Source organism: Mucilaginibacter polytrichastri (assembly GCF_001911425.1).
Lineage (GTDB): Bacteria > Bacteroidota > Bacteroidia > Sphingobacteriales > Sphingobacteriaceae > Mucilaginibacter > Mucilaginibacter polytrichastri.
Genome location: NZ_MPPL01000001.1, coordinates 4925947 through 4971490, shown reverse-complemented (window position 1 = coordinate 4971490; position 45544 = coordinate 4925947). Strand labels below are relative to the sequence as shown.

Here is a 45544-nt window from a genome sequence, read left to right as displayed (position 1 = left end):
AAGATTCTTCCTTCGTCAGAAGGACAAGTGTTTGAATAAACAAGAAGACCCGGCTTATGGCCGGGTCTTCTTGTTTTATAATCCATCCTTAATTATTGTACCTGGAAAGTATTGCTAAAGCTGGTACCATCGGGGTATGCGCCGGTAATAATAACCATGCCGTTGCGGGTATTGGTTATGGCCTTGTCAATATCGGCTACACCGTTTATTGGCTGTTTGTTAATACTGGTAATTACAGAACCTACCGGTATATCGGTTTCGTCAAAGAAACCACCAGAGCGTACCTGGGTTACCACTACGCCACTGTTTACGTGCAGTTTGGTTTTTTCTTGCGGGCTAAGCGGTTTAAAGCTTGCACCCAATTTGTTATACAATTCTTCGGCAGATTTTGAACGGGCCGCTACACGGTTGGCAGCACCCGGCTCGCCTTTAAGCGTTACGGCAATTTCTTTTGTTCCACCATCGCGTAATACGGTTAGTTTTACTTTGTCGCCAGGTTGTAAGCGGCCTACGCGCTCTTGCAGGTCAGACGATTCATAAATGGTGGTGCCATCTACTTTGGTTATGATATCACCTTTACGGATACCTGCTTGTTCTGCGCCGCCACCAGCAACCAGTTCACTTACATATAAACCATTGGTGGTTTTAATATTCAGTCTCTCGGCAGCATCTTCATTCAGCTCCTGGAAACTTACGCCAATATAACCACGTTTTACGCTGCCATATTTTTCAATATCATCCAATACTTTTTTGGCCAGGTTAATCGGGATGGCAAAACCATAACCCTCATATGAGCCTGTATGTGATGCAATGGCCGAATTAATACCAATTAACTCGCCTTTGGTGTTTACTAAGGCACCGCCGCTGTTGCCCGGGTTGATGGCAGCATCTGTTTGGATAAATGATTCTATCGCTTTGTTAACCTTAGGCACATTCGGTTGGTTACGGGTTGGCCCAAACGGACTTTGATTGTCGTCATCGCTGTTATCTTCGCTGCCAATAATGCCGATGTTACGGCCTTTAGCGCTGATGATACCTGCAGTAACGGTTGATGTTAAGTTGAAGGGATTACCTACAGCTAATACCCATTCGCCCACGCGTGCATCGTCAGAGTTGCCAAATTTTACAATTGGCAGGTTAGTGGCCGTAATCTTAATCAGTGCCAGGTCTGTATTGGGGTCGGTACCAATCACTTTGGCCTGGTAGGTGCGGTGGTCATTTAAGGCCACGGTAATTTTATCAGCCTTTTCTACCACGTGGTTATTAGTTACAATATAACCATCGGGCGAAATTATTACGCCTGAACCTGACGCCATTTGCGGCTGTGACGAACGCGGACGGGCACGCTGGCCAAACATTTGGCCAAACAGATCTTCCATTTGCTGGTCACGGCCGCCGTTGCTTGCAGAGGCGGCATAAGTAGTACGAATATAAACCACAGCTGGCGTTACTGCTGCTGCAGCTTGTGTAAAATCAACTTCCCCGGCCGACGATGTAATGGCGGCTGATTTGTTGCTGGCGAAATAAACTTTTTGGCGATCTTCGAAACTCATGCTGTTTTGAGCCTTGTTTTCAAATACCTTATAGGTACCGAGCGCCATTGCCCCGCCAACAAAGGCGGTTAACAATGTTAAACCTATCTTTCTCATATATAATTTTTACTTACTTTATTTGTTGTGAAACTAAATAGTCAAATTTAATACCATTAAGACGGTATGAACAATAAGAAGTTATTCGCAAATTTGTTAAAAAATGTTAAAATGGGCTTATGGGTCAAACAGCTTAATATGAAGCAAGTTTGGCGCAGCTATTGCAACATTACTTATTTTAATATCCAAAGTGAAATTACAATTCTATAAATACCAGGGGGCCGGTAATGATTTTATACTGGTTGATAATCGTGAAAACACGGTAAATCATCATAATCCGGCTTTTGTGGCCCGGTTGTGCGACCGTCGCTTTGGCGTTGGAGGTGATGGTGCTATGTTTTTAGAGAACGAACCCGGGTATGATTTTAAGATGGTATACTATAATGCAGATGGCCAGCCCAGCAGTATGTGCGGTAACGGCGGCCGTTGTATCGTAGCCTTTGCCCAATACCTGAATGTAATTGACACCGAAACCAACTTTTTGGCAGTAGATGGCCCGCATTATGCCAAAATTGCAGCAAGCGGCGATTGGGTAAGCCTGCAAATGATAGACGTGGAGGATATTAACCGCGATGCCGAAGCCTATGTTCTAGACACCGGTTCGCCGCATTATGTGCAGCTAACCACGGGCTTAAAAGAAAAAGACGTTTATCACGAAGGTTATGCCATCCGCAATAATGCAACCTACGCCGAAAAGGGCATCAATGTAAATTTTGTTGAAGCTGCCGATAACGGCGGTTACTTTGTACGCACCTTTGAGCGCGGTGTAGAAGACGAAACGTATGCCTGCGGTACCGGTGTTACAGCAGTTGCCTTAGCAATGGCCAAACATAACGGCCAAACAGGTACCATTAGCACACCTATTAAAGTTTTGGGCGGAGATTTAAACATTCGCTTTAATAACGATGGCAGGCACTTTACCAACATCTTTTTAGAAGGCCCGGCTGTAAAAGTATTTGAAGGAGAGATTACTTTAGATTAATTAGGAGTAACTGCCTGAATACTTGCGGATAAGTGGAGAAATAATATTTCATCAAGCGATGAAATTAGTACTTTTACTACCGGCGTAATTTTCTGCGCTTAACCTAATGCGCTCATTTATTTCGGTTTTATTATTAGCAGGTTGTTTGGCTTTTGCATTACCAGCCCGTGCACAACTGGGCAGTTTGGGTAAGCCGGTTGTTAATGAAACATTTGGTGCAGGCTCTGAACCCGGGAAGGCATTGGATGCGGGTGTTACCAACATGAAATTTACTCCAAGCTCATGTCCGGACGATGAATTTTACACTATTACTAATTCAACGGGAGGGTGCTTTAACAGTAGCTGGCAAGTAATTCACAGCGATCATACAGGTGACCCTAACGGATACTTTATGTTAATTAATGCATCAATAACCCCCAGTGTGTTTTACACTAAAACAATAGCAGGAAGTAATTTTTGCCCCAATACACCTTACCTGTTTAATGCCTATATAATGAATGTATTGAGGGCTTTACCCCAAACTAATGGTTTTATAGAGCCTAATATCACATTTCGCATTTTAGATAAAGATAGGAACGCATTAGCTACGTATAATACTATGCCAATACCGTCACAATTCAATAACCAGTGGATGCCATACGGGGTCACATTTACTTCGCCGGCATCGGGCGATATTATTATTGAAATGCGCAATAATGCCCCTGGTGGTAATGGAAATGATCTTGCATTGGATGATATTACCTTTAGCCCTTACGGCCCCGTTATAGAAACAGGTTTTGCAAGTGTTGGCAACACTGCATCCCAAAGCAAATGTGCCGGCGACCCGGTAAATTACACGCTAATTGCCAGCCAGAACGGTTACACAACGCCAACCTATCAATGGCAATTAAATAAGAATGATGGTAATGGGTGGAATAATATAGCAGGACAAACTGCCGCGAAACTCACTGTGGATATGCCCAATGCCGCCGCAGGAATCTATCAGTACCGCATTGGAGTATTGGATGGTACAAAAACGTCGTCCAATTGCATTATTTATTCTGATCCGCTTACCATCAACGTATATGCTTATCCTGCAAATACGCTGGCGTCAACTGCCGCTATCTGCGTGGGGGTTGCCCTTGCAGTTAAGTGCTACTGGTGGCGATACTTATGACTGGACTGCGCCGAACGGCACTCATTATCCGGGCCCAAATCCAACAATTACTCCAGCTGCTATTGTAAGCGATGGCGGCATCTACCATTTAACAATAACCACCAATGGCTGCCCAACTTTTACAAGTACTACCGTTACCGTTTACCAACCCGCAACGATAGACCCAATAACGCAACCAGCACCTGTTTGCGAAGGCGGCAGTGTACAATTGATGGCACATGCACTTAACACTACCCATTATAAATGGAGCCCGTCAGCAGGGCTGGATCATGATGATATTGCCAACCCCGTTGCAACGCCGGCTATAACTACTACCTATACGCTTACCGTAAGTAACGACGGTTGTAGTGCCCCGGTACCGCCGGCTTCGGTTACTGTTACTGTTTTGAAAAACCCGGTAGCTAATGCCGGGAAAACCATTAAAATATTTGCGGGCCAAGCCGTAAAGCTAAACGGAACAGCGCAGGGTGACGGTGTAAGTCATTTTTGGACATCAGCGGATTGGACATCGCCGTATTTCCTTGATGATCCAACTTCTTTAACACCAATAGCCAAGCCGCCTCAAGATATCACTTACAGGCTCCTTGTCAAATCTGCTGTGGGTTGCGGTATCAGCACCAGTGATGTTTTTGTAAGGGTTTATCAACAGTTAACCATACCCAATGCGTTTTCGCCCAATGGAGACGGAACTAACGATAAATGGGACATCAAAAATATTGAAACTTACCCCAATGCTTTGGTCCGTGTATTTAACCGCTATGGCCAGCAGGTATTTCAAAGCAGGGGCTACGGCATTCCGTGGGATGGTACTTTTAATGGCGCACTACTGCCTGTGGGTACCTATTATTATATAATAGACTTACAGGAGGATGATTTGCCGAAACAATCTGGCTGGGTGTTTATTGCCAGGTAAAAACAAGCGATCGCCTTGCAACTATTAACTAATAAATTCAGCAATAGGGTAATAAAATTTCGGAACGTCAACATTTAGGTGTTTATTAACACTGTTGGCAAAAATAATGGCTCAAATGCTTTTAGTTGCTACATTTTCTAACTACGTTTGAATTTTTTCTTTACTGTAGCTTCAATAAATTTTTTACCAAATTTATGTTGCGCGTAGACAGTACCAAACCCTGCCAGATTATTTACTCCCTCGCCAGGCACGAGTACCTGTCTTATGTAATAGAGCCGCACATTGTGCAGCTTAACCCCAATGGCGAATTTTCGCTTACCTACCAGCGTCTTTTTTCTAATACGGCATCAGAGTTTAGCAGTTGCTTAAACGAAAGCGATTTTAAGCTGATTAAAGTTTTAGAGGACATTGAGCAGGGCAACATTATCAAAAAATATTATAAGAAACCCATCCGCCCGTACGAGTTTTTCAGTAAGGTGTTTAACGAGCAATTGTTCGATGTTATTCGCCCGAAGATTGAGAAGAAAATGGCCGAGGTGTTTAATTCGGTGCGTGATAAGGAAATTTACCTGATGAGTAAAGAAGGCTACCCGGCCGGCCGCAAGCTTAATATTGCCACAGAAGCTGCTACCATTCTGTTCCATTTTAAACGTAATGAAACCGAGATTAGGTATTATCCAACCATTAAGTACCAGAACATGCGCATTGAGTTTATGTTTAAAGGTGCCGAAATAGTTTGTAACCAACCAGCCTGGCTGCTGCTGGATGACACATTATATTACTTCGAAAAAGATATTGAGGGCAAAAAACTACTGCCGTTTTTAAATAAGCGGTTCATCGCTATTCCGCGTACATCCGAGCAATCGTATATGGAGCGTTTTGTAGCGCCGCTTATTGAGAAGCACCATGTACACGCCGAAGGCTTCACCATTAATACCGAAAAGTACGATGCCGTGCCCATGCTGAAACCAATTATTGTAGATGGCGGCACATCGCAGCTGCAGCTGTATTTCAGATATGCCGGCTATATTTTCCCTTACGGGGATGGCAGGCAGGTTTCGGTTAGGATAGAACATCATGATGATGATTACCTGTTTCATCGCATTAAACGTTCTGTTACCTGGGAGAAAGGCAAGCTACAAATTCTGGAAAATATGGGCCTTAAACCGGCATCGTCCCTGTTTCAAAACCTGGAGGTTGATATGGGCGACGACGGCGACCGCGCTTTTTCTGTACTGGAATGGCTTAACCAGCACCACGACGAGCTGCAGGCCGAAGGTTTTATTATAGAGCAGCCCGAAGGTAACAAGCGCTACCTGTTTGGCAGCAGCAAAATAGATTTGCAGGTAAGCGAGCGTAACGACTGGTTCGATATTTATGCCGTGGTATATTTCGGCCCATACCAGATTCCGTTTATCGAGCTGCGTAACCACATCCTGAACCGGAAGAAGGAATTTATGCTGCCTTCGGGCGAGATAGCAGTGATTCCCGAAAAATGGTTTTCGCAATACAGCAACCTGCTCCATTTTAGCGATGGCAACCAGGAACTGAAATTAAAGAAACATCACATCGGCCTCATCAATGAATTGGCCGAAGGCGAGCTGGCCAGCATTACCATGAGCCGCAAGCTGCAAAAGCTAACAGATTTTGATGATCTGGAAGATATCCCGATGCCGGAGAACTTTAACGGAAGCTTGCGCAGTTACCAAAAAGCAGGTTATAATTGGTTCCATTTTTTAAAGAAATTCCATTTTGGCGGCTGTTTGGCCGATGATATGGGTTTGGGTAAAACCATCCAGACCTTAGCCCTATTGCAAAAAAATAAAGAAGAGGCTGAAGCCAACGGTACCAAAAGCACTTCGCTGCTAATTATGCCCACATCGCTGATCTATAACTGGATTAACGAGGCTAAAAAGTTTACGCCCCAGTTGAGGCTAATGGTGCATACCGGTAACTTTCGTTATAAACATGCCGAGGTTTTTGCCAATTATGATGTAGTAGTTACCACCTACGGTGTTAGCCGGATAGATATAGAGCTGTTGAAAGATTTTGTGTTCGATTACACGATATTGGATGAGAGCCAGAACATTAAAAACCCCTCATCAAAATCATACCAGGCGGTTAAGCAGTTAAAGTCGCGCTTTAAACTGATATTGAGCGGTACCCCGGTAGAGAATTCGGTAAATGATTTATGGACGCAGATGTCGTTCATTAATCCGGGGTTATTAGGTAGTCAGAAATATTTCCTGGATGAGTTTGTTACCCCGATAGAAAAGAAAAAAGACGAAGACAAGGCCCATAAGCTGCAAATACTAATAAAGCCCTTTGTACTTCGCCGTACCAAAGAGCAGGTGGCCACCGAGCTGCCACCTAAAACCGAGCATCTGTTTTATTGCCAGATGAGTGACGAACAGGCCGAGGTTTACGAAAAGGTAAAATCAGAATACCGGAACGAATTGCTGCAAGGCCTGGAGGCCGGTACGTTTGTGCAAAGCCAGATCCAGGTATTGCAGGGCTTAACCAAGCTGCGGCAAATTGCTAACCATCCGTCTATGATAGATGAGGCTTACGAGGGCGACTCTGGTAAGTTTGAGGATGTGGTACATACCCTCACCAACGTGCTCGAAGCCGGGCATAAGGTGCTGATCTTTTCCCAGTTTGTTAAGCAGCTGAGCATTTACCGCGATTATCTGGATAAGCAGGATATTAGCTATGCGTATCTCGACGGCAGTACCCAAAACCGGGGCGATGTGGTTAAGAATTTCCAGGAGGATGAAAAAACGAGTGTATTCCTGATTTCGATAAAAGCAGGTGGGGTAGGGCTTAACCTTACCAGTGCCGACTATGTGTTCATCCTCGACCCGTGGTGGAACCCGGCTATTGAACAGCAGGCCATTGACCGTACGCACCGTATTGGCCAGACAAAGAATATCTTCATCTATAAATTTATTACTAAAGATACGGTAGAGGAAAAAATACTGGCCTTACAACAACGCAAGCTCAGCGTAGCCCGCGCACTCATCACCACCGAAGAAAGCTTTATTAAAACGCTTACTGCCGATGATATCAGGGAGATATTAAAGTAAGAAATCTTAGTTACCTCTCCTCTTTTCATTCTGGGCTTTGGCAATAGTTACACACTCGCGCGTTTGTGAACGCGTGCATTGGTTGGGCATTTGTAATGCCTCAACATTAATAGTGGGAGAAACAAATTCCCCAATTCCTCAACCTTTTCCCCGGTATTTCTTTCAAAGAAATATTCCCCACTCGTAAAAAGGGCCTCAAAACCTATTTAAAAGCCTTATTTAAGATTTGTATGCCATCGGTACAGCTTTTGCCTTATCCTACACATCAAACGTTAATTAAAACTTAAATATCATGAATACATCAATCGTAATCGCAGGCATCGTAGCACAAGCAGCACCATTGTTCTTAGTGGTAAAAACTATCGCAGCTAAATTCAATAACTAATCATATTTCTATAACGAATCCTAACCCTAAATATCATGAACACATCAATCATAATCGCAGGTATCGTAGCACAAGCAGCACCATTGTTCTTAGTAGTAAAAACTATCGCAGCGAGGTTCAATAACTAATTATATTTCTATAACCAACCCTAACCTTAAATATCATGAACACATCAATCGTAATTGCAGGTATCGTAGCACAGGCAGCACCACTGTTCTTAGTAGTAAAAACTATCGCAGCAAGGTTTAATAACTAAGCTTGTCTGCATATACTTAACTTCTACTTTATTCAGTATCTGCCAGACTAAGCAGAAATTATTAGTCCATTTCTAATATTGTTTCAATTAGTGAAGCGAAATATACATGCCTCGCCTCAGCATGGCACTGTTCTCCGGAGATCTGCTTGTTTTCTAATCTCAAGCAGATTAGCGAATTAAATCACAAAATCTATTACCGGTTAATATGTCTGTCTCTTGATTCTTTTCTTCGGCAGCGATTAAACATCTTGCCCGGTTATTTGTATAATGATAACCTCAAATCATTTTTTATGAAAAAGTTATTACTTCTTACCTTGTTTATTGCAGGTAGCTTAATGGGTTTTGCCCAAAGTAAAGTGCTATGCTGTGGTAACCCGAGCGCTACGCAGCAGTTTGCTATGCTGGCCTCCAATAAAAACTTCAGGATGGCGCACCTTAACCCATCAAAAATTCATTTCCAAAGTAGTATTGGCGAAGTAATTACTTATAAAACAGCAGATGGCAAAGAGGCTTCGGCCTATATGCTGAAAGCAAAAAAGGCAACCAATAATTACCTGTTAGTTATCCACGAATGGTGGGGCCTGAATGATTTTGTGAAAAAAGAATCGGAGAAGTTATACAACGATATTGGCAATGTGAACGTAATTGCCCTCGATTTGTACGATGGCAAAATTGCCACCACCCGGGAAGAGGCTGGCAAATTTATGCAGGGCGTAAAAGATGACAGGGCACAGGCCATTATTAACGGTGCTATAGCTTATGCCGGTCCCAGGGCACATATTGCCACTTTAGGCTGGTGCTTTGGTGGTGGCTGGAGCTTGCAAAGCAGCTTGTTGGCTGGCAACCAGGCGGTGGCTTGTGTAATGTATTATGGCATGCCCGAGCAGGATGTGGCCAAACTAAAAACCTTGCATACCGATGTGCTGGGTAACTTTGCCAACAAAGACCAATGGATAAACCCCAAAGTGGTTGCCAAATTTGGCGACGATATGAAAGCCGCAGGCAAAAAACTATACGTACACCAATACGATGCCGACCACGGTTTTGCCAACCCAAGCAGCCCTATTTATGATAGCAATGCTACCAAAGAAGCATACGGTTATACATTAGCTTTTTTGAAGGCCCGTTTAAAATAGTGTCATAAAAAATATTGAACAGGTAGAGCAGGCCCTGGGCTTGCTCTATTTTTGTAACATTGTACCAAATTTAAGCAGTTGACCCGCGTCGCAAAAAAATTATTCTCTTACCTCATCAAGGCTACTATAGTTATACTGGCGTTTGGTTTTATTTATCATAAGGTAAGTAATAATGCCAATTTAACCCAGTTTCGCAGATTAACGGGGGCATTAAACCGCGAGCAGGTTATTTTTGTGTTGATACTGGTATTGCTGCTTATGCTGCTTAACTGGTTTTTGGAGTCGCTTAAATGGCGTTATCTTACCCGTGTATTATCGCCCATCAGTATTTATCGCGCGGTCGAGTCTGTTTTTTGCGGCTTAACCCTAGCCATATTTACACCAAATCGCCTGGGCGAATATGGTGGCCGCGTAATGTTTTTACCGCCACGTAAACGCATTCATGGGGTTTTCTCTATGGCGGTAGGTTCGCTGGGCCAAATGGTTATCACCAATGTACTGGGTATTATCGCTTTGCTGTGGTTTGGTTACACCTTTCTGCACATGCAGATCTGGCTTTACCTGGCTGCTGTGTTTTCGGGCATGCTGGTAATTACGCTTTTGCTGGTGTTTTTCTTTAATGTAAGCTGGCTGGTATCAGTGCTTAATAGTGTGAGGTTTCTTAAAAAATATCATCGTTTTTTTGATATTATGGACCGCTATCACGTAACCGAGCTTAACCGGATTATGCTTTTTTGCCTGGCCCGGTTTGCGGTATTTACTTTTCAGTATTACCTGGTGCTGCACCTGCTGGTACCGCAAATGCCTGCATTTGCTATGGTAATGATGGTGCTGATCTTGTTTTTTATCCAATCTATCTTGCCCTCGTTAGATTTGCTTGATGTTGGGGTGCGCAGCGTAACAGCCACTATGTTTTTTGCCTATATTACAGATCAGCAAGTGGCTGTAATTGCGGCGGTATCATCCATATGGTTTATCAATTTAATTGTTCCGGCCATATTAGGTTCTATATTTGTTTTTAAAATGAAGTTCTTTTGATCGCCTTATACATTTGTATTTCTTTGCTGCTAACCGGTTTTTATCTGTTGGTTTTGCTCTATCTAATCAGGGGCTGGGCGCTTATAAAAAAGCCTAAACTTAGCCACGAACCGTTCAAAACCAAAGTCACCATACTGATAGCCGCCCGTAACGAGGCAGATAACATCGCAGAAACCATTGACGATTTGTTGGCGCAGGATTACCCGCACCAGCTAACCGAGATTATCATTGTAGACGATCACTCTACCGATAATACTGCCGGTATTATATTAAGCTATGCCGATAGGGGGGTAAAGTTGCTACAATTGAAGGCAGATCAGGCGCTTAATTCTTATAAAAAGAAAGCCATTTCTGAAGCCATAGCCCGGTCTACCGGCGATTTACTGGTTGCTACCGATGCCGATTGCCGTATGGGAAGCCAATGGCTGTCAACCGTTGTAGGATATTACGAAACTTATAACCCGGTTATGATCTCTTCGCCGGTTACCTATTTTCGCGAGCAATCTTTTTTCGAGCGCTTGCAAACCCTGGAGTTCTCTTTTCTTATCGGTATTGGCGCAGCTTTTATTGGCAATGGCAGGGCATCAACCTGTAACGGGGCAAACCTTGCTTACCGTAAGGATGTATTTTATGAAGTGGGCGGCTTTAAAGGTATTGACGACCTGGCATCGGGCGATGACGAGTTGTTGCTGCAAAAAGTGGCCTTGCAGTATCCCGGCCGTATTGGGTTTTTAAAAGATACACGGGCTATAGTATACACCTATGCCAAACCAAACCTCGAAGCTTTTTTACAGCAAAGGCGTAGGTGGGCATCAAAATCAACCCGGTACAAGGATAAAAAGGTGGTTGCGCTGGCGGTTGGTATCTGGCTGTTTAATGCCTTATTGCTGGTTAGCCTGGTTGGCGGATTTTTTTGCGCAGTGCTTTTTAAACTATTTTTGGCAGAACTGGTGTGTAAATTACTGTTTGAAGCCATATTTTTAGGCTCTGTTACATCTTTCTTTAAAAGAAAATCTCTTATTAAACTGGTTTTGCTATTATCCCCCATTCATATATTTTATGTAGTTTACGTAGGCTTTATGGGTAATACACGCAAGTATGCCTGGAAAGGGCGTTTGGTTAGATAATTAATCTAACTGATAAATGAAAAACTCTTCTGCTTACAACAATTAATTTTCTATTTTAGACGTGATTGCTAATATTTAATGGAATACGCGGATCAAAATTCGGGCGAAGATGAGTTAATAAGATTGCTGCTTAAACGGCAGTCTGAATTGAACTCACTTTTAGAAGTTACCCGGGCTATTAATAAAAATACGTCCACACCTGTACTTATCCAAATGCTCGAGGTAATTTTAAAAAATTACCTGCAGGTTGGTAAGCTCCGTTTTTTGATAGAAAAAAGCGGAACATTTGTATGTGTATCAAAGTATGGCGGCGAAATAGAAAATGCAGGTGCGCTCATCAAATCGTGCCAAAAGCTGGGCAAAGTAAAATCGCCTATGATACTAACCGGGCATCGCGACCCGATTTTAAGTGAATATTATTATTTTATCCCGTTTCATCATAAAAATAAGCCATTAGCCTACGCCCTCATTGGCGATTTTAATACTTCGGGCGACATGGTAAGCAATGACCTTAACTTTATTCAAACGCTTATCAATGTAATTGTGGTAGCGCTGGAGAATAAGAAACTGTTTCGCGAGCGATTACAAACCGAGCGTTTTCACCGCGAAATGGAACTGGCTGTTGAGGTGCAAAATATGCTGATCCCACTAAGGCTGCATAAAGATAAAGCGGTGGAGATTGGCGCTAAATACCTGCCTCACCAGGATATCGGCGGCGATTATTTTGATTTTATCCGCCTTAACGATCACGAATTTTTATGGTGCATTGCAGATGTATCCGGCAAAGGTATTTCGGCAGCCTTGCTGATGGCCAACTTTCAGGCTAGTTTACGTGCCTGGGCCACAGTAGAGAACGATTTGAGCACAGTGGTTGAAAGGTTAAACAAAATTGTGATCCGCAATACCAAAGGCGAACGCTTTATTACCATGTTTATAGCTAAGTATAACGAGGAAACCCGTACGCTCAACTATATTAACGCAGGCCACAACCCGCCTATATTATATGCAGACGGTACTGCTACCTCACTAAACCTGGGTACCACTATGCTGGGCGTGTTTGATAGCCTGCCCTTTATAAACCAGGGCGAAGTTGAAGTAAAGCCGGCATCGCTGGTGTTTAATTATACCGACGGCCTGATGGATTACGAACTGCGTAATAATACCCATTGGAAAGATGAGCAATTGGTAGAGTTTGTAATTAACAACGGGCATTTAAATCCCGATAGGTTTAACCAAACCATTATGGACCACCTTAACCTGGTGATTAAGGGGAAAGCCATTGACGATATTACCCTGCTAACCCTGCGGATTTTTTAAAGAAAAATCATTCCTAAATTCTGATATTTGCCCCGGGATTTTAATATGTTATTAGCCAGGTACCAGTACGATTTTTTGGAAGCAGGATGTGACGAAGCCGGCCGTGGTTGTTTGGCCGGGCCTGTATTTGCTGCTGCGGTAATATTGCCAAATGATTTTGAACACGATCTGCTCAATGATTCGAAGGTATTGAGCGAGGATGTGAGATACCAGCTGCGCATAGAAATTGAACAAAAGGCCATAGCGCATGCCGTTGCCTTTGTAGATAATAACGAGATTGACCAGATCAATATCCTTAATGCCTCATTTTTGGCCATGCATCGGGCTATAGAAAAACTGCACATGCCGCCGCAGTTTTTAATTATTGATGGCAACCGTTTTAATAAATTTGGTACCACGCCGCATCAATGCATTATCAAAGGCGATTCTTTATATTTCAGTATAGCCGCAGCCTCTATTCTGGCCAAAACTTACCGCGATGATTTTATGAAGCAGATAGCCGACGAGCACCCCGGGTACGATTGGCACAGCAATAAAGGTTACCCTACTATTAAACACCGTAACGCCGTGTTGGAGAAAGGTTTTACACCTTATCACCGCCGCACCTTCAGGGTTACAGACCCACAATTAACTATTTTTTAAAGATACTTTGATAAGGCGGGTTTGGATGCTATTTTTGTTGCAAACCAATAAAGCCCAGTGAAGGTACTTATTCTTACACACCGCATCCCGTTTCCGCAGAATGGTGGATACCCCATTGTGGTATGTAATACAATTAGGGGCCTGCTTGATCTGGGCCACGAGGTTGCGCTGTTTGCACTTAATGCCAAACAGCACGCCCACTACCCCGACGAAAGTGAGGAGTCGCAGGCCTTAATAGACCGCATCAAATACAAATTATACCCCATCAATATCCGCATATCTATGTATGAGGCCGCGCTTAATCTGTTTAAGAACCAGGCCCAATACGTTGATCGGTTTTATAACCACGGCTTTGATAAAATGCTTGCCGAAGAGTTAAAGGCACATCAATATGATATTGTACAGTTTGAAGGGCTGTTTGTAGCGCCCTACATTTCAACAGCATGTAAGTATAGCAAGGCCAAACTGGTTTACCGGTCGCATAATATTGAGCACCAGGTTTGGCAGCGGCTGGCGGTACAAAAAGGCGATCCTTTTAAAAAATGGTACCTGAAGCTTATGGCATCGCGCATCAAAAAATTCGAACTGCATCAGTTGAATCGTTTTCATGCCATTACCGTGTTTACGGTACAGGATCAAAACACCCTGCTGGAGCACGATATTAAGCCGCCGATAAATATTCTGCCGGTTGGTTTAGCTATGGACAAGTACAATCCGGATTATAGCAAAACCGAATTCCCGAGCTTGTTCTTTTTAGGCTCGCTGGATTGGATGCCTAACCGGGAAGGTATTCAATGGTTCCTGAATACCTTTTACCACGATTTTATGAATGGCGAATTAACCTCAAGATTTTACGTGGCCGGTAATGACATCCCAGAGCAATTTGATGATTATGAGGTGATGGGCAAAATTTATATTCAGGGTGAGGTTGATGACGCGCTGGAGTTTGTAAACAGCAAAGCCATTATGATTGTGCCGCTTTTATCGAGCGGTGGTATGCGGGTTAAAATTGTAGAGGGAATGGCCATGGAAAAATGTATCATCTCCACATCTTTAGGTGCCGAAGGCATTAACTATACCCACGGCGAAAATATTTTAATTGCCAATACCCGCGAAGAGTTTTATAACTGCATGGTTAAATGCATCAGAGACGAAGATTTTTGCCTGCAACTTGGCCGTAATGCACGCAAATTGGTAGAGCGCGTGCACGATGTTAAGGTTGTTACAGATCAGTTAGTGGCTTTTTATCAGCAGGTGTTAAAGGACTAACGTAATAATGTTACTTTTGCGTTTCATAAAATAACGCATGAAGAATACAGCTTTATCCCATATACATAGTAGTTTAGGCGCTAAAATGGTGCCATTTGCAGGTTATAACATGCCTGTGCAGTATAACGGTATTAACGCCGAGCACGATACCGTACGCAAGGCGGTTGGTGTGTTTGATGTAAGCCACATGGGCGAGTTTATTCTTAAGGGAGAAAATGCCCTGGATCTCATCCAGCGTGTTACCAGTAACGATGCCTCTAAACTGTATGATGGTAAAGTGCAATACTCTTGCCTGCCCAACGAAGATGGCGGTATTGTAGATGATCTGCTGGTTTACCGTATGGACGATAAAACCTACATGCTGGTTGTTAATGCATCCAACATCGAAAAAGACTGGAACTGGATCTCTAAGTTCAACACCAATGGTGTGGATATGAAAGATATCTCAGACCGTACTTCCCTGTTAGCTATACAAGGCCCCAAAGCTGCCGACGCGCTGCAGTCACTAACTGATATCGATTTAGGTTCGATGGAATATTACACTTTCAACAAAGGCAAATTTGCGGGCGTTGATAACGTGGTAGTATCTGCAACTGGTTATACCGGTGCCGGTGGTTTTGAAATCTATTGCGATAACGCACATGCCGAGCATATCTGGAATGCTGTATTTGAAGCCGGTGAACCTTTCGGTATTAAGCCAATTGGTTTAGGGGCCCGTGATACATTACGTTTAGAAATGGGTTTTTGCCTGTATGGTAATGATATAGATGATACTACTTCGCCTTTAGAAGCAGGTTTGGGCTGGGTAACCAAGTTCAATAAGGAGTTTACCAACTCTGCCGCATTACAAGCGCAAAAAACTGCAGGTGTAGCCAAAAAGCTGGTCGGCTTTAAAATGATAGAGCGTGGTATTCCTCGCCACGATTATGAGATTGTTGATGAAGAAGGCAACGTGATTGGCAAAGTAACTTCGGGTACACAATCGCCATCGTTACAAATTGCCATAGGCATGGGTTATGTTAACAATGCGTTCGCCAAAGAAGGTTCCGAGATCTATATCAAGATTCGCGATAACAAAGTGAAAGCTGAGGTTGTGAAACCACCTTTTAAATAAAGAATTAAGCGTCGAGAATCAGGAATCAATACTAAAATCTTAACCTTTACCGTCATTGCAAGGTACAAAGCAATCGCCGATATACAGAGCCGTTCTGTAAAGTTTGCGATTGCTTTGTACCTCGCAATCACGTGTTTATAGAAAATATACCAGCATTGGAAAATTCGAAATCACCATCCTTAGAAGTTTGCCTTACCCCGGCGTTACTATCCCTTTACAACGTCGAAAATTACATCGTAGTTATCATCGATATTTTTCGTGCCACATCATCAATTTGCTATGGTATAGAAAATGGCGCCGAGGCGATAATCCCGGTTGCTCAGGTTGAAGAATGTGTGGCTTACCGCGAAAAAGGAACCGGCTATTTACTGGCTGCCGAACGCGATGGAAGCGTGGTGGATGGGTTCGATTTTGGTAATTCGCCATTTTCTTATACCGCCGAAAAGGTGTCGGGGAAAACAGTAGTATTAACTACCACAAACGGCACACAGGCCTTGCATTTATCACGAAAAGCGAAAAAAGTAGTGATTGGATCGTTTTTAAATCTTACTGCTTTAAGTAACTGGCTGAAGGTTCAGAATGAGAATATCCTGCTGGTTTGTGCCGGCTGGAAGAACAATTTTAACCTGGAAGATACTGCTTTTGCGGGTGCGGTAATAGACCAGCTCAAGGCATCTGGTCAATACACACTAGATGACCCTGCCATTGCAGCTTATGACCTGTACCAGTTAGCCAAGGGCGATATCCCAGCCTACCTCAGCAAAACTTCGCACGGCGAGCGGATGCGTAAACTGGGCATCGAAAAAGATATTGCCTTTTGCCTGAATGTGGATATAACCACAGCTATCCCAATTTTGGATGGCGAGAAGCTGGTGAAGTTGGTTTAAACCAAACAATATTAAAATTGTCATACTAATAATGCGGCCTTACAGCGTTTAACAAGTGGTTGTTCGGTCGTTTATATTTTATTATGTTTGGTACGATCTTGAGCTAATTTTATGAAAGGAAGAATAGTTTTTATATTGTTTTTGCTAACGTTAACCGGTTTTGTTAAAGCCGAAAGTTTGTGGCAAAAGTTTGAGAAATCTGCATTTTACCAGGTAATGGCTTCGGGCAAACTGGATGATGTGAATGATGAATTAAATGCCATAGCCGGTGCCCCTGCCGGAGATCGCGATGCTTATGAGGGTGTTTTGCTGATGCGCAAAGCAGGCCTGGTAAGCAAGCCAAAAGATAAGCTACAATATTTTAAAAGCGGGCGCATTAAGTTTCAAACTGCTTTTATGGCCGATAGCAGTAATGCAGAATTTAGATTTCTGCGCCTCGGTATACAAGAGCATGCCCCTAAAATTGTAAAGTACCGCAGCGATATTAATGCCGATAAGGCATACATTAAAGAACACTTTAAAAGCCTGCCGCCGGTTGTACAGCATGCCATAAGGGAGTATAGCAAAACCTCAAAAGTTTTGCACCCCGAAGATTTTTAATTTTGTGCTGTAATGAGTAAAAAGATTTTAGCAATATACTATACCCAATCGGGGCAAATGGCCGGGATCATCGACTCATTTACAGAACCTATGGCGACATCTGGCGCGTCGGTAGAAAAAGTGCAGATTCATCCGGAAACTAATTATGATTTCCCCTGGACAGGCAGCCGATTTTTTAGCGTAATGCCTGATTGTGTATTAGGTAACCCAAGGCCATTGCAGCCCTACACTTTAAAAGAAGAAAAGTACGACCTTGTAGTGTTGGCCTATCAGCCCTGGTTTTTATCGCCCAGCATCCCATCAAGCACTTTATTGCAGGACCCGAAGTTTAAAGCCATAATTAAAGATACTCCGGTGGTAACCATTAGCGCAGGCCGCAATATGTGGCTCAATGCGTTTGATAAAATAAAGAAACTATTAGCGGATGCCGGTGCAAACCATGTAGGCAATGTGGCGTTAGTAGATAGGCACGCGAACCCCATTAGCTTTGTAACCATATTTTACTGGATGCTAAGCGGCAAAAAAGAGCGTTATTTAAATGTATTTCCAAAGCCGGGTGTAAGCGATGATGATATTGAACGCACTAAGGTTTATGGAGCAACAGTTACACAGCATCTGGATAGTGGCAACTGGCAAGGCATGCAGCAAAAAATGGTTGACGATGGTGCTGTGATGATTAAATATCCGCTAATGGTGATAGAAGGTAAGGCCAGGATCATTTTTGCTGTTTGGGCTAAGATCATTATCAAGCGTAAAAATCAACTACCGTGGACAACCGCCTTTAAATATTACCTGTTTATCGCCCTGTTTTTGGGCGCTCCGGTATTGCTCATATTAGATAATATTTTACTAAGACCATTTACGGGTAAACGAATACGAATCAAGAAACAACACTACTTACTACTAAATTAAAGCCGATGTCTAATCAGGTGTATATTAATTCTACTGCTGCGTTTTTTCCGAACGAGCCTGTCGCTAATGACGATATGGAGGCTTATTTGGGTTATATAGATAATAAACCATCCAAATCAAAAAAAATAGTACTGCGTAATAACGGCATTGTTAATCGTTACTATGCGCTGGCAAAGGGGGGCAAATCAACCCATACTAATGCGCAAATGACGGCCCTTGCTGTTAAAGAATTATTTAAGAAAGATCCCGAAAAATTAAAGGAAATAGAATTGCTGGCCTGCGGAACTTCATCGCCCGACCAAATGATGCCTAGCCACGGTGTAATGACGCATGGCTGGTTGCCGGAAATTGGCCCGATAGAGGTGGTATCGCCATCTGGCGTTTGCTGCGCGGGGATGCATGCTTTAAAATACGCTTACCTGGCTATTAAGGCAGGCGAGGTAAAAAATGCCATAGCTACAGGGTCCGAGCGTTTTTCTGGCCTGCTGGTTTCTGACGTGTTTGAAGAAGAGGTGCAAAAGATAAAAGAACTGAATGAGAACCCGTATATCGCTTTCCAGAAGGACTTTTTACGCTGGATGCTATCAGATGGAGCTTCTGCGTTTTTAATGAGCGATACGCCCAATGCAGAAGGCCTGAGTATGCGTGTGGACTGGATAGAGGGGGTATCATACGCCAACGAAATGGAAACCTGTATGTACATGGGCGCCGAAAAGGAAACCGATGGCACATTGAAAGGGTTCATGGATTTTACGCCCGAAGAGGTGATGAATAAATCGATCTTCAGCGTAAAACAAGATATTGGTTTACTGAGCGATAATATTGTACCGCTTGGCGGGCAAAAAATAAAAGAGATTTTTGAAAAGCGCGGTTTAACGGTTGATGATATCGATCACTTTTTGCCGCACATTTCGAGCGACTTTTTTAAGAGTAAAATTTACGACCTCATCCAGATTTACGGTGGGGGTATCCCTTACGAAAAATGGTTTATTAACCTGTACACCGTAGGCAACGTGGGCGCAGCATCGGTTTACCTCATGATTAATGAAATGTTTAACACCGGCAAGCTGAAAAAAGGCGAAAAGCTTTTATTGCTGGTTCCGGAAAGCTCGCGCTTTTCGTATATGTATGCGATGCTTACCGTGGTGTAAGCAAGATTGAAAGGGGTTGTTGCATGAAAAAGGAAGATGTTCCGCAGGATTTGGGTTCGCTGGGTAAAATTACCCGCGAGGTTTGCTATGCCACCGATAGTGACGGCAAATACACCACCCAACTAAGTAGCGGCTGGGAGGTAAAAGCTCAGGCCCTCGATTTAGCCTGGCAGGATATTGACCAGCGCGTAGCCACAGCCAAACAAAAAGTGTTAAATAAAGAAGCAAGCCCTCTCTTGTTTTTTATGGAGTACCGCTTAATGGATGCCTCCATACTGGCAGATTATACAGGCTTTTGGCAATGGCAAATTAAACGTCATTTAAAGCCGGAAGTGTTCGATAGTTTATCTGACAAAAAATTACAAAAATACGCAGAGGCGTTTAATATTAAGGTTGCTGACCTTAAAAGCATGAATGTGCATGAGAGTTGATTTTGTACACCGCCAGTCTGCACATTGCGAATCAGGTGTTACTTCGAGTTTACTACAAAATATTGGTGCTGCAAAAATAACCGAGCCACTAGCCTTTGGCATGGGCGCGGGTTTGTTTTTTGCCTATATACCATTAATAAAAGTTAACAATGGCCCGGCAATTGCGTTCCGCACGTTTCCGGGGTTGATATTTAAGCGTACTTGTAAGGCGCTGGGGATTCCCATCGTTCGCAAAAAATTCAGCTCGAAAGCCGAAGCTGAGAAATATTTACAGGATGCTTTAGCTGCCGGTAGCCCGGTAGGTTGCCAGGTTGGTGTTTACTACCTGTCGTATTTCCCGCGCGAGTACCGGTTTCACTTTAATGCTCATAACTTAATTGTTTTTGGTAAAGAAGATGATAACTACCTCATTAGCGACCCCATCATGGAATTACCGACCACGCTTACCACCTACGAGTTGGAGCGGGTACGTTTTGCCAAGGGAGCACTAGCTCCTAAAGGGCAGATCTATTACCCGGCCAGTGGTGTTGAGGTTACGGATGATACTATCCGCAAGGCAATAAAAAACGGCATCAAACTAAACGTAAGCAATATGCTGAATATCCCCGGCTGGTTTGCTGGTGTAAATGGCATTAAGTTTACAGGAGGCCGCATTAAAAACTGGCGCGACAGTTTAGGTCTGGAAAAATCAGGCTTGTATTTAGCTCAGCTGGTGCGGATGCAAGAGGAAATCGGCACTGGTGGTGGCGGTTTCCGTTACATGTATGGAGCCTTTTTGCAGGAAGCACATGGGTTTTTGCCGAATGAAGATCTGCTGGCCGGTTCAGAAAAATTTACCGAGGCAGGCGACCTTTGGCGTACGGCAGCCGTATTAGCTGCAGGGATATATAAAGGACGGCTTGGTTCGCAGGCCGATTTTAACCAGATGGGCGATTACTTGATAGAGATTGCCGAAATTGAACGTAAGGCCTTTACGGGCCTCAAAAATATAAAATGGTAGCAATGGCAAATTTAGCGGTAGAGATAAATAACCTGGCTTTTAGTTATACTGAAAACACCGGGGTGCATTTTGCCGGGCTGAATTTGCAGGTCCCGAAAGGAGAACGCTTCGGCTTATTTGGCCCCAATGGTGCTGGTAAAACCACGCTGATGAGTTTGATGACCGGCTTGATCTCGGCACAAAGCGGCAGTATTAAGTTACTTGGACAGCCTATTGGGATTAAAAAAGATAAAGAAGTTAATAAGCTGTTCGGCTTTGTGCCGCAGGATTTTTCTTTTTACCAGGAACTGAGCCCGGCAGAGAACCTCGAATTTTTTGGCGCATGGGCAGGGCTCAGCAAAAAGCAAACCAACCAACGCACTACCGAATTACTGGAAGTTTTGGGTTTGCAGGATGTGCGTAACCAACCCGTAGAGAAATTTTCGGGCGGGATGAAACGTCGCGTAAACCTGGCAATAGGGGTGATCCATAACCCGGCTATTTTGATTTTGGATGAACCGACAGTAGGGGTGGACGTGCAAACCCGACATGCTATTATAGATTATTTACGAAAGATAAACAATGCTGGTACCACACTGGTTTATACCTCGCACCAGTTAGGCGAAGCGGAAGATTTATGTAATGAAGTGGCCCTGATAGACGACGGCCAAATTATTGCCCAGGGCCAACTGGAGAGCCTGATGGAAAAATACGGGCAGCCTACATTAGAAGGCTTGTTTTTAAATTTAACCGGCAAACAATACCGCGACTGATGTATAAATTAAAAGCAACCATTATTAAAGACATCAGGATCTTGCTTCGCGATAAGGTAGGGATTGCGCTGATGTTTGTGATGCCAATTATATTGGTAGTCATTGTTACGAGTATCCAGAACAGTACCTTCCAACTGGTAAACAAAAACCGCATTGCAATGATGGTGTGCAACCGCGATACCGGCAAGCTAAGCACGCAGCTGATCGAATCCATAGATAAGATCGGGATGTTTAAAATTGCCAACATTCCTAAAAGCGAAACTGAAGAAGCTATTAAACAACGCATGCGCGGAAAAGACGCTTTGCTGGCTATTGTAATTCCTGCCGACTATACACAGAAAATCACTGCTAAAGCTAAAAATGTATCGGGAAAAGCACTCAATAGTTTCGGCTTAAATGGTGATACTGTAAATAAAAAAATCTCGGTAAATCCGCTGACGATGTATTTCCAGCCGGTACTACAGCAATCGTATCGCTTCTCTATCAACGGCGCTTTACGCAGCGCGCTGCAAATTGTAGAAAGCCGCGAAACCTTGCGTCAACTCTACTTCGCTATTAACGAAAAGCCCTTACCAGAAGCTTTGGAGAAAGATTTGCTGAATAATCAGACTACAATTAACGAGGTACCGGTATCTATCAGCGGCGGTACTATTATGCCTAATGCCTCGCAACACAATGTGCCTGCGTGGACCATATTTGCCATGTTCTTTATCATCATCTCGCTTGGCGGTAGTGTAGTGAGAGAAAAACTGAGCGGCAGTTTTATCCGACTTAAAACCCTGCCTACCGATTTTATGGTGGCGCTAATCTCTAAACAAATTACATACCTCGGCGTTACTTTGCTGCAGGCCGCAGTTATATTTTCAATGGGGATCTGGCTGTTTCCATTAATAGGATTACCTGCCTTAAATTTGCCGAGTGACTATCTGGCTTTGCTTGTAGTAACTTTAATTTGCGGTTGGTGTGCGGTTAGCTATGCCATTTGTATGGGTGTTTACGCGCACACGCAAGAGCAGGCTAACGGTTTCGGCGCGGTATCTATTGTGATACTGGCAGCTATAGGCGGGCTATTGGTACCTAGCTTTGCCATGCCGGATGGTTTTAAAACGGCGGCTGTAATTTCGCCGTTGCACTGGAGCATAGAGGCTTATTACCGCTTGTTTTTAGACGGCGGAAAACTGAAAGATGTAATCCCAAATCTGCTACCTTTGCTGGGCATTACCATGCTGATACAGTTGGTGGCATACATTGGATTAAAAAAGAAGAACCTGGTTTAGGAGAATAATAATAATGGAAAAAGAAGCGCTGAAAGAACAGCTAAAAAGTCAGATCATTAAGTTTTTAAATTTAACAGAACTTACCCCCGCAGATATTAAAGATGATGAGCCCCTTTTCGGTGATGGTTTAGGCCTTGATTCTATCGATTCACTGGAATTGATCGTACTGCTGAAAAAAGAATACGGCATCACCATTAAAGATCCCAAAGATGGCCGTAAAGTGTTGGTGGATGTAAATTCTATGGCAGATTATATTTTAGAGCATTCAACGAAATAAGTTTAGCCCAAGTCGCTCATAAACCACGTCATTGCGAGGAACGAAGCAACCTCAGACCTATTAGCACTGACTTAAATTACGCAGAAACTATTATGAATGTGTTGTGCAATGATTTACGTCAGTCTGCTCATTGCCGCAGGGCTACCTACTTTTGGCTTGATCCAAAAGTAGGCAAAAGATCAAGACGCAAAAAAGCTCCGCCTCACATGGCTACCACACGGCCTCGCTTTTGCGTCCGGGCCACCACTCGTAAGGTCCAGAATTTTCATCGAGCCGACCCCAGCTACTACCTTAACATAGCCTCTCCTAATGCAACAGGCCCGGCTGCGACTTTTTCTTTGGTTCGTTACTTTTTGAGAGAAAAAAAAATGAACATCCACAGGCTTTACAAAAATCACTTTCTATCCTAATGAAAAACGGATTCTACTTGATAATGCTACATTCTTCTAAAACTCCCCTGAAACTTAAAGCAAACTGTTTGCTCAAAATGCAATGACGTATTAACTTTCAACTGCTGATCAACCTCCTCATAAGACAATTTAAATTCCAACTCTGGCATCAAAGCCGGATCAATCATAGCCAGGAATTTCAAACTATTGGCTTTAATCAGCATCGCGTCTACTGTGATAGCCAAGCACAAGATTTCTTTAACCATCTGCAAAATACATGCTCCCGGCAGTACCGGTTGTGCGGGGTAATGCCCATCAAATATGGAGTGATTAGGATTCAAAACTAGGGTAGCATTTACGCCCCCACCGCTGTGCGCAAAATCCTTTAAAGTATATAAATCACCCTTTAGCATGCCGAAACTAACATTAACGACCAATATTTATTCTGATAATGGGTGCAGATCAATACCTTTTTAACCGGGGCATTATCGTTAATAAAGCTGCCGTTCTTCACAACATTTGTAGCCATCCACAAAGCGAAAGATGATGCCGTTGGGTATTCGCCACATAAATGTTTATAATGGGTAATCCGGTTGTTTTTAAATAACCCATTTTCTAATTGATCGAGTGGCTTGTCTGTTTCTGCATCACCATTCTTGCCGGAAATAATGAGGTCGATAGCGGAGAGCTGCACAGATTGCGCAGTTAGAAAGTCGACTATAGCTTGCTGTATATCTATGGGCTTGTAAAACGTTTGGAATGCATCGAGGCCGGCTATGTTTTTTGCCGACGGCTCGTTTGTTAATACAAAAAATGCAGCACCCTCTCCAGCAATGGTACCCGGTGTATTGCTTTGGTACAGATCGGTACTGGTAAATGCCCCTTTTTTATAGGTGTCGAAGCGATTAAAAATAGTATAGTTGGCATCGGTTATTTCATCTATGCCACCCACTAATATGGTAGAGGCTTCTTGCTCTGTAAATAGCATTGCTGCATCCATTAAAGCACTCTCAAAAGAGAAAGTTTTATGTACGAAGGTATTGTTATAGGCATGGCATTGCAGCATTAAGGCAATCTGCGCAGCCACGGTGTTATGGGTAGATTGTATAAAAGCCGTAGGTGGCAGCATTTCCTCTTCCTGCTCAATAATGCGGGTCAGGAAAACGTTGGTATCTTCCACGCAGCCGTAGGCGGTACCTGTAATAATAGCGTCGGGCAGCACAAGTCCGGCCTGTTGCAGGCAGTCTCTGGCTGCTGCCACCCCCATTTTAATTACCCGGCTCATGCGGCGGCTTAATTTGGGGTCGAGGAAAGGCCTATAGTCCGGCTCAATGGCGGCCAAACGCGGCATATCGTAAACAATGGTTTCTGCCAGTAATGGCACATCACCAAAAGTATGCTGGGGGGAAATGGCCGAGGCCGATTGGATATATAGCTTCATCATCAGACTTTAGAAAATATTAATGATGAACAATTACCGCCAAATCCAAAAGAGTTCGACAATACATGATTGATAGGCTGATCGGTTAGTAATTCAGTTTGAGGTACAAAGGGCAACTCTTTCATTTGGGTTTCGAAACGCAGGTTAGGGAATACCAGTCCGTGCTTCAGCGCCAGTAAAGAGAATACCGCCTCAATACCACCACTAGCCCCCAATGTATGCCCGGTAAAGGATTTGGTTGAGCTCATCGGCGGATAATTACCATCGAATAAACGCATTACTGCGGTACCCTCACTTTGGTCGTTATTAGGTGTGCCTGTGCCGTGCAGGTTAATGTAGCTGATGTCTGATGGTTGCAAGCCTGCTCTTTTTAAAGCGCCCTGCATTGCCATGTATGGGCCGTCGCCTTCGGGCGATGTTGCCGTTTGGTGGTAAGCATCGTTGCTGTTATCGTAGCCGCTTAATTTGCCGTACAATTCTTTATCGAGTTGTTGTGCAACCTTGTCTGATACCAGTACCAGGTAGCCTGCGCCCTCGCCCAGATTGAGCCCCTTGCGGTCCTCATCAAATGGTTTGCAGAACTCACGATCAAGAATCATGAGGGTATTGAACCCATTTAGGGTAAATCTGGTAAATGCATCGCTTCCCCCGGCCACTACGGCATCCAGTATCCCGGCACGGATTAACCTCGCCCCAAAAAATATGGCATTGGCCGATGATGAACAGGCTGTGCTGATGGTAGTAACATAGCTGTTAATCCCAAGTTGATCGGCCACCAGTTCGGTGATGTTACCGCAGCCGTGGTTTAATACGTCAAGCAGGTCGCCGGTTTGGTCGTCCTTTAAAAAGTCTTCATAAAAATGTTCGCTTTTATCCATGCCGCCAACGGTATTGGCCGAGATAAAACCGATGCGCAGACCGTCGATTTTTTTAACGCCCGAATCATCAAGTGCTTCTTTCGCTGCAATACTGCTTAGTAAAGCCGTACGACTGATATGCGTGGCAAACCCCGTTTTTTCTGCCAGTTCCTCATTGCTGAATTTAACTTCGGCAGCGGGGATCTCGTGCTCGTACTTGGTTTTAAGGTAGGTAATTTCGGCCATGCCGGCCTTGCCGTTTTTTAGCGCGGCCAGGTTCTCTGCCACATTGTTTCCAATGGCAGATATAACGCCTAAGCCTGCAACGTAAACCGGTGAACTCATTGTGTATATATTCTTTATTGTTTAGGACACACCCCTAATTAATGTTAGTGCAATTAGCAATGTCCTGCAATTTCCCGCTCGAGAGGGGACGCACAGACTCTGCACTTTGCAAATGTGGTCATTAGGGTGTGTTCTTTATGTTATATTAAATATCCTGTTCAATTCCTCAATCTCAAACTCAATCCCATCTTCATCTTCTTCTACCAAAAATAAAGCCGCTTTATAATCCCCTCCAATCATATCAACCCAGCCGCAAATGCAAGCATTTAAAATATCGTTATCCAGTAAATAGTTCACTTGCTGCTGTAAAAATACGGCATCAAATTGCGGAGTGATATAAAGTGCGTCTTCACCCTTAAAGCCGTTACGAATGCAAATTTCGCCAATTACTATATTAGGCAAGGTATACACAAATAACGATGGACTGGCCATATCATGTACAGAATCCCAATATTTCAGATCGGCATCCAGGCTCGAGTTGGCGTTGGTTAACACCAGCCCAATTGCCTCGTGCTCATACTTGTTTTTGTCGAAGCAATCTTTTAACAATACCTCCGAAGCCAGCCAGCCCAGCTTACTCAGGCTATCCATTTTGTAAAATTTAGGATAATTAAGTTCGAAGTGCTGATAAACAGCAAGCAGGAAATCGCCGGGATTAGTACCTGGTTGCCCAAATACCTGCACCTCATTTTTGTAAACGGTATTACCGCTTATGATACAGCTGCTTGTGATATGGTATTTACCTGCCGACAATTTTCTTACTGCTAATTTATTTACTTAAAACCAAAGCGCCGTTACAGCCGCCAAAACCCGACGCTGTTTTTACACAATGTTTAATTGCTGCATTACTTACAGCATTGATGATATTTAGTGGCGCTGTGCCAGTTTCTTGAAAGCCCAAAGTAGGCAAAAGCGTGTTCTGCTCCATACTCTGTTTAGCCAATATGGTTTCAATTAGCCCGGCTGCACCTAGCGTATGGCCATAGAAGCCCTTTAAGCCGCTTACCGGTGCCTTTTGCAACCCCGCAAGCATTATCGCTTTGGCTTCCATTTCGTCGTTATAGGGTGTTGCTGTGCCGTGTGCGGAGATGAGGCCGATGTCTTCTGCCTTAACCCCTGCATTGTTCATCGCTTTAATAATGGCATCGCCCAACTCCTGCCCGGTGCGTGACGGGCCGGAGATATGGTTAGCGTCATTAGTAATGCCGCCTCCGGTTACCCGGATGTTTCCTTGGTATTTTTCATCGCCCGATAAAATTACCGTGGCGGCACCTTCGCCCAGGTTTAAGCCTTTGCGGTTTTTGTCAAAGGGTTTACAACGTTCGGTACTTAAAGCCTGGAAGGATTGAAAACCCGATAATACAAATTTAGAAATTACATCAGCGCCGGTAATCACTATCTGATCGTACTGCCCGGACTGGATCAATCTCATCCCTGTTACAATAGCCATCACACCCGAAATACAGGCATTAGAAATAATAATAGGCTGATTGATAAACCCAAAGTGCCCGGCAATTAATTGTGCTGAAGTATTTAAGCCGATGCGTTTTTGCAACGCAGAGTTATTTTCTTCAGTTTCTAATAAACTAATGTTGCCTTTGGTTGATGATATGATTAAGCCCGTTTTTGGGTCATCTGCTTTAATATCGGTATGGCTTAATGCATTGGTAATAGAGGCAATAAGCAATTGTTCAAATTTGGTATAGGAGTGCGTTCCGGGTACAAAAAATTCGTTGTTTTTGAAAAGCGAAGCAGCTATAGGCACATCAGATAAATCTGGTCTATCATGTTTTTGAACACCGGAAATGCCGTTTTTTATCTGCTCAAAATTTTGCTGCGTAGTGCGGCCCAGGGGCGAGCAGATATTATCTGCTATAATAAATACATCTGTTTTATTAGTTCCCATTTCGCGGCTCACCCTTTATCGTGCTGTACAAATATCTTCATTTCGCAACTGGCCAACATTTGATCATTACACCAAACTTTGCCACTAATTACGGTTACTTCAAAAACTTGGTCTTCGACAGTAATTTCAGTCAGCAATTCATCGCCTGTTTTTGGCAGGGCGAAAACTTCCAAGTCTTTTACTGCACCGATAAACCCTGCAGCAACAGGTTTGTTTTCGGCAATAGCCCTGTAGCCGGCATGGGCTGCGGCTGTTTGGGCAATGTTTTCCAGTAAGCCACTTTCCTGAAACAGGCCATCGCTTATCAAAGGATTATCTGCCTTGATGATAAAGCTGCACCGCGCCGTAGTTTCATCGGCAAACAACAACTGGTCTACCATTACAAATGGCGCCTTTTGCGGGATGAGTGGTATGGCAGACTGCGGCAGCATAATTATTAAGAATATAAACCACCATTAATAGATAAAACCTGGCCGGTGATGTAACCCGATTCTGCCGAAGCCAGAAAGGCAGCTGCATGGGCTACTTCTTCGGGCAAGCCGAAACGCCTTACCGGGATCTGGTTCCGGAGTTCTTTTTCGTCCAGCCCTTCGGTCATATCGGTTTTAATAAAACCGGGTGCCAATGCATTTACAGTAATACCCTGCCGGCCAACTTCCTGCGCCAAGGCTTTGGTTGCGCCAATTACCCCGGCTTTGGCAGCCGAATAATTGGTTTGCCCCGGCAGGCCTTTTATGCCTGATAGCGATACCACATTTATGATGCGTCCAAAACGGTTCATCATCATGCTGTTGAGTACCAAACGGGTGGTGTAAAAAAAGCTGTCGAGGTTGGTGCTCATTACACCGTCCCACTGTTCGTCTGTCATCCAGGCCAGCAGGCTGTCATCGCGTATGCCGGCATTGTTTACCAGTACTTCAATGGGTTTGTCTTCGTTGGCTTCTATCCATCCGCTTAAAACCTGTTGCACCTGCTCTTTGGCACTTACATCAAAGGGTAACAGCATGCCATCGCCTCCTGCCGCTTTAATAAGTTGCAGTGTATTTGCCGCTTCTGCAGCGTTGCTTTTATAGTTAATGAGCACGTAGTAACCCAGCGCGGCCATCTTAATGCAAATTGCCCTTCCTATACCTCTTGATCCACCGGTAATTAATGCGCACTTCATGTTCTAGCTGGCCTGTGCAGGGGTAAATGATCCTGCGGTTTCTAAAAAGTCTTTAATTTTTTTCTGAGTTTTATATTGCGGTACATCGGCTATAAATGCCGGGAAGATTTCCCGCACCTGGTTATAAACCGATGCCGATGCCGATGATAATTTATCCTGGCAACCCATGTATTCTATGGCCTGAACAATGGTCATCAGTTGGATGGTTAACACCTCAAACGAGTTATCGATCACCTTTTTAGTCATCAATGCCGCGTTGCAGCCCATGCTTACCATATCCTGGTTGTCGTTGTTGTTCGGGATGCTGTGTACATACATCGGGAACGATAGGGTTTGATTCTCGGCCACGGTTGATACCGCAGTAAACTGCACACCCTGCATGCCAAAGTTTAAGCCCAGCACACCGAGGTTAACAAACGGCGGGAATTTCTGGTTCAGTTTTTGGTTCAGCAGGTAGTTTAATTGTCTTTCTGACAGCATGGAAAGTTTGGTGATCGCAATTTTCAACTTGTCCATTTCCAGCGATACATAATCGCCGTGGAAATTACCGCCGTGGAAAACATTATTGTTCTCGTGGTCAATAACCGGGTTATCATTTACCGAATTCAGCTCGTTTTCCAGCACTTCACCTGCTTGCTGAATGGTATCATAAATCGGCCCTAAGATTTGTGTAACGCAGCGCAGTGAATAATACTCCTGCACTTTATCTTCAAATACTTCCTGATCCAGGTTGTCCGGGTTATATAAATGCTCAGAACGGTCGCGGATCAGCTTACTGTCTTTCAGGATCTCGCGCATTTGTGCGCCGATCTCGTTCTGGCCACGGTGGCGTTTTACAATGTTTAGTTCGTAGCTGAAATGATCGTCATAGGCTTCCACAATTTCGTTCACCATGGATGATAGCATCACCGACCAATCCAGCAGTTTTTGCGCCCGGATCACGTTGGTCATGCCAATGCCCGTCATGGCAGAAGTGCCGTTAATTATCGCCAATCCTTCGCGACCATGGATGGTTAATGCCTTAACGTTTTGCTCGGCAAAAACTTCAGCCGTAGGCCTAACTACACCTCCAAAAATTACTTCCCCTTCGCCAATTAATACCAGGCCTAAATGGGCCAGCTGTACCAGGTCGCCGCTTGCACCCACGCCGCCATGCTCAAATATGCATGGCGCAATGTTTTTATTGATGAGATCAACCAGTAAATGAACCAGATCGGGATGTATGCCAGACCGTGCCTGCATAAAGCTGTTCAGCCGGGCCACCATTAGGGCTTTAACCAGGTGTGCGGGCAGTAAATTACCGCTACCCGATGAGTGGCTGCGGATTAAGTTATATTGAAGCTGTAATAGGCTATCGTCGCTAATTTTGTACTGGGCCATGGGGCCAAAACCGGTATTAATACCGTAGATTAACTTGTTTGACGAAAATTTCTGAAGGAAATTATAGTTGACTTGAACTTTATCTAAAGCCGTTGGGTCTAACGTAATTTGCTGGTGATTAAAGATAACCTCTGCAAAATCATGTATAGGCAACGTGCTTTGTCCAACAATTATCATGGGCAAAATTTTTGTAATATAATGGATATTTAAACGGGTAAATTTAGGAAAATATATGGTAGCAACGGGGGTGATTTAGAATGTTTGATTTTGGATTATTTCCCCTTGTGATTCCGAACCCAGGGTAGGCATCAGCATCAATACCTAACGAAAATATTGCAACGCACTAGTTTCTATTATTATGCTGCAAATAATGCGAAAAACTCTCGTAACCAATACAGATTAAATAAGCATTGGTTACGAGAGCTTTTCGCATTGGCAAATGGTGTATCTATGCACCTCCGGGACTATAAAATTCTAGATCCCGTGGTATCTTTCCTTTTCCTGGAAATTCTGCACCAGTTCTACCGCGTTATCAACAGCGTCACTTAATGTGGTAATAAATGTACCGGGCTGGGCCAGGCTAATGGCATAGGCAATTGGGTCCTGGTCGGCAGTTAGTAGTTCGAAGTTCATATCCGGATTTACAGATTTTATGCCTTCTACCATTAAACCCAGCAGGTTTTCGCGGGTACGGCCGCGGGTATGGTTTTCCTGGCGTAATAATATCCTGTCGAACATGGTGGCTGCAATAGCCCCCAGCTCGCGGATATCCTCGTCGCGGCGGTCGCCCGTGCCCGAGATCAGGCCGATCTTCATTGGCGAATCTATACTCTTTAAAAACTCCTTCACGCCCAGGTAGCCATCCGGGTTGTGGGCAAAATCAACCATAAAGCGGAAATCTTTAAAGTTAAAAATGTTCATCCGCCCAGGTGTTTGTGCTACTGATGGTATAAAGGTGGTTAACGAGGTTTTAATTTCTTCTGTTTTAATACCCCATACGTAAGCTGCCAGGGTAGCTGCCATAACGTTTTCGATCATAAAAGATACCGTACCGCCAAACGTAAGCGGTACCAATGCCGTACGCTGTACCCTTATTTTCCAGTCGCCTTTTTTAATGGTGATGTAACCGTTTTCGGCAATACAGGCAATGCCGCCTTTGGCACAATGTGCTTTAATAACCGGGTTCTCTTCGTCGCGGCTAAAGTAGGCTATCTTGCAATCAGCCTTGCGGCCAATCTTTACGCAATATTCGTTATCGGCATTGAGAATACCCCAGCCATCTTTTTTAACAGAATTAATCACTACCGATTTTACACGGGCCAGGTCTTCCAGTGTATTAATATCAGCTATACCCAGGTGATCGGGCTGTATATTGGTAATTACACCGATATCGCACTTGCTGAACCCTAAGCCGCTGCGCAGGATGCCGCCACGGGCTGTTTCCAGCACGGCAAAATCAACCGATGGGTCTTTTAATATAAACTCTGTACTTACCGGGCCGGTGGTATCGCCTTTCAGCATCATGGTGTTTTGCACGTAAATACCGTCTGACGTGGTATAGCCTACCCTGTAGCCGCTGCTTTTAATCAGGTGGGCTATTAAACGGGTGGTGGTAGTTTTACCATTGGTGCCGGTTGTGGCAATAATAGGTATTCGTGCAGATTTACCCGGAGGGTACAACATATCTATTACATGCCCTGCCACGTTACGCGGTAAGCCTTCGCTTGGCGCAATGTGCATTCTGAAGCCCGGTGCAGCATTCACTTCTAATATAACACCGCCGTTTTCTGTTAAGGGCTCGGTCAGATTGTCGGCCATGATATCAATACCGCAAATATCGAGGCCGATAACTCTCGAAATCCGCTCACAGATAAACACATTTTGCGGGTGTACATGGTCTGTTACATCAACAGATGTACCACCCGTGCTTAGGTTGGCAGTCGATTTCAGGTATACGATCTCACCGTCAGTTGGTACGGTTTCCAGCGTATAACCTTTCTTTTCCAGCAGGTCCATGGTGTCACGGTCTACCGAAATTTCGGTTAGCACATTTTCATGGCCGTAGCCACGGCGCGGGTCGCTGTTTTCTTTATCAATCAGTTGCTGAATATTGAGCTCGCCGTTGCCTTTTACGTGTGCGGGTATGCGTAATGCAGCGGCAACCATTTGGTTATCGATCACCAGCACACGGAAATCGTACCCGGTTATAAATTTCTCTACAATTACTTTACGTGATATTTTGGCGGCATGCTCAAAAGCAGCAATTGCATCGTCTTCTGTTTTTACATTAATGGTTGCACCGCGGCCATGGTTGCCATCCAGCGGTTTAAACACCAGCGGGAAGCCTACCTTACGGATAGCCTCTGCTACTTCGGCAACAGAGGTTATGGTGATGCCCTTGGCAACAGGGATGGCATGCTCCTGCAGTATGCGTTTGGTTTCGTCCTTATTACCGGCCAAATCAACTGCTATGCTGCTGGTTTTCTCGGTCATGGTGGCACGGATACGTACCTGGTTTTTACCGTAACCCAATTGTACGAGCGATTGATTATTTAACCTGATCCAGGGGATATCCCGGGCAATGGCTTCTTCCACAATAGACCCTGTGCTTGGGCCCAGGCGGGTATTTTCCCTAATTTCCTTCATGGTTTGGATGTCAGCCTCCAGGTTATAATCATCACCCTTAATTAAGGCTTCGGCAATCCGCACGGCAGCTTCGGCAGCAAAAATCCCTACCTTTTCTTCCAGGTAATTAAAAACCACATTATATACACCAGGGGTATGTGTTTCGCGGGTACGGCCATAGCCGGTATCCATACCTGCAAGTGTTTGGATCTCTAAAGCAATATGCTCAATTACGTGCCCCATCCAGGTGCCGGCAATTACGCGCTGAAAAAAACCACCGGGTATACCCGGCGAGCAGCGATGCTCATACAGGCTTGGTATCAGTGTTTTCAGGCGTTCGTAAAAACCATCTATTTTGTTGGTTGGCTGGTGCTCTAATTCTTCCAGGTTGAGCCGCATCTGGATCAACTTTTTGCGGTTCGAGCTCCAGATATTTGGTCCGCGGAGTACTTGTATATTTTCAATTTTCATAAAATGCTATGGGGATATTTTTTGCTTTGCGTATTTGTTATAAATCTAATGATTGTAACAATCAGATGAAACTTTAATCTGCAAAAGCAATATTTGTTTGATTGTTAGCCGTTTTAACGCGATTTTATGTTAATTTGTAGCTTACTATCATACTAAAATATGGCTGCTCCTAAAGGTAAACTGATTATTATAGGTGGTGCTGTAGATATGGGCAGCAATGTGAATGCCCAGGAAGAGTACATTAAACCAACCGATCATATCCGTTTTTTTGAACGCGGAATATTAAAACGTATCATCACAGAATCGGGAAAACACGAAGGTATTATTGTAGAAGTAATTACCACGGCATCGCAAATACCCGAGCTGGTGGGTAAGGAATATATTAAGGCTTTTAATCAGCTTAATGTATCCCACGTTAACATTATGGATATCCGCAGTAGGGAAGATGCTGCCCAAAAAGACAACCTTGACCGTATTCGCAAAGCCGATGTGGTAATGTTTAGCGGCGGCGACCAGTTACGCCTCAGCTCTATCTTTGGTGGCACAGCATTTCTGCAAATTCTGAAAGAGCGCTACAAGAACGAAAACTTTGTAATAGCAGGCACTTCTGCCGGCGCGGCAGCGGCATCATCAAATATGATCTATCGAGGGCAAAGCAATGAGGCCCTTATTAAAGGCGAAGTGCAGATTACGGCGGGGCTTGGTTTTATCGATTCTGTTTTTATTGATACCCACTTTGTACAACGCGGCCGTATCGGGCGTTTGTTTTATGCAGTGGCTAGCAACCCCGGCATTTTGGGGATAGGTTTGGGCGAAGATACCGGCCTGCTGATTACGGAGGGCAGTATGATGGAAGCCATAGGATCCGGACTAATTATCCTGGTGGATGGCCGCAACATTGTAGAAACCAATATTTATAATGTAGAGATCGGCTCTCCGGTATCGATAGAGAGCCTGCGTGTACACGTAATGTCTATTTTTGATAAATATGATTTGAAGCAACATAAGCTAATGATCAAAAAAACCGTTAAGGTAGAAGAGGGCGTTTATTTACAAGCGCCCGATAAAGACTGAGTAAGAGAGGCAAGAATCGAGAACCAAGAATCAAGAGACAAGATCCTTGCGTTAGGCATAGTAGTGGAAAGCCCGAGCGGGGCGAGGATTGTAACAGATAGCCCGACCCGGAGGGGAACGCCCCGGCAATTAAAATTAGACACAACCCGTCATTACGAGGTACGAAACAATCCCCGATATACAGAGCGGATCTGCAAGTTTGAGATTGCTTCGTATTTCGCAATGAAGAGCATAAATAAATCCGAAATCGAACATTCGACATCCGAAATAATTAAACCATTATGAAACTCATCATCCACGGGGGGTTCTTCAGCGAATCGTTGACTAATCAGGAAGTAAAGAAGGCCAAGCAGGATGCTTTAACTGATATTGTGCAGCAGGGGTATCAATACCTACAAAACCATACAGCGACCGAAACTGTGGTTTACACGGTGCAGCTGCTGGAAGATTGCGACCTTTTTAATGCAGGTACCGGTTCGCAGATACAGAGCGATGGCAAGATCCGCTTGAGCGCTGCGCTGATGGATGGGAAAACCCAGAAATTTTCGGGCGTTATTAATGTAGAGGATATTAAAAACCCAATATTGGTTGCAGAAAAACTGATGCAGCATAATGACCGTGTATTGAGTGGCCTGGGCGCACAGGAATTTGCCCGCGAGCAGGGCTTTGGTTATTTTAATACAGAGATACCGCAACGCCGCCAGGAATATGAAAAGAAATTGAGCGACTCGATCTGCTTGGGTACGGTAGGCTGCGTGGCTTTAGATGCGGATGGTAACCTGGCCGCAGGGACCTCAACCGGGGGCAAAGGCTTTGAAATGCCGGGCCGGGTAAGTGATTCGGCCACTACGGCGGGTAATTATGTTAACCAGTTTGCAGGTATCTCGTGTACCGGTGTGGGCGAAGATATTGTAAGCGGATCTGTAGCCACTAAAATTGTTACACGTGTTACCGATGGCCTATCTTTAGCCGCGGCAACCCAAAAAACTTTAAACGAATTAAAGCCCTTTGACGGCTTTGCCGGGGTGGTTGGGCTTAGTGCCGAGGGCGAAATATACCATGCTGATACTCACCCTTATATGGTATGGGCTTTTAGTGATGGTACAGCCGAGGTATTTCAATAAATAGTTTTTATATTTACTTGCTGATGATAATCAGCAATGCTATTATACACCTATATTTACATACTAGTTAATTTAAATACATTCAAAGGTAAAATCTAATGAGATTAGCCCTACTCTTCTTATTTTGTGCTATCAGTATGTCCGCTTCGGCGCAGTGGTTTACAAAGCACGAACGCTTTCCATTATTAACACAAGTTCAGGATCATACGGTCAGTCGTTTTACCAGGGCCGATCTTCGCAGAAATCAAAAGATGAGGTTTAAAGCTGTAGCACCAAGCGAATATGCCATGGACCTGACCGAACATTTTGTAATGCGTACTGCACAGCACAATATGCGTTTCCGTATTTACAATGTAGCCAGTTATAACTTTAGCGATCTAGCGCTTTTATATGTGCAGCAAAACCGTTATTCTGAAGCGAAATGGTACTTTTTGCAAAGCAACTTCTTATCGCGCCAGCAAAACAACGACAAGCTTACCATCAATAACCTGATGAATTTGGCCGGTGTAAAATCAGACATCGGCGATTTTGTTCTGGCGCAGCAAGACCTGCTCGAGGCGCGTGATATGGCATCGGCACATGGCTGGCTGATTGACCTGATACTGGTAGAAAAGAAATTAAAAACCATCCAGAATTCGCGTATCACATCAACCCGGGCCGAGTTGCGTTACGCCAGTAACGCCATAGCAAGCCAACCGGCAATTGATTAAGCTTATCAACAGCATCATACTATAGTTTGCAATATCACGTTTGTCATATTGCAATACTGTATAAAACATTATTTAGTAATATTTTATTAGTAACTATTGAGGCAGCTTTGCAGCTGTCTCTTTTTATTTACATTAGCAAATAAATACTTGCATATATTGATGTTTGATAACCGATTAGATTTAGTAACTGTAAAACGCATGTTTAAGAAATTATATATCCTACTTATTCTGGGCACGGCATTGGCATGTAAGGCAGCCCCCAGCAAACCACCACAAACAACCGGCCCCGGCGATTTACACCCCGATGAACAACAAAGCGTTGTTTTAAAAGAAGTTGCAGAACTTATCTCGAAATACAACTACAAGAAAGTTGAACTGAATGATTCGATCTCTAAAGTGATTTTCGACAGGTATATCAAATCGTTAGATGAAAATCATAACTATTTCCTGGCATCTGATATTAAAAGCTTCGAACCATACAAAATAGTACTGGATGAAGACATTAGAGAAGGTAACCTTGACGATGTATTCTTCATATTTAACGTTTATAAAAAACGCTATAACGAGCATGTTAAATATTCACTGGCCCAGCTTGATAAAAACTTCGATTTTAACAAAAACGAGGATTTTACTTACGACAGGGATAGCCTGCCATACATAGCCAGCCAGGCCGAGATGGATAACCAATGGTCGCAACGGGTAAAGTATGACCTGCTTAATCTTAAACTGGCTAATGCCGATATGACTAAGAATAAAGACATCCTTAGAAAACGGTATAACAATCTCTTAATTCAATCTAACAAGCTAGCTAATACAGACGTGCTGCAGGTTTTTATGGATGCCTTAACCAATGCCATTGACCCGCACACCAATTATTTTAACCCGGCCAATGCTGCCGAATTTAATATTGATATGTCGCGCTCGCTGGAAGGTATCGGTGCTTCGCTGATGTCTGAAAATGAATATGTAACCATTAAAACCATTGTACCGGGCGGCCCGGCCGATAAAAGCCATTTAATTAACATTGATGACCGCATTATTGGCGTAGCACAAGGCAAAACTGGCGAGTTTCAGGATATTGTAGGGTGGAGGGTAGATAATGCCATCACGCTGATCCGTGGCTCTAAGGGAACCGTGGTTAAATTGAAAATACTGCCTAAAGGCAAAAACGCATCAGACAAGCCTAAGATTGTAGAGATGGTTCGCGAGAAGATCATTCTGCAAGATCAATCGGCCAAAAAAGAGATCCGCACTTATAACGAAAATGGTAAAACAGTTAAAATAGGTATTATTTATGTACCTGCTTTTTACCTCGATTTTAATGCCTATAAAGCCGGAGACCCTAAATATAAAAGCACAACCCGCGATGTTAAACTGATATTGGACACCCTGAAACGTGATAATGTGGACGGTGTGGTTATGGATCTTCGCCAAAATGGTGGTGGCTCATTAGTTGAAGCGGTAGACCTAACCGGTTTATTTATTAAGACCGGCCCTGTAGTACAGGTGCGCGATACCAAAAACCGTGTAGAGGTTGACGAAGATGAAGACCCGGGTATTGCCTGGACCGGCCCAATGGCTGTATTGGTCGACCGCTTTAGCGCATCAGCTTCTGAGATTTTCTCTGGCGCGATACAGGATTATGGCCGTGGTATGATCATAGGTACTCAAACCTATGGTAAAGGTACCGTACAAAGTGTTATTGATCTCGACCAGGTAATAAGCCCGTCTATTAAAGAAATGCTGGCTAATATTACCACAAAAGGCGGAGCTAAAAAACCGATAGGCACCATGTCTAAATTCGGGCAGTTAAACCTTACTATGGCTAAATTCTATCGCATTAGCGGAGGCTCTACCCAGCACAAAGGTGTTACGCCGGATATTAGCTTCCCGGCTGTTATACCATTGGATAAATATGGCGAAGATACCGAGCCATCTGCTTTACCTTATGACATGATTAAGCAAAGCACCTACACCAAAGTGGGCGATTTTAGCACCGTGATTCCGCAATTAAGCAAAATGCATACAGAACGCATGAACAGCAGCCCTAACTACAAATACTTGCTGGAAGATATTGCCGACTTTAAAAAACGCGATGCAGAAAAAAGTGTAACCCTTAACGAGGAGCAGCTTAAAAAACAACGCGATGCAGACGAAGCAACTTCATTTGAACGGAATAACCTGCGCCGTGTGGCCTTAGGCCTTACCCCATTGAAAAAAGGAGAAACCCGCCCTAAGAAAGAAGATCTAGACTTCCTGAAAATTGAAGCCGGACAAATATTAACCGACTATATTAGTTTAGGAAACAAACTCACTGCAACACCGGTTAAGGTTACGCCATAACACTGCAAAATATAATAAAACAGCAAAGCCCCTGATTTTATCGGGGGCTTTGCTGTTTTATTAATGAGGCATTTCCGCAGGGTCTAAAACCCATTATAAGTCTGTATCAACGATATTTATTAGCGACAACAAAAGGGGGTAGTCGCAGCACAAACAAGTTGGCTATGAAGAGGGTTATAACATTATGCCTAAAAAGCCACTGCTCGAATTTACAGATAGAGGGATTTACTGCGCTAAAGGAAAGTTTTATATAGACCCCTGGAAGCCCGTGGATGATGCCGTAATTACCCATGCACATGCAGACCATGCCTATGTGGGGCATAAGCATTACCTGGCCCACCATCTCTCGCGAGAGGTGCTGTATTACCGCCTTGGCGAAATTCAATTGCAAACAGTTGAGTACGGCGAAACCGTGATGAAGAATGGTGTGGAGATCACGCTGTTTCCGGCAGGGCATGTGATAGGCTCGGCGCAAATCAGGGTGGTTAGTCAGGGCGAGGTTTGGGTGGTATCCGGCGATTATAAAACCGAGAATGATGGTGTTTGCACTCCCTTTGAACCCGTGGCCTGTCATCATTTTATATCGGAATGTACCTTTGGCATGCCGGTTTACCAATGGAAACCACAGGCACAATTATTTGATGATATGAACAATTGGTGGCGGTACAACCTCGAGAATAACCTGGCCACGGTTGTTGTTGGCTATTCTTTAGGCAAAGCACAACGCATCATCCAAAACCTCGATATGCTGAACGGTAAAATATTTACCCACGGCGTTATAGAAAATACCAATGAAGCCCTGCGGCGCAATGGCGTAATATTAAACCCAACAGTGCGCATCACGGCAGAATCTGTTAAAGAAGAAGTGCGCAAAGGTATTATCATTGCACCGCCATCGGCAGTGGGCTCGCCCTGGATGCGGAAGTTTCAACCCTATAGTTTTGGTTATTGCTCGGGCTGGATGGCCATTCGCGGTGCTAAGCGCCGCCGGGCTGCAGATCGTGGCTTTGTACTCTCAGACCATGCCGACTGGAACGGCCTCATTAGCGCCATTGATGCCACTGGCTGCGAAAAGGTTTATTTAACCCACGGTTATACTGCCAGTTTTACCCGATATTTAAATGATATTGGCTTTGATGCACACGAGGTGCATACATTGTATGGTGGTGAAGAAGAGGTTGTAGAAGCCCCACTCCAGCCTTCACCAAGGGAGAGGGAGCAAGAAGAAAGTGAAGTTCAAGTCTCCCCTACCGGGGGAGATTTAGAGGGGGCTTCTTTAAGTGAGGCTAATGAAGGAGGCACCATATGAAGGCCTTCGCACAACTCTTCCTCTCGCTCGATGAGACCAACAAAACCAATGAGAAAGTACGCATTTTGAAAGAATATTTCAACTGTGTCCCCGATACAGATAAAATGCATATGCTTGCCCTTTTTACCGGGCGCAGCCCCAAAAGGCAGATCAACAGCACATTATTTAAGCTGTGGGCCCTGGAGGCCTTGCAGTTACCTGCCTGGTTATTTGAAGAAAGTTACCATGTAGTAGGCGATTTGGCCGAAACTATTGCCCTGCTGTTCCCGCAAAACACGGAGCAAAGCAGCAGTAAAACTTTGACTGAATGGATAGCAGAGATCAATGCCTTGGCTACCTACACCGAAGAGGATAAAAAACACTGGTTGCAATACTCATGGTCTATACTCGATACCCAAGAGCGTTTTGTGTTTAATAAATTAATGACGGGCAGTTTCCGTGTGGGGGTATCGCAAAACCTGGTGGTAAAGGCCGTTGCCGAGATTGCCAACCTGGATGCCGCCGTGCTTACCCATCGAATTATGGGCAGTTGGAAACCCGAAGAATATACCTTTGCCCAACTCATTCAACCCAAACAAGATTCGGAAGATATCTCGCGGCCATATCCTTTCTTTTTGGCTTATCCAATCCAGGAAACTTCAGTTGTACAGAAATCTGTTGAAGATTTGCAGGCTGCCTTGGGTGATGCATCTGAATGGCAGGCCGAGTGGAAATGGGATGGTATTCGCGCGCAACTAATTAAACGCGATGGTCAGTTATTTATATGGAGCCGCGGCGAAGACCTTTCGACGGATAAGTTCCCCGAATTGCATCCTTTTATGAAAGATCTGCCAGATGGCACTGTACTGGATGGCGAGATCCTGAGTTTCCGTAATGGCTTACCGCTGCCATTTAATATATTGCAAACTCGTATTGGCCGCAAAAACCTGACGAAGAAAATTTTGGAAGACAGCCCTGTTTCGCTCATTGCCTATGATTGCCTGGAATTTAACGGAGAAGATATCCGCTACAAAACGCAATCAGAAAGACGGGGAATTTTGGATGGCTTGCATCGGGATAATGCTTATCCCGAGATTTTTAATATATCGCCACTCATTACTTTCGGCAGTTGGGATGAGCTTAGCGACATCCGCGGACAATCTCGCGAGATGATTGCCGAAGGAATTATGCTGAAACGCAAGAACGCCACCTACCAGGTGGGCCGCCGCCGGGGCGACTGGTGGAAGTGGAAAATAGACCCATTATCTATAGATGCGGTAATGATTTATGCCCAAAAAGGCCACGGCCGCCGCGCCGACCTTTATACAGACTACACCTTTGCCGTATGGGATGGCGATAAGCTGGTGCCATTTGCCAAAGCCTACTCCGGCCTTACAGATGCCGAGATTAACAAAGTTGATTATTTTGTAAAGCGTAACACGCTCGAAAAATTTGGCCCAGTACGCACCGTAAAACCCGAGTTGGTATTTGAGATAGGTTTTGAGGGGATCAATAAATCAACCCGGCACAAATCTGGCGTGGCATTAAGGTTCCCGAGGATACTGCGTTGGCGGCATGATAAACCAAAAGAAGAAGCGGATAGTATTGAGACATTGAAAGCTTTGTTGGGGGATAATAATAATCTATAAATCCCTTATCCCGAATTTGTTTCGGGATCCCACAGGACAAGTTTGCATGATGAAATAAAGTGGAACGTTCCACTTGTGCCACCTGTTCCATACTGCATACTTAAAAGTCATTATTTAGGTTGGAATTAACATGTAAAATTCACATAATAAGATACTTAAGCAGGGATTTTTAATTAGCCTCATGTTCCACTTTTACTAACTCAAATTAACTTTTAGTGACAAAATTTTGTCACTAAAAGTTAATGAATTAAAGATAAATTGCGTTCAAGCAACGTACAGATTTACATTAAAAAATATCTCCATCCAGATGGATTGCCTTCACTATATTTAACAGATGGAAAACACGCTCCAAATCCTCAATGGCGACGATACTTTAAAAGGGTTTAACGACACCGGCCTCGACGGCGATGTTATTGTTTGGCGCGAAGTGCTCTCTGAAGGGCCGGTTACAAAAACGATCGACAGTGAATTTTGGAAAATGCGTACCGAATGGGTCAGTAAAACATTTACCACTACGCCCGAACATTATTTAGAACACATGGTGGGCCAGCTGGAGAAATTCAATTATCCGTATGAAGAAATTAACCTATGGTTCGAGTTCGATTTGCATTGCCAGGTTAATATGCTGGCAGCCATGCAACTGATTGAACAGCAGTTTGATCTGAGCAACCGCGCTATATATTTGATTAGCCCGGATAGCTACCCCGGTTTGGATGATTTCCGTGGCATGGGCCAGCTGAATGGCGAGCAACTCGAATACCTGTTCGACGGCCGTCTGCGCCTTACCGATTACGACTTTCGGCTGGCCGAAGAAGCCTGGAGCTTATATGTGCGCGGTAATGTTAATGACCTGCAAAACTGGATAGATACTAACCCTTTCTGGGGCAGCCTGCACCAGCTTAAGGCCGCTATGCAAGCGCATGTAAAGCGTTTAACTGTAAATGCTGACGGCCATAATTATATTGAACAAAAGTTATTGGCTATTAAGCAAAGTGGCATAGTGGAGCGCGCTGATATTTATGAACAATTTTGGTCGGCCGAAAAGATTTATGGAATGGGTGACCGGGAGTTGGATATTTATTTGGAACGACTGGACAAAGATTTTTAGTCCGTAACTATAAATATGTGTTTGTTTTGGCTCTTAATTGTTGCCCCTTGCGCCTAACCTTTTCTTCTGCTCAAATAATCATGCCACAACAACATGGTAGCCACGGTTCTGTAGGGTTGCCATTGTTCGGTAATCATTAGTATCTCGTCCCTGGTAACGCCTGCGGGTAATTGCTTTACCTTTTTCATGGCCTGTACAGCTGCCAGATCGCCGATGGGGAAAATGTCGGTACGGTGTAGCACAAACATCAGGTACACATCAACCGTCCAGTTGCCGATGCCTTTAAGTTTGATAAGGCTGGTGCGGATCTCATCATCCGGCTGATTCTCAAATGCTGTCAGATTGATTTGTCCGTTTAAAATTGCTTCGGCCAGGTAACGCACATAGGCCGTTTTTTGCCGGCTAAAATAGCAAGCCTTTAGCTCCTCGTCAGTTAATAGTAAAACACGTGCAGGTGTAATTTCCTGGATAGCTTCTTTCAGTTTATTGAGTGCCGATAACGCCGAAGCCAGTGAAACCTGCTGCTCCAGGATAATGTGCACTAAGGATTCGAAGGTATTGGGCCGCGACCACATGGGTGGGTAGCCATAGTTATGGATGATGGCTGCCAGATCGGTATCTGCTGCCGCCAACTGATTGCAGATGCTGTGAAAATTGCTATGGTCGAAATGGGCGAACATGCAGTAAAGGTAATCGCTTTAAAAACAAAAAAGGCCCTGTTCGCACACAGGGCCTTAAACTCAACCAATCTTAATAAATTAAACAATTACATCGCATTGTAAATGCTCAACCCAAAATGATAATCAAAATTATTTACCAGGCGGGAGAGATTGATACGTTTTGAATTATTTATTCACGCAATCGTTTTCGTAACGGGCTGCCATCCAGTAAATTATTGTACTATTTAATCTGCAGGCAGATTAGGAGCAACATCAATGGCAATTGTTTTGCTAAAATTTATAGCTAAATTTAGTTTCTTTCATTTACTTTCCCGAAATTTACTTTCATGATTAATTTACCGCCGCTGGCCGAGCGCATGCGCCCAAAGTCGCTGGATGATTACGTGGGGCAGAAACATTTGGTAGGGCCGGGGGCTGTATTGCGTAAAGCGATAGAAGCCGGCACCTTGCCTTCTATGATTTTCTGGGGGCCTCCGGGCGTTGGTAAAACCACGCTGGCTTATATTATTTCGCAAAGTTTGTATCGTCCGTTTTTTGCATTAAGCGCCATTAATTCGGGCGTTAAGGATGTGCGCGAGGTAATTGAAAAGGCATCTTTATTGAAAGAGGAGGGGCAAACCCTGCCGATCTTGTTTATCGATGAGATCCATCGTTTCTCAAAATCGCAGCAAGATTCATTGTTGGGTGCCGTAGAGCGGGGTATTGTTACTTTGATAGGTGCCACTACCGAGAACCCATCTTTCGAGGTGATCTCGGCTTTACTTTCGCGCTGCCAGGTTTATATCCTGAAAGCGCTTGACGAAGATGACCTGGTGAGCATGCTGAAAAAGGCGCAAAAGGAAGATGTGGTGCTCAGCAAAAAGAAGATCAACATTAAAGAGCATGAAGCTTTGCTGCGCCTCTCTGGCGGGGATGGGCGCAAGCTGCTTAATATTTTCGAGTTGCTGGTTAATGCTTTTGATAGTAAGAGTATCACCATTACTAATAAAATAGTGTTGGAACATGTGCAGCAAAACATGGCCCTGTATGATAAAGCCGGCGAGCAGCACTACGATATTATTTCGGCCTTTATAAAATCTATGCGGGGGAGCGACCCTAATGGCGCGGTTTACTGGTTGGCCAGGATGCTGGTAGGGGGAGAAGACCCGCTGTTTATTGCCCGCCGCATGCTGATACTGGCATCGGAAGATATTGGTAATGCCAACCCGAATGCCTTGTTACTTGCACAAAGCTGTTTTGAGGCGGTGAATAAAATTGGGATGCCAGAGTCGCAATTGATCCTTTCGCAAACGGTAATTTATTTGGCTACATCGCCTAAAAGTAATTCGGCCACTACGGCAATAGGTGCTGCCATGGAGCTGGTTAGGCGCACCGGCGATTTGCCGGTGCCGCTACACCTGCGAAATGCGCCAACCAAGCTGATGAAAAATATTGGCTACGGTAAAGACTATAAATATGCCCACAACTACGATAATAACTTTGTAGACCTCGACTTTTTACCCTTGGAAGTAAAAGGCACCAAACTGTATGATCCTGGCAATAATGCCCGCGAAAATGAAGCAAAGGAAAAGTTAAAGAAATTATGGGGGAATAGGTATGGGTATTGAAGATTCAATCCCCCCCCCCTCTTTG

Annotated in this window: 39 protein-coding genes; 28 read left to right on the top strand and 11 right to left on the bottom strand. The window is 44.1% G+C overall.

Annotation, left to right across the window (positions count from 1 at the left end):
- Positions 1-92: 92 nt before the first annotated feature.
- Complete coding sequence (locus RG47T_RS21380; RefSeq protein ID WP_074491554.1) at positions 93-1649, bottom strand: trypsin-like peptidase domain-containing protein; 1557 nt, start codon at positions 1647-1649, stop codon at positions 93-95.
- Positions 1650-1839: 190 nt separating this feature from the next.
- Between RG47T_RS21380 and dapF the strand changes: the two genes are divergently transcribed.
- The 20 genes from dapF (at position 1840) to RG47T_RS21280 (ending at position 23357) form a co-directional block, all read left to right on the top strand.
- Positions 1840-2631 carry a diaminopimelate epimerase gene (dapF, locus tag RG47T_RS21375; RefSeq protein WP_074491551.1) on the top strand — a complete coding sequence of 264 codons (792 nt, stop codon included), beginning with the start codon at positions 1840-1842 and terminating at the stop codon, positions 2629-2631.
- 106 nt (positions 2632-2737) lie between these two features.
- On the top strand, positions 2738-3787 hold the full coding sequence (locus RG47T_RS26870; protein WP_074491549.1) for a hypothetical protein: 1050 nt from the start codon (positions 2738-2740) through the stop codon (positions 3785-3787).
- Positions 3696-4700: a T9SS type B sorting domain-containing protein gene (locus RG47T_RS21365; protein WP_171972577.1), complete on the top strand. Its 1005-nt coding sequence runs from the start codon at positions 3696-3698 to the stop codon at positions 4698-4700. The genes RG47T_RS26870 and RG47T_RS21365 overlap by 92 nt, the downstream gene beginning before the upstream one ends.
- Positions 4701-4894: 194 nt before the next feature.
- Complete coding sequence (locus RG47T_RS21360; protein WP_074491544.1) at positions 4895-7786, top strand: DEAD/DEAH box helicase; 2892 nt, start codon at positions 4895-4897, stop codon at positions 7784-7786.
- 931 nt (positions 7787-8717) lie between these two features.
- Complete coding sequence (locus tag RG47T_RS21355) at positions 8718-9563, top strand: dienelactone hydrolase family protein (protein ID WP_074491542.1); 846 nt, start codon at positions 8718-8720, stop codon at positions 9561-9563.
- Between the two features lie 78 nt (positions 9564-9641).
- Positions 9642-10601: a lysylphosphatidylglycerol synthase domain-containing protein gene (locus RG47T_RS21350; RefSeq protein WP_074491540.1), complete on the top strand. Its 960-nt coding sequence runs from the start codon at positions 9642-9644 to the stop codon at positions 10599-10601.
- Positions 10598-11728, top strand: a complete 1131-nt coding sequence (locus RG47T_RS21345) for a glycosyltransferase family 2 protein (RefSeq protein ID WP_074491538.1) — start codon at positions 10598-10600, stop codon at positions 11726-11728. The genes RG47T_RS21350 and RG47T_RS21345 overlap by 4 nt, the downstream gene beginning before the upstream one ends.
- 78 nt (positions 11729-11806) lie before the next feature.
- Positions 11807-13045 (top strand): PP2C family protein-serine/threonine phosphatase, encoded by a 1239-nt coding sequence (locus RG47T_RS21340; RefSeq protein ID WP_074491536.1) that lies wholly within the window; start codon positions 11807-11809, stop codon positions 13043-13045.
- Between the two features lie 45 nt (positions 13046-13090).
- The gene (gene rnhB, locus RG47T_RS21335; RefSeq protein ID WP_074491534.1) at positions 13091-13687 is read left to right on the top strand and encodes a ribonuclease HII; all 597 of its coding nucleotides are present in this window, start codon (positions 13091-13093) and stop codon (positions 13685-13687) included.
- A gap of 57 nt (positions 13688-13744) precedes the next feature.
- Positions 13745-14956: a glycosyltransferase family 4 protein gene (locus RG47T_RS21330; protein WP_074491532.1), complete on the top strand. Its 1212-nt coding sequence runs from the start codon at positions 13745-13747 to the stop codon at positions 14954-14956.
- A gap of 37 nt (positions 14957-14993) precedes the next feature.
- Positions 14994-16070: a glycine cleavage system aminomethyltransferase GcvT gene (gene gcvT, locus RG47T_RS21325; RefSeq protein ID WP_074491530.1), complete on the top strand. Its 1077-nt coding sequence runs from the start codon at positions 14994-14996 to the stop codon at positions 16068-16070.
- Positions 16071-16225: 155 nt separating this feature from the next.
- Positions 16226-16957, top strand: a complete 732-nt coding sequence (locus RG47T_RS21320) for a 2-phosphosulfolactate phosphatase (RefSeq protein WP_074493642.1) — start codon at positions 16226-16228, stop codon at positions 16955-16957.
- Positions 16958-17068: 111 nt separating this feature from the next.
- Complete coding sequence (locus tag RG47T_RS21315) at positions 17069-17557, top strand: hypothetical protein (protein WP_074491528.1); 489 nt, start codon at positions 17069-17071, stop codon at positions 17555-17557.
- Positions 17558-17569: 12 nt separating this feature from the next.
- Positions 17570-18469 carry a hypothetical protein gene (locus RG47T_RS21310; protein ID WP_074491527.1) on the top strand — a complete coding sequence of 300 codons (900 nt, stop codon included), beginning with the start codon at positions 17570-17572 and terminating at the stop codon, positions 18467-18469.
- A gap of 5 nt (positions 18470-18474) precedes the next feature.
- Entirely contained in the window at positions 18475-19620 is a 1146-nt protein-coding gene (gene darB, locus RG47T_RS21305) for a dialkylresorcinol biosynthesis protein DarB (protein WP_074491525.1), read from the top strand.
- 23 nt (positions 19621-19643) lie between these two features.
- Entirely contained in the window at positions 19644-20051 is a 408-nt protein-coding gene (gene DarG / locus RG47T_RS21300; protein WP_074491523.1) for a flexirubin biosynthesis protein DarG, read from the top strand.
- On the top strand, positions 20041-21051 hold the full coding sequence (gene darH, locus RG47T_RS21295) for a BtrH-related acyltransferase DarH (protein WP_074491521.1): 1011 nt from the start codon (positions 20041-20043) through the stop codon (positions 21049-21051). Before DarG ends, darH begins: the two co-directional genes overlap by 11 nt.
- Before the next feature lie 2 nt (positions 21052-21053).
- Positions 21054-21803 (top strand): ABC transporter ATP-binding protein, encoded by a 750-nt coding sequence (locus RG47T_RS21290; RefSeq protein WP_074493640.1) that lies wholly within the window; start codon positions 21054-21056, stop codon positions 21801-21803.
- Positions 21803-23080 carry an ABC transporter permease gene (locus tag RG47T_RS21285; protein ID WP_074491519.1) on the top strand — a complete coding sequence of 426 codons (1278 nt, stop codon included), beginning with the start codon at positions 21803-21805 and terminating at the stop codon, positions 23078-23080. The genes RG47T_RS21290 and RG47T_RS21285 overlap by 1 nt, the downstream gene beginning before the upstream one ends.
- 13 nt (positions 23081-23093) lie before the next feature.
- Positions 23094-23357, top strand: coding sequence for a phosphopantetheine-binding protein (locus RG47T_RS21280; RefSeq protein WP_074491517.1), 264 nt, complete (start codon positions 23094-23096; stop codon positions 23355-23357).
- A gap of 436 nt (positions 23358-23793) precedes the next feature.
- On the opposite strand, the gene RG47T_RS21275 is transcribed toward RG47T_RS21280, so the two are convergent.
- From RG47T_RS21275 to cphA, 9 genes are all read right to left on the bottom strand, one after another.
- Positions 23794-24159, bottom strand: a complete 366-nt coding sequence (locus RG47T_RS21275) for an ApeI family dehydratase (protein ID WP_074491515.1) — start codon at positions 24157-24159, stop codon at positions 23794-23796.
- A complete protein-coding gene (locus tag RG47T_RS21270) occupies positions 24153-25190 on the bottom strand; it encodes a beta-ketoacyl synthase chain length factor (protein WP_074491514.1) in 1038 nt (345 codons plus the stop codon). Before RG47T_RS21270 ends, RG47T_RS21275 begins: the two co-directional genes overlap by 7 nt.
- Positions 25190-26389: a beta-ketoacyl-[acyl-carrier-protein] synthase family protein gene (locus tag RG47T_RS21265; protein WP_074491512.1), complete on the bottom strand. Its 1200-nt coding sequence runs from the start codon at positions 26387-26389 to the stop codon at positions 25190-25192. The genes RG47T_RS21270 and RG47T_RS21265 overlap by 1 nt, the downstream gene beginning before the upstream one ends.
- A gap of 135 nt (positions 26390-26524) precedes the next feature.
- Positions 26525-27142 (bottom strand): hypothetical protein, encoded by a 618-nt coding sequence (locus RG47T_RS21260; protein WP_074491511.1) that lies wholly within the window; start codon positions 27140-27142, stop codon positions 26525-26527.
- Positions 27143-27158: 16 nt separating this feature from the next.
- Positions 27159-28295: a beta-ketoacyl-[acyl-carrier-protein] synthase family protein gene (locus RG47T_RS21255; RefSeq protein ID WP_074493638.1), complete on the bottom strand. Its 1137-nt coding sequence runs from the start codon at positions 28293-28295 to the stop codon at positions 27159-27161.
- An 8-nt stretch (positions 28296-28303) separates the two neighbouring features.
- A complete protein-coding gene (locus tag RG47T_RS21250) occupies positions 28304-28726 on the bottom strand; it encodes a hotdog family protein (protein ID WP_074491509.1) in 423 nt (140 codons plus the stop codon).
- A 5-nt stretch (positions 28727-28731) separates the two neighbouring features.
- A complete protein-coding gene (gene flxB, locus RG47T_RS21245; protein WP_074491507.1) occupies positions 28732-29460 on the bottom strand; it encodes a flexirubin biosynthesis SDR family reductase FlxB in 729 nt (242 codons plus the stop codon).
- A 3-nt stretch (positions 29461-29463) separates the two neighbouring features.
- Positions 29464-31017, bottom strand: coding sequence for a flexirubin biosynthesis tyrosine ammonia-lyase FlxA (gene flxA / locus RG47T_RS21240; RefSeq protein WP_074491505.1), 1554 nt, complete (start codon positions 31015-31017; stop codon positions 29464-29466).
- Between the two features lie 297 nt (positions 31018-31314).
- A complete protein-coding gene (gene cphA / locus RG47T_RS21235) occupies positions 31315-33936 on the bottom strand; it encodes a cyanophycin synthetase (protein WP_074491504.1) in 2622 nt (873 codons plus the stop codon).
- 159 nt (positions 33937-34095) lie between these two features.
- Between cphA and RG47T_RS21230 the strand changes: the two genes are divergently transcribed.
- The 7 genes from RG47T_RS21230 to RG47T_RS21200 all read left to right on the top strand — a co-directional run bounded on the left by RG47T_RS21230 (position 34096) and on the right by RG47T_RS21200 (position 43232).
- Positions 34096-35010, top strand: coding sequence for a cyanophycinase (locus RG47T_RS21230; protein ID WP_074491503.1), 915 nt, complete (start codon positions 34096-34098; stop codon positions 35008-35010).
- Between the two features lie 281 nt (positions 35011-35291).
- A complete protein-coding gene (locus RG47T_RS21225; RefSeq protein ID WP_074491501.1) occupies positions 35292-36134 on the top strand; it encodes an isoaspartyl peptidase/L-asparaginase in 843 nt (280 codons plus the stop codon).
- A 98-nt stretch (positions 36135-36232) separates the two neighbouring features.
- A complete protein-coding gene (locus RG47T_RS21220) occupies positions 36233-36844 on the top strand; it encodes a hypothetical protein (RefSeq protein ID WP_139235792.1) in 612 nt (203 codons plus the stop codon).
- Between the two features lie 198 nt (positions 36845-37042).
- Positions 37043-39187, top strand: a complete 2145-nt coding sequence (locus RG47T_RS21215) for a carboxy terminal-processing peptidase (protein ID WP_074493636.1) — start codon at positions 37043-37045, stop codon at positions 39185-39187.
- Positions 39188-39371: 184 nt separating this feature from the next.
- The gene (locus tag RG47T_RS21210) at positions 39372-40496 is read left to right on the top strand and encodes a ligase-associated DNA damage response exonuclease (protein WP_074491497.1); all 1125 of its coding nucleotides are present in this window, start codon (positions 39372-39374) and stop codon (positions 40494-40496) included.
- On the top strand, positions 40493-42124 hold the full coding sequence (locus RG47T_RS21205) for an ATP-dependent DNA ligase (RefSeq protein WP_074491495.1): 1632 nt from the start codon (positions 40493-40495) through the stop codon (positions 42122-42124). The genes RG47T_RS21210 and RG47T_RS21205 overlap by 4 nt, the downstream gene beginning before the upstream one ends.
- A gap of 334 nt (positions 42125-42458) precedes the next feature.
- Positions 42459-43232, top strand: coding sequence for a DUF1835 domain-containing protein (locus RG47T_RS21200; protein WP_074491493.1), 774 nt, complete (start codon positions 42459-42461; stop codon positions 43230-43232).
- Positions 43233-43285: 53 nt separating this feature from the next.
- Here the strand turns inward: RG47T_RS21200 and RG47T_RS21195 are convergent, their stop codons facing one another.
- The gene (locus RG47T_RS21195; protein WP_074491492.1) at positions 43286-43912 is read right to left on the bottom strand and encodes a DNA-3-methyladenine glycosylase family protein; all 627 of its coding nucleotides are present in this window, start codon (positions 43910-43912) and stop codon (positions 43286-43288) included.
- A gap of 326 nt (positions 43913-44238) precedes the next feature.
- Here RG47T_RS21195 and RG47T_RS21190 point away from each other — a divergent pair, with 326 nt between their 5' ends.
- Entirely contained in the window at positions 44239-45519 is a 1281-nt protein-coding gene (locus RG47T_RS21190; protein ID WP_074491490.1) for a replication-associated recombination protein A, read from the top strand.
- Positions 45520-45544: the final 25 nt, after the last annotated feature.

Excerpts from the sequence above, each read along its gene's own strand:
- RG47T_RS21255 (WP_074493638.1), bottom strand. The coding sequence starts at position 28,295 with ATGGGAACTAATAAAACAGATGTATTTATTATAGCAGATAATATCTGC.
- cphA (WP_074491504.1), bottom strand. The coding sequence starts at position 33,936 with ATGAAAATTGAAAATATACAAGTACTCCGCGGACCAAATATCTGGAGC.
- RG47T_RS21315 (WP_074491528.1), top strand. The coding sequence starts at position 17,069 with ATGAAAGGAAGAATAGTTTTTATATTGTTTTTGCTAACGTTAACCGGT.
- RG47T_RS21365 (WP_171972577.1), top strand. The coding sequence starts at position 3,696 with ATGCTTATCCTGCAAATACGCTGGCGTCAACTGCCGCTATCTGCGTGG.
- RG47T_RS21310 (WP_074491527.1), top strand. The coding sequence starts at position 17,570 with ATGAGTAAAAAGATTTTAGCAATATACTATACCCAATCGGGGCAAATG.
- RG47T_RS21190 (WP_074491490.1), top strand. The coding sequence starts at position 44,239 with ATGATTAATTTACCGCCGCTGGCCGAGCGCATGCGCCCAAAGTCGCTG.
- RG47T_RS21220 (WP_139235792.1), top strand. The coding sequence starts at position 36,233 with ATGAGATTAGCCCTACTCTTCTTATTTTGTGCTATCAGTATGTCCGCT.
- RG47T_RS26870 (WP_074491549.1), top strand. The coding sequence starts at position 2,738 with ATGCGCTCATTTATTTCGGTTTTATTATTAGCAGGTTGTTTGGCTTTT.
- RG47T_RS21205 (WP_074491495.1), top strand. The coding sequence starts at position 40,493 with ATGAAGGCCTTCGCACAACTCTTCCTCTCGCTCGATGAGACCAACAAA.
- RG47T_RS21200 (WP_074491493.1), top strand. The coding sequence starts at position 42,459 with ATGGAAAACACGCTCCAAATCCTCAATGGCGACGATACTTTAAAAGGG.
- RG47T_RS21285 (WP_074491519.1), top strand. The coding sequence starts at position 21,803 with ATGTATAAATTAAAAGCAACCATTATTAAAGACATCAGGATCTTGCTT.
- RG47T_RS21355 (WP_074491542.1), top strand. The coding sequence starts at position 8,718 with ATGAAAAAGTTATTACTTCTTACCTTGTTTATTGCAGGTAGCTTAATG.
- RG47T_RS21225 (WP_074491501.1), top strand. The coding sequence starts at position 35,292 with ATGAAACTCATCATCCACGGGGGGTTCTTCAGCGAATCGTTGACTAAT.
- gcvT (WP_074491530.1), top strand. The coding sequence starts at position 14,994 with ATGAAGAATACAGCTTTATCCCATATACATAGTAGTTTAGGCGCTAAA.
- RG47T_RS21380 (WP_074491554.1), bottom strand. The coding sequence starts at position 1,649 with ATGAGAAAGATAGGTTTAACATTGTTAACCGCCTTTGTTGGCGGGGCA.
- RG47T_RS21280 (WP_074491517.1), top strand. The coding sequence starts at position 23,094 with ATGGAAAAAGAAGCGCTGAAAGAACAGCTAAAAAGTCAGATCATTAAG.
- darH (WP_074491521.1), top strand. The coding sequence starts at position 20,041 with ATGAGAGTTGATTTTGTACACCGCCAGTCTGCACATTGCGAATCAGGT.
- rnhB (WP_074491534.1), top strand. The coding sequence starts at position 13,091 with ATGTTATTAGCCAGGTACCAGTACGATTTTTTGGAAGCAGGATGTGAC.
- RG47T_RS21290 (WP_074493640.1), top strand. The coding sequence starts at position 21,054 with ATGGCAAATTTAGCGGTAGAGATAAATAACCTGGCTTTTAGTTATACT.
- RG47T_RS21215 (WP_074493636.1), top strand. The coding sequence starts at position 37,043 with ATGTTTAAGAAATTATATATCCTACTTATTCTGGGCACGGCATTGGCA.
- RG47T_RS21250 (WP_074491509.1), bottom strand. The coding sequence starts at position 28,726 with ATGCTGCCGCAGTCTGCCATACCACTCATCCCGCAAAAGGCGCCATTT.
- RG47T_RS21210 (WP_074491497.1), top strand. The coding sequence starts at position 39,372 with ATGCCTAAAAAGCCACTGCTCGAATTTACAGATAGAGGGATTTACTGC.
- flxA (WP_074491505.1), bottom strand. The coding sequence starts at position 31,017 with ATGATAATTGTTGGACAAAGCACGTTGCCTATACATGATTTTGCAGAG.
- RG47T_RS21270 (WP_074491514.1), bottom strand. The coding sequence starts at position 25,190 with ATGATGAAGCTATATATCCAATCGGCCTCGGCCATTTCCCCCCAGCAT.
- RG47T_RS21195 (WP_074491492.1), bottom strand. The coding sequence starts at position 43,912 with ATGTTCGCCCATTTCGACCATAGCAATTTTCACAGCATCTGCAATCAG.
- RG47T_RS21230 (WP_074491503.1), top strand. The coding sequence starts at position 34,096 with ATGGCTGCTCCTAAAGGTAAACTGATTATTATAGGTGGTGCTGTAGAT.
- darB (WP_074491525.1), top strand. The coding sequence starts at position 18,475 with ATGTCTAATCAGGTGTATATTAATTCTACTGCTGCGTTTTTTCCGAAC.
- DarG (WP_074491523.1), top strand. The coding sequence starts at position 19,644 with ATGAAAAAGGAAGATGTTCCGCAGGATTTGGGTTCGCTGGGTAAAATT.
- RG47T_RS21360 (WP_074491544.1), top strand. The coding sequence starts at position 4,895 with ATGTTGCGCGTAGACAGTACCAAACCCTGCCAGATTATTTACTCCCTC.
- RG47T_RS21275 (WP_074491515.1), bottom strand. The coding sequence starts at position 24,159 with ATGCTAAAGGGTGATTTATATACTTTAAAGGATTTTGCGCACAGCGGT.
- RG47T_RS21265 (WP_074491512.1), bottom strand. The coding sequence starts at position 26,389 with ATGAGTTCACCGGTTTACGTTGCAGGCTTAGGCGTTATATCTGCCATT.
- flxB (WP_074491507.1), bottom strand. The coding sequence starts at position 29,460 with ATGAAGTGCGCATTAATTACCGGTGGATCAAGAGGTATAGGAAGGGCA.
- RG47T_RS21340 (WP_074491536.1), top strand. The coding sequence starts at position 11,807 with ATGGAATACGCGGATCAAAATTCGGGCGAAGATGAGTTAATAAGATTG.